Source organism: Bordetella genomosp. 9, assembly GCF_002119725.1.
Lineage (GTDB): Bacteria > Pseudomonadota > Gammaproteobacteria > Burkholderiales > Burkholderiaceae_B > Bordetella_C.
Window position 1 is genome coordinate 2,549,560 of the sequence record NZ_CP021109.1, and the last position, 56,133, is coordinate 2,605,692.

50 protein-coding genes and 1 pseudogene (1 of these 51 only partly in view) are annotated in these 56,133 nt (G+C 67.9%); 36 read left to right on the plus strand and 15 right to left on the minus strand.

Features of this window, described 5'->3' with window-relative positions; all coding sequences use genetic code 11:
- The first annotated feature begins 230 nt into the window (after window positions 1-230).
- From CAL13_RS11730 to CAL13_RS11765, 8 genes are all read left to right on the plus strand, one after another.
- On the plus strand, window positions 231-1,688 hold the full coding sequence (locus CAL13_RS11730; protein WP_420042393.1) for an aldehyde dehydrogenase family protein: 1,458 nt from the start codon (window positions 231-233) through the stop codon (window positions 1,686-1,688).
- Window positions 1,689-1,700: 12 nt separating this feature from the next.
- Complete coding sequence (locus CAL13_RS11735) at window positions 1,701-2,723, plus strand: Bug family tripartite tricarboxylate transporter substrate binding protein (protein WP_086072491.1); 1,023 nt, start codon at window positions 1,701-1,703, stop codon at window positions 2,721-2,723.
- Between the two features lie 145 nt (window positions 2,724-2,868).
- Window positions 2,869-3,849 carry a Bug family tripartite tricarboxylate transporter substrate binding protein gene (locus tag CAL13_RS11740; protein ID WP_086072492.1) on the plus strand — a complete coding sequence of 327 codons (981 nt, stop codon included), beginning with the start codon at window positions 2,869-2,871 and terminating at the stop codon, window positions 3,847-3,849.
- Between the two features lie 18 nt (window positions 3,850-3,867).
- Window positions 3,868-5,031 carry an iron-containing alcohol dehydrogenase gene (locus CAL13_RS11745; RefSeq protein WP_232467649.1) on the plus strand — a complete coding sequence of 388 codons (1,164 nt, stop codon included), beginning with the start codon at window positions 3,868-3,870 and terminating at the stop codon, window positions 5,029-5,031.
- A gap of 124 nt (window positions 5,032-5,155) precedes the next feature.
- Window positions 5,156-6,223, plus strand: coding sequence for a LacI family DNA-binding transcriptional regulator (locus CAL13_RS11750; RefSeq protein WP_086072493.1), 1,068 nt, complete (start codon window positions 5,156-5,158; stop codon window positions 6,221-6,223).
- A gap of 169 nt (window positions 6,224-6,392) precedes the next feature.
- Window positions 6,393-7,367, plus strand: a complete 975-nt coding sequence (locus tag CAL13_RS11755; RefSeq protein WP_086073622.1) for a TRAP transporter substrate-binding protein — start codon at window positions 6,393-6,395, stop codon at window positions 7,365-7,367.
- Window positions 7,368-7,369: 2 nt separating this feature from the next.
- Window positions 7,370-7,870 carry a TRAP transporter small permease gene (locus CAL13_RS11760; RefSeq protein ID WP_086072494.1) on the plus strand — a complete coding sequence of 167 codons (501 nt, stop codon included), beginning with the start codon at window positions 7,370-7,372 and terminating at the stop codon, window positions 7,868-7,870.
- Window positions 7,863-9,164 (plus strand): TRAP transporter large permease, encoded by a 1,302-nt coding sequence (locus CAL13_RS11765; RefSeq protein WP_086072495.1) that lies wholly within the window; start codon window positions 7,863-7,865, stop codon window positions 9,162-9,164. The genes CAL13_RS11760 and CAL13_RS11765 overlap by 8 nt, the downstream gene beginning before the upstream one ends.
- Before the next feature lie 30 nt (window positions 9,165-9,194).
- Here the strand turns inward: CAL13_RS11765 and CAL13_RS11770 are convergent, their stop codons facing one another.
- The gene (locus CAL13_RS11770) at window positions 9,195-9,677 is read right to left on the minus strand and encodes a secondary thiamine-phosphate synthase enzyme YjbQ (protein ID WP_232467650.1); all 483 of its coding nucleotides are present in this window, start codon (window positions 9,675-9,677) and stop codon (window positions 9,195-9,197) included.
- Between the two features lie 173 nt (window positions 9,678-9,850).
- On the opposite strand from CAL13_RS11770, the gene CAL13_RS11775 reads away from it, so the two are divergent.
- Entirely contained in the window at window positions 9,851-10,330 is a 480-nt protein-coding gene (locus CAL13_RS11775; protein ID WP_086072497.1) for a VOC family protein, read from the plus strand.
- A gap of 164 nt (window positions 10,331-10,494) precedes the next feature.
- On the opposite strand, the gene CAL13_RS11780 is transcribed toward CAL13_RS11775, so the two are convergent.
- From CAL13_RS11780 to CAL13_RS11790, 3 genes are all read right to left on the minus strand, one after another.
- The gene (locus tag CAL13_RS11780; RefSeq protein WP_086072498.1) at window positions 10,495-11,040 is read right to left on the minus strand and encodes a GAF domain-containing protein; all 546 of its coding nucleotides are present in this window, start codon (window positions 11,038-11,040) and stop codon (window positions 10,495-10,497) included.
- Between the two features lie 110 nt (window positions 11,041-11,150).
- On the minus strand, window positions 11,151-12,122 hold the full coding sequence (locus CAL13_RS11785) for a Bug family tripartite tricarboxylate transporter substrate binding protein (RefSeq protein ID WP_086057559.1): 972 nt from the start codon (window positions 12,120-12,122) through the stop codon (window positions 11,151-11,153).
- Window positions 12,123-12,298: 176 nt separating this feature from the next.
- Complete coding sequence (locus tag CAL13_RS11790; RefSeq protein WP_086072499.1) at window positions 12,299-14,137, minus strand: gamma-glutamyltransferase family protein; 1,839 nt, start codon at window positions 14,135-14,137, stop codon at window positions 12,299-12,301.
- 109 nt (window positions 14,138-14,246) lie between these two features.
- Here CAL13_RS11790 and CAL13_RS11795 point away from each other — a divergent pair, with 109 nt between their 5' ends.
- From CAL13_RS11795 to CAL13_RS11805, 3 genes are all read left to right on the plus strand, one after another.
- Window positions 14,247-15,290: a LysR substrate-binding domain-containing protein gene (locus CAL13_RS11795; RefSeq protein ID WP_086072500.1), complete on the plus strand. Its 1,044-nt coding sequence runs from the start codon at window positions 14,247-14,249 to the stop codon at window positions 15,288-15,290.
- A gap of 231 nt (window positions 15,291-15,521) precedes the next feature.
- Window positions 15,522-16,058, plus strand: a complete 537-nt coding sequence (locus CAL13_RS11800; protein ID WP_157664862.1) for a Spy/CpxP family protein refolding chaperone — start codon at window positions 15,522-15,524, stop codon at window positions 16,056-16,058.
- A gap of 12 nt (window positions 16,059-16,070) precedes the next feature.
- Window positions 16,071-16,427, plus strand: a complete 357-nt coding sequence (locus CAL13_RS11805; protein ID WP_232462371.1) for a hypothetical protein — start codon at window positions 16,071-16,073, stop codon at window positions 16,425-16,427.
- 5 nt (window positions 16,428-16,432) lie between these two features.
- Here CAL13_RS11805 and CAL13_RS11810 read toward each other — a convergent pair whose 3' ends face one another.
- Window positions 16,433-16,822, minus strand: a complete 390-nt coding sequence (locus tag CAL13_RS11810; RefSeq protein WP_086072502.1) for a winged helix-turn-helix domain-containing protein — start codon at window positions 16,820-16,822, stop codon at window positions 16,433-16,435.
- Between the two features lie 108 nt (window positions 16,823-16,930).
- Between CAL13_RS11810 and CAL13_RS11815 the strand changes: the two genes are divergently transcribed.
- Window positions 16,931-17,818: a hypothetical protein gene (locus CAL13_RS11815; protein ID WP_086072503.1), complete on the plus strand. Its 888-nt coding sequence runs from the start codon at window positions 16,931-16,933 to the stop codon at window positions 17,816-17,818.
- Window positions 17,819-17,821: 3 nt separating this feature from the next.
- On the opposite strand, the gene modC is transcribed toward CAL13_RS11815, so the two are convergent.
- The 3 genes from modC to modA are packed head-to-tail and all read right to left on the minus strand — an operon-like array spanning window position 17,822 to window position 20,355.
- Complete coding sequence (gene modC / locus CAL13_RS11820; protein ID WP_086072504.1) at window positions 17,822-18,913, minus strand: molybdenum ABC transporter ATP-binding protein; 1,092 nt, start codon at window positions 18,911-18,913, stop codon at window positions 17,822-17,824.
- Window positions 18,910-19,587 carry a molybdate ABC transporter permease subunit gene (gene modB, locus CAL13_RS11825; protein WP_086057565.1) on the minus strand — a complete coding sequence of 226 codons (678 nt, stop codon included), beginning with the start codon at window positions 19,585-19,587 and terminating at the stop codon, window positions 18,910-18,912. Before modB ends, modC begins: the two co-directional genes overlap by 4 nt.
- A gap of 12 nt (window positions 19,588-19,599) precedes the next feature.
- Complete coding sequence (gene modA / locus CAL13_RS11830) at window positions 19,600-20,355, minus strand: molybdate ABC transporter substrate-binding protein (protein ID WP_086072505.1); 756 nt, start codon at window positions 20,353-20,355, stop codon at window positions 19,600-19,602.
- Window positions 20,356-20,553: 198 nt separating this feature from the next.
- Between modA and CAL13_RS11835 the strand changes: the two genes are divergently transcribed.
- Window positions 20,554-21,738, plus strand: coding sequence for an alpha/beta hydrolase (locus CAL13_RS11835; protein ID WP_198297841.1), 1,185 nt, complete (start codon window positions 20,554-20,556; stop codon window positions 21,736-21,738).
- Between the two features lie 110 nt (window positions 21,739-21,848).
- Here CAL13_RS11835 and CAL13_RS11840 read toward each other — a convergent pair whose 3' ends face one another.
- Window positions 21,849-23,357, minus strand: a complete 1,509-nt coding sequence (locus CAL13_RS11840; protein WP_086072506.1) for an NAD(P)H-hydrate dehydratase — start codon at window positions 23,355-23,357, stop codon at window positions 21,849-21,851.
- Between the two features lie 128 nt (window positions 23,358-23,485).
- Between CAL13_RS11840 and CAL13_RS11845 the strand changes: the two genes are divergently transcribed.
- Entirely contained in the window at window positions 23,486-23,836 is a 351-nt protein-coding gene (locus CAL13_RS11845) for a helix-turn-helix domain-containing protein (protein ID WP_086072507.1), read from the plus strand.
- Window positions 23,833-25,251 (plus strand): type II toxin-antitoxin system HipA family toxin, encoded by a 1,419-nt coding sequence (locus CAL13_RS11850; RefSeq protein ID WP_086072508.1) that lies wholly within the window; start codon window positions 23,833-23,835, stop codon window positions 25,249-25,251. The genes CAL13_RS11845 and CAL13_RS11850 overlap by 4 nt, the downstream gene beginning before the upstream one ends.
- Before the next feature lie 44 nt (window positions 25,252-25,295).
- On the opposite strand, the gene CAL13_RS11855 is transcribed toward CAL13_RS11850, so the two are convergent.
- Window positions 25,296-26,057: a sulfite exporter TauE/SafE family protein gene (locus CAL13_RS11855; protein ID WP_086072509.1), complete on the minus strand. Its 762-nt coding sequence runs from the start codon at window positions 26,055-26,057 to the stop codon at window positions 25,296-25,298.
- 190 nt (window positions 26,058-26,247) lie between these two features.
- Here CAL13_RS11855 and CAL13_RS11860 point away from each other — a divergent pair, with 190 nt between their 5' ends.
- Together CAL13_RS11860 and CAL13_RS11865 are read left to right on the plus strand one after the other, a co-directional pair.
- On the plus strand, window positions 26,248-27,153 hold the full coding sequence (locus tag CAL13_RS11860) for a LysR family transcriptional regulator (RefSeq protein WP_086057571.1): 906 nt from the start codon (window positions 26,248-26,250) through the stop codon (window positions 27,151-27,153).
- Window positions 27,150-27,446, plus strand: coding sequence for a SelT/SelW/SelH family protein (locus CAL13_RS11865; protein WP_086057572.1), 297 nt, complete (start codon window positions 27,150-27,152; stop codon window positions 27,444-27,446). Before CAL13_RS11860 ends, CAL13_RS11865 begins: the two co-directional genes overlap by 4 nt.
- A gap of 84 nt (window positions 27,447-27,530) precedes the next feature.
- Here the strand turns inward: CAL13_RS11865 and CAL13_RS11870 are convergent, their stop codons facing one another.
- Window positions 27,531-28,907 carry a hypothetical protein gene (locus CAL13_RS11870; RefSeq protein ID WP_086072510.1) on the minus strand — a complete coding sequence of 459 codons (1,377 nt, stop codon included), beginning with the start codon at window positions 28,905-28,907 and terminating at the stop codon, window positions 27,531-27,533.
- A gap of 93 nt (window positions 28,908-29,000) precedes the next feature.
- Here CAL13_RS11870 and CAL13_RS11875 point away from each other — a divergent pair, with 93 nt between their 5' ends.
- Both CAL13_RS11875 and CAL13_RS11880 read left to right on the plus strand, forming a co-directional pair.
- Window positions 29,001-29,672 (plus strand): response regulator, encoded by a 672-nt coding sequence (locus CAL13_RS11875; RefSeq protein ID WP_086057574.1) that lies wholly within the window; start codon window positions 29,001-29,003, stop codon window positions 29,670-29,672.
- The gene (locus CAL13_RS11880) at window positions 29,669-31,033 is read left to right on the plus strand and encodes an ATP-binding protein (RefSeq protein WP_086057575.1); all 1,365 of its coding nucleotides are present in this window, start codon (window positions 29,669-29,671) and stop codon (window positions 31,031-31,033) included. Before CAL13_RS11875 ends, CAL13_RS11880 begins: the two co-directional genes overlap by 4 nt.
- A gap of 126 nt (window positions 31,034-31,159) precedes the next feature.
- On the opposite strand, the gene CAL13_RS11885 is transcribed toward CAL13_RS11880, so the two are convergent.
- The gene (locus tag CAL13_RS11885) at window positions 31,160-32,386 is read right to left on the minus strand and encodes an alpha-hydroxy acid oxidase (protein ID WP_086072511.1); all 1,227 of its coding nucleotides are present in this window, start codon (window positions 32,384-32,386) and stop codon (window positions 31,160-31,162) included.
- 413 nt (window positions 32,387-32,799) lie between these two features.
- Between CAL13_RS11885 and CAL13_RS11890 the strand changes: the two genes are divergently transcribed.
- Genes CAL13_RS11890 through CAL13_RS11900 form a run of 3 tightly spaced genes read left to right on the plus strand, consistent with a single transcriptional unit; the run spans window position 32,800 to window position 38,829 of the window.
- Window positions 32,800-36,012, plus strand: coding sequence for an efflux RND transporter permease subunit (locus tag CAL13_RS11890; RefSeq protein WP_086072512.1), 3,213 nt, complete (start codon window positions 32,800-32,802; stop codon window positions 36,010-36,012).
- 4 nt (window positions 36,013-36,016) lie between these two features.
- On the plus strand, window positions 36,017-37,291 hold the full coding sequence (locus CAL13_RS11895) for an efflux RND transporter periplasmic adaptor subunit (RefSeq protein WP_086072513.1): 1,275 nt from the start codon (window positions 36,017-36,019) through the stop codon (window positions 37,289-37,291).
- Complete coding sequence (locus CAL13_RS11900; protein WP_086072514.1) at window positions 37,288-38,829, plus strand: efflux transporter outer membrane subunit; 1,542 nt, start codon at window positions 37,288-37,290, stop codon at window positions 38,827-38,829. The genes CAL13_RS11895 and CAL13_RS11900 overlap by 4 nt, the downstream gene beginning before the upstream one ends.
- Before the next feature lie 22 nt (window positions 38,830-38,851).
- Here CAL13_RS11900 and CAL13_RS11905 read toward each other — a convergent pair whose 3' ends face one another.
- Entirely contained in the window at window positions 38,852-39,907 is a 1,056-nt protein-coding gene (locus tag CAL13_RS11905) for an isocitrate/isopropylmalate dehydrogenase family protein (protein WP_086057580.1), read from the minus strand.
- Window positions 39,908-39,934: 27 nt separating this feature from the next.
- Window positions 39,935-40,873, minus strand: a complete 939-nt coding sequence (locus CAL13_RS11910) for a tripartite tricarboxylate transporter substrate binding protein (RefSeq protein ID WP_198297971.1) — start codon at window positions 40,871-40,873, stop codon at window positions 39,935-39,937.
- A 237-nt stretch (window positions 40,874-41,110) separates the two neighbouring features.
- Between CAL13_RS11910 and CAL13_RS11915 the strand changes: the two genes are divergently transcribed.
- Together CAL13_RS11915 and CAL13_RS11920 are read left to right on the plus strand one after the other, a co-directional pair.
- A complete protein-coding gene (locus CAL13_RS11915) occupies window positions 41,111-42,583 on the plus strand; it encodes an NAD-dependent succinate-semialdehyde dehydrogenase (protein ID WP_269768166.1) in 1,473 nt (490 codons plus the stop codon).
- Window positions 42,584-42,626: 43 nt separating this feature from the next.
- Window positions 42,627-43,394: a hypothetical protein gene (locus CAL13_RS11920; RefSeq protein WP_086072515.1), complete on the plus strand. Its 768-nt coding sequence runs from the start codon at window positions 42,627-42,629 to the stop codon at window positions 43,392-43,394.
- A 114-nt stretch (window positions 43,395-43,508) separates the two neighbouring features.
- Here CAL13_RS11920 and CAL13_RS11925 read toward each other — a convergent pair whose 3' ends face one another.
- Window positions 43,509-44,201, minus strand: coding sequence for a TetR/AcrR family transcriptional regulator (locus CAL13_RS11925; protein WP_086072516.1), 693 nt, complete (start codon window positions 44,199-44,201; stop codon window positions 43,509-43,511).
- Between the two features lie 248 nt (window positions 44,202-44,449).
- Here CAL13_RS11925 and CAL13_RS11930 point away from each other — a divergent pair, with 248 nt between their 5' ends.
- From CAL13_RS11930 to CAL13_RS11975, 11 genes and pseudogenes are all read left to right on the plus strand, one after another.
- On the plus strand, window positions 44,450-45,238 hold the full coding sequence (locus CAL13_RS11930) for an alpha/beta fold hydrolase (protein WP_086072517.1): 789 nt from the start codon (window positions 44,450-44,452) through the stop codon (window positions 45,236-45,238).
- Between the two features lie 65 nt (window positions 45,239-45,303).
- Entirely contained in the window at window positions 45,304-46,584 is a 1,281-nt protein-coding gene (locus CAL13_RS11935; RefSeq protein ID WP_086057585.1) for a metal-dependent hydrolase family protein, read from the plus strand.
- A 50-nt stretch (window positions 46,585-46,634) separates the two neighbouring features.
- Window positions 46,635-47,579, plus strand: coding sequence for a branched-chain amino acid ABC transporter permease (locus CAL13_RS11940; protein WP_086057586.1), 945 nt, complete (start codon window positions 46,635-46,637; stop codon window positions 47,577-47,579).
- A 44-nt stretch (window positions 47,580-47,623) separates the two neighbouring features.
- Window positions 47,624-48,802 (plus strand): branched-chain amino acid ABC transporter permease, encoded by a 1,179-nt coding sequence (locus tag CAL13_RS11945; protein WP_198297842.1) that lies wholly within the window; start codon window positions 47,624-47,626, stop codon window positions 48,800-48,802.
- The gene (locus CAL13_RS11950; protein ID WP_086057588.1) at window positions 48,799-50,088 is read left to right on the plus strand and encodes an ABC transporter substrate-binding protein; all 1,290 of its coding nucleotides are present in this window, start codon (window positions 48,799-48,801) and stop codon (window positions 50,086-50,088) included. The genes CAL13_RS11945 and CAL13_RS11950 overlap by 4 nt, the downstream gene beginning before the upstream one ends.
- Window positions 50,085-50,870 carry an ABC transporter ATP-binding protein gene (locus CAL13_RS11955; protein WP_086072518.1) on the plus strand — a complete coding sequence of 262 codons (786 nt, stop codon included), beginning with the start codon at window positions 50,085-50,087 and terminating at the stop codon, window positions 50,868-50,870. The genes CAL13_RS11950 and CAL13_RS11955 overlap by 4 nt, the downstream gene beginning before the upstream one ends.
- Window positions 50,860-51,363 (plus strand): annotated as a pseudogene (locus CAL13_RS21650) (ABC transporter ATP-binding protein); the annotation flags it as partial. The gene CAL13_RS11955 and the pseudogene CAL13_RS21650, both read left to right, overlap by 11 nt.
- Window positions 51,364-51,948: 585 nt before the next feature.
- Complete coding sequence (locus CAL13_RS21655) at window positions 51,949-53,217, plus strand: Tm-1-like ATP-binding domain-containing protein (RefSeq protein WP_420042448.1); 1,269 nt, start codon at window positions 51,949-51,951, stop codon at window positions 53,215-53,217.
- Complete coding sequence (locus tag CAL13_RS11965; protein WP_086072520.1) at window positions 53,198-54,028, plus strand: phosphoenolpyruvate hydrolase family protein; 831 nt, start codon at window positions 53,198-53,200, stop codon at window positions 54,026-54,028. Before CAL13_RS21655 ends, CAL13_RS11965 begins: the two co-directional genes overlap by 20 nt.
- Window positions 54,029-54,038: 10 nt before the next feature.
- Window positions 54,039-55,727: a flotillin family protein gene (locus CAL13_RS11970; RefSeq protein WP_086057591.1), complete on the plus strand. Its 1,689-nt coding sequence runs from the start codon at window positions 54,039-54,041 to the stop codon at window positions 55,725-55,727.
- A gap of 40 nt (window positions 55,728-55,767) precedes the next feature.
- Window positions 55,768-56,133: the 5' portion of an SRPBCC family protein gene (locus CAL13_RS11975; protein WP_086072521.1), read on the plus strand. 78 nt of this gene lie beyond the right edge of the window; only the first 366 of its 444 coding nucleotides appear in the window; its start codon is at window positions 55,768-55,770; its stop codon lies off the right edge, out of view.

The window sequence follows — 56,133 nt, forward strand, 5'->3', positions numbered from 1 at the left end:
CCGCCACTACCATGCCGCCAATAATAACGTTTCATCACGAGACACGCGCCGCTGCCGCCCCCTGTTTTCGGGAAAAGCATGAAAGGAGCCGGCTACACGGATGGCATTGTTCCCGGCCATGTGCTTCCAGCGGTAGTCGCGAGCCGACGACGAAAACATCACCATCGCCATCTAGAAATAACGTTTCACCGAAAGTTCACTGTATCAACCGCCGATCGGACCCATATCCCATGAACGCATCGACCGCTTCCCTACTGCCGCCTGGGGCCATGCCTGCCACGGGCACGCTCATCGACGGCAACTGGCTGGACAGCCCGCGCCGCTTTCCGGTGCTGGACAAGTACACGGGCCAGACCATCGCGCAGGTGTGCGAGGCCACGCGCGAGCAGGTCGCCGACGCGATCCGCGTCGCCAGCGCCGCTGCCCGCCGCGGCGCCCCGGCGCCGCATGAACGCGCCCGCGTGCTGCGCCAAGCCGCCGCGCTGATCGAATCCCGCCGCGAACATTTCGTCCAGGTGATGGCGGCCGAGGCGGGCTTCACGCTGGCCGACGCCAACGGCGAAGTGGACCGCGCCATGGTCACCCTGAACCTGTCGGCCGAGGAAGCGGTGCGGCTGGTCGGCGAAATGGTTCCCTTTGCCGCCAGCCCCGGCGCCGAAAAGCGGTTGGGCTTCACGCAGCGCTTTCCGGTGGGCGTGGTGTGCGCCATCACGCCGTTCAACTCGCCCCTGAACACGGTGCTGCACAAGGTCGCGCCGGCTTACGCCGCCGGCAACGCCGTCGTGCTCAAGCCGTCCGCCTTTACGCCGCTGACCGCTGCGCTGCTGGGCGAAGTGCTGCTGGCGGCCGGCATGCCACCCGCCTTCCTGGCCATTACGCAAGGCGAAGGCGACAGCGTGGGCGGCTGGCTGCTGGAGGAACAGGACATCGCCTTCTATACCTTCACGGGCAGCACGCGCGTGGGCCGCATCATCCAGCAGGCCGCCGGGCTGCGCCGCACCCAGATGGAGCTGGGCAGCATCGCGAGCACCATCGTTTGCGAAGACGCCGACCTGGCGCGCGCCATTCCGAAGATCGCCAACGCCGGCCTGCGCAAGGCCGGTCAGGTCTGCACGTCCGTGCAGCGCCTGTACGTGCATCGCTCCCTTGCCGAGGAGGTGACGCGGCGCCTGGTGGATTTCGCCGCCACGCTGCCGGCCGGCGACCCGCGCGATCCCGCCACCCGGGTGGGACCCCTGATCTCGGAACAATCGGCCATCCGCGCCGAAACCTGGATCCGCGAAGCGGTGGACGGCGGCGCGCGCCTGTTGTGCGGCGGCCGCCGCAGCGGCTCCGTCATCGAGCCCGCCATCCTGGCCGACGCGCCCGACGGCGGACGCGTGTGGTGCCAGGAAGCCTTCGCGCCGATGCTGGTCCTGCGGCCCTTCGACGACTTCGACGCCGCGCTGGCCAGCGCCAACGACACGCCGTTCGGCCTGTCGGCAGGCGTGTTCACGCAGGACATCGACCGCGCGCTGAAGGCGGCGCGCACGCTGCGTTTCGGCACGGTGCAGATCAACGAAACCTCCAGCGCCCGCTCCGACGTCATGCCCTTCGGCGGCGTGAAGGACAGCGGCTTCGGCAAGGAAGGCCCGGCCTACGCCATCCGCGAGATGACAGAAGAACGCCTGGTGATTTTCAACCCCTGATCGAGGACAACAATGAGAGAGGAGACTTTCCGACCCGGCCGGCGCCGGGCCGGCCACACCTGCGCCGCGCTGCTGCTGGGCCTGGCGCTGCCCGCGGCGGCATGGGCAGCCGGCGCCGCGGATACCGGCTTTCCACGCCGGCCGCTGACGCTGATCGTGCCGTTCGCCGCGGGCGGTCCCACCGACGTGCTGGCGCGCGTCGTCGCCGAAGGCATGTCCAAGGACCTGGGCCAGCCCATCGTCGTGGAGAACACTCCGGGGGCCGGCGGCACGGTGGGCAATGCGCGGGCGGCGCGCGCGGCGGGCGACGGCTATACGCTGCTGGTCGGAAACGTGGGCACGCTGGCCGCCAACGCAAGCCTGTACAAGCGTCTTTCGTACAACGTGCTCAGCGACTTCATTCCGCTGGGATCGATCGGCGACGCGCCGCAGGTGGTGTCGGCCCGAAAAGACTTTCCCGTGACGGGCCTGGACGACTTCGCGAAGTACGCCAAGGCCCACGGGCCGCAGATGAACTTCGGCGCGGCCGGTGTGGGCTCCGGGTCGTTCCTGGGCGGCATCCTGCTGAACGAACGCCTGGGCCTGAAGATCAACGCGGTCAACTATCGCGGCGCCGGCCAGGCGCTGAACGACGTGATGGCGGGCCACCTGGATTACATGGTCGACAGCAGCACGACATCGGTGGGCTATATCCAGTCGGGCATGGTGCGCGGCGTGGCCGTGTTGCGGCCGCAACGCATCAAGGCCCTGCCCGACGTGCCCGCCGCGGGTGAATCCGGCTATGCCGACCTGCGCTACGACATCTGGAACATGATGCTCGTGCCGCGCGGCACCCCGCCCGCCGTCGTGACGCGGCTGAACCGCGCCCTGCGCGCATCCATCGCCGACCCGTCCACGCAGGGCCGCCTGTCCGGCAGCGGCATCGAGGCCCCCGCCCCGGCCCAGCAAACGCCGGAAGGCGCCGCCGAACTGCTGAATGCCGAGGTGCGGCGCTGGGGCCCGGTGATCGGCAAGCTGGGCATCACGGTCGATTGACCATTTCCGGCAGGCGCGCACCGGCACCTGCCCGAAACCATCGGACGGGCGGGCGCCGGCGCGGCTTGCCGCGCTTGACGCCATCCTGCCATGCGGGCCGCCACCGGCCTGACGCACACCTATAAACAGAACGGAGATACCGGACATGAACAAGCACTTCTTCCCTCGCTTCGCCGCCGCCGCGGCCGCCGTCGGCGCGCTGGCCTGCGCGCCGGCCGCTCACGCGCAAACGTCCTGGCCCGAGCGCCCCATCACCCTGGTCGCGCCCTTCACGCCCGGCGGCACGACGGACATCGTCGCGCGAGCCATGGCGGCGCAATTGCAGAAGCAGCTGGGCCAGACCGTCGTCGTCGAGAACAAGCCGGGCGCGGGCGGCACCGTGGGCGCGGGCATCGTCGCGCGCGCCCGGCCGGACGGCTACACGCTGCTCCTGGGCAACGTGGGCCATACCGCGGCCAATGCCCTGTACAAGAATCTTTCCTACGATTTCGAGCGGGACCTGACGCAGATCACGACGGTGGCGAACGTGCCCAACGTGCTGGTCGTCGCCAAGTCCCTACCCGTGTCCAACGTGCGCGAACTGCTTGCCTACGCCAAAGCGCACCCCGGCGACATCAATTACGGATCCGCGGGCATCGGCAGCACGCAACATCTGTCGGCGGAACTGCTGCTGAAGCAAACCGGCATGCAGGCCGTGCACGTGCCCTTCAAGGGCGCCGCGCCGATGATGACCGACCTGATAGGCGGACGCCTGACGTTCGCGCTGGATTCGGCGGCCTCGGCCGCGTCGCAGATTGCCGGCGGCAGCGTCAAGCCCCTTGCCGTCACCAGCAAGCAGCGCACGCCCTTCCTGCCTGACGTGCCCACGCTCGATGAGTCCGGCGTGCCGGGCTACCAGATGACCACCTGGTACAGCCTGGCCGCGCCCAAGGGACTGCCCGAGGACATCAAACAGAAGATCTACCAGGCGGTCGTCGCCAGCATGAAGGACCCGGATCTGCAGAAGACGCTCGAAACCATGGCCGCCGAACCGGGCGGCATGCCGCCGGACCAGTTCGCCGCTTTCGTCCACCAGGAAACCGAGCGCTGGACGCGTCTGGCCGGTGGATGGGACCCCTCCAAGTAACCCCGACACGGATCTGTCATGCAAGCCACGGACATCAGTTCTTTCTTCTGCCCCACGCGTCTGTATATGGGTGTGGGCGCGCATCGCGAAATCGGCGGGCTGGTCCGCCGGCACGCCTGCAAGCGGCTGTTCATCGCCATGGACGGTGCGCTGCGCGACACCGAATTCGTCGCCGGCATACAGGCCATGCTGGCCGAGGCCAATGTCGAGAGCGCGATCTTTTCCGATATCGAGCCCGACCCCAGCGCCCACACCGTGGCGCGGGCCTTCGAGGCGTGCCAGGCGCATGGCGCCACCATGCTGCTGGCGATCGGCGGCGGCAGCACCATGGACGTCGCCAAGGCGGTGGGCATCCTGGCCACCAACGGCGGCCGCATCCACGACTACGAAGGCATCGAGAAATTTTCCACGCCGCCGTTGCCATTGATCGCCATTCCGACCACGGCGGGTACGGGCTCGGAGGTCTCCGGCTCGTGCGTCATCACGGACACCGACAAGAACCTGAAGATGTCGATTCGGCATGCCGCGCTGAATCCGGCTGCCTTCGCGATCCTGGACCCGCTGGCCCTGCGCACCGTGCCCGCGCACGTGGCCGCGCATTCCGGCATGGACGCCTTCGTGCATGCGTTCGAGTCGTACATCTCGCGCAAGGCCAACCTGGTCACGGACGCCATCAACCTTCAGGCCATCGGGCTGCTGGCCGCCAATATCCGGCCCTTCGTGGCAAACCGCGAGAACCTGGAGGCCGGCCTCAATATGCTGTGCGGATCCGCGCTGGCGGGCATCACCTTCGGCCAGACCGGCCTGGGCAATGTGCACTGCATGGCGCGCTTCGTGGGCGCGTTCTTCCATCTGTCGCACGGACTGTCCAACGCCCTTTGCCTGCCGCACGTGGCGCGCTTCAACCTGCCCGCCAATCCGGCGAAATTCGCGCGCATCGCCGCGGCGTTGGACCGGCCGACCCGCGGCCTGCCCGAAATGGACGCGGCTCACGCGGCCGTCGTGGCGATCGAGGCGCTGTGCCGGGACCTGGGCATACCGGCGCGTTTGCGCGACGCCGGCGTCACGCCGGAACGCTTCGACGAGATGGCGCGCTTGTGCACGGAAGCCGGCTACAACCGCTGGAACCCGCGGCATACGACCACGGCGGACTTCCGCGCCTTGTTCGAGCAGGCGTACTGATTCGCGCGGCAGGCAGACGTACCGGATCGGCCGGGGACAACGCCGATACAATACCGGGCCGCGGGCGGTGCGGACCGCATGCCGAGCGCCCGCACCGCCCCGCCCGCCGACCAGACGCCCTGCCATGACCGACCGACGCACCCCCAGGCCGACATCGCGCATCACCGTGCATGACGTGGCGCGCGCCGCCGGCGTGGCCATCGGCACGGTATCGCGCGTGGTCAACGGCGCGCCCAGCGTCACGGCCGAAGTGCGAGAACGCGTCGAGCGCGCCATCGCGCAACTGGGATGGACGCCCAGCGCCGCCGCGCAGGCCATGCGCGGCGCGCCCACCCGCATGGTCGGCTTCATTTTTTCCGACATCCGCAACCCGCTGTACGCGTCCATGATCAAGGGCGCGGAAGACATCCTGAGCGAGCACGGCTATATGCTGGTGGTCGCCAGCAGCAACGCCCAGCCGGACCGCGAAATCGCGCTGATCGATCTGTTCAAGCGCCGCCGCGCGGACGGCCTGCTTTTCGCGGTCGAAGAGGAATCCAATGCCGCCGTCCTGGCGCGCGTGCGCGCGGCCGGCTATCCCGTGGTGCTGCTGGAACGCGAAATGGGCGGCACGCTGGGCGCGGTGGGCGCCGCCCACTTGACCGGCACCCTGCAAGCGACCGAATACCTGATCGGCCTGGGTCACCGGCGCATCGCGATGATCAGCGGCGGCCGCAACAATCGCGTCGGTCGCGACCGGCTGGCGGGACTGATGCAGGCCCACCGGAACGCCGGCCTGCGCGTCGACCCGCAACTGCTGCGGCTGGACAGCTTCGCCTCCGAGTATGGCTTCCGTGAAGTCCAGCATCTGCTGGACATGGAGGATCCGCCCACGGCCATCCTCGCGCTGGGCATGCATCTGCTGCCGGGGGTGCTGCGCGGAATCCGCATCAAGCACCGCCGCATTCCCTCGGACGTGTCCCTGGTCGCCTCCAACGACAGCGAACTGGCGCAACTCGTCACCCCCGCCATTTCGGTCATCCGCTACGACGGCTACATGCTGGGCCGCGAGGCCGCACAACTGCTGCTGGCCCGCATGCGCGACGAAAGCGTTCCCGATGGCACCCGCATCGAGGTGCCGACGGAGTTCGTCATGCGCGAGTCCTGCGCGCCGCCGCGCGGCGCCGCCATGCCTGGCGGCGCGGGGCGCTGACTAGGAATTACCCCTAGACAGGCCGTTGGCGGCCGTTCCGGCGCCCTGCGCCCCCTTAGAATTGCGCGGGTCTTTCCTGCGCCGCCTCGACTTCGCCCGCCCCGCATCGCGGCGGCGCGCCGCCGGGCAAGGGCGCGAAAACATTGCCGATGAAACGAGGACAGCCTTCATGCTGAAGAAGATCGCATTGCTCGCGGGTGGTTTGGTCATAGCGGCCGGCGCCCAGGCCCAGACCAAGTGGGATCTGCCCACCGCGTATCCGCCCAGCAACTTCCACGTGGAGAACCTGAACCAGTTCGTCAAAGACGTCAGCACGCTTTCCAACGGCAAGCTGGCGATCACGGTCCACAACAACGCGTCGCTGTACAAGGCGCCCGAAATCAAGCGCGCCGTGCAGGGCAACCAGGCGCAGATCGGCGAGATCCTGCTCACGAACTTCGCCAACGAAGCGCCCGTCTACGCGCTGGATGGCCTGCCCTTCCTGGCCACCGGCTACGACGCCTCGTACAAGCTCTATCAGGCGCAGAAGCCTTTCCTGGAAAAGAAGCTGGCTTCGCAGAACATGATGCTGCTGTATGCGGTGGCATGGCCGCCGCAGGGCATCTTCGCCAACAAGGACCTGAAGACGGTCGGCGACATGAAAGGCCTGAAATGGCGCGCGTACAGCCCCGTGACGGCCCGCATCGCCGAACTGGTCGGCGCGCAGCCCATCACCGTGCAGCAGGCGGAGCTGGCGCAGGCCATGGCGACCGGCGTGATCGACTCGTACATGTCTTCCGCTTCCACCGGCTACGACACCAAGACCTACGAGTACATCAAGAAGTTCTACGACACCCAGGCCTGGCTGCCCAAGAACGCGGTCATCGTGAACAAGCGCGCCTTCGATGCGCTGGATCCGGCCACTCAGGACGCGCTGAAGAAGGCGGCCGCCCAGGCCGAGGAGCGCGGCTGGAAGATGTCGCAGGAAAAGAACAAGTGGTACCAGCAGGAGCTGACGAAGAACGGCATGCAGATCGTCGCGCCCACCGAAGATCTGAAGAACGGCCTGCAGAAAGTCGGCGAGCAGATGATCGCCGAATGGGTCAAAAGCGCCGGCGCCGATGGCCAGGCGATGATCGACGCCTACAAGAAGGCCGGAAACTAGCAATGCGGCGCTTTCTGGATGGGCTTTACGGCCTGGGCGCGGTGCTCGCCGCGGTCTGCACCGTCGGCGTGCTGGTCGCGGTGCTGGCCGGCATCGTCGCCCGCGAGATGGGCTGGAATATCCCGGGCACGGATGCCTACGCGGGCTACTTCATGGCCGCGGCGGGCTTCCTGTCCCTGGCCAGCACGTTCAAGCACGGCGAACACATACGCGTCACCCTGATCCTGAACTCGCTGGCGCCGGCGCGCGGACGGCGGCTGGATATCTTTGCGCTGGCGGTGGGCGTCGTGCTGTCCGCGGCCTTCGCCTGGTACAGCGTGAAGCTGGCGCACGACTCCTGGGACTACAACGACATCTCCACCGGCAACGACGCCACGCCCCTGTGGATTCCGCAGATCAGCATGGCCGTCGGCACGGTGTTCTTCTTCGTGGCGCTGGTCGATGAGCTGGTCCGCCGCATCCAGGGCCACGCGGCCCCTTCCTCGCAGCAAACCCATGAATGACATCGCGGTAATCACCCTGCTGATCCTGTCCATCTTCGCCCTGCTCGGCTGCGGCGTCTGGGTCGGCCTGACCTTGACCGGTACCGCATGGATCGCCATGGAGCTGTTTTCGAGCCGTCCGGCCGGCGACGCCATGGCGGTCACGGTGTGGGGCGCGGCCTCCAGCTGGACGCTGACCGCCCTGCCGCTGTTCCTCTGGATGGGCGAAATCCTGTTCCGCACGCGGCTGTCGGAGGACCTGTTCAAGGGCCTGGCGCCGTGGCTGGAGCGCCTGCCCGGCAGACTGCTGCACACCAACGTCATCGGTTGCGCCATCTTCGCCGCCGTATCGGGCTCGTCGGCCGCGACCTGCGCGACGGTGGGCAAGATGACGATTCCGGAACTGCGGCGCCGCGGCTATCCGGAAAAACAAGTGCTTGGCACCTTGTCGGGGGCCGGCACCCTGGGCCTGCTGATTCCGCCGTCCATCACGATGATCGTCTACGGCGTGGCCGCGGACGTTTCCATCGCCCATCTTTTCATTGCCGGCATCGTGCCGGGCATCCTGCTGGCCGGGCTGTTCATGGGCTACATCGCCTGGTGGGCCCTGCGCAACCCGCAGGCCGTGCCCGCGCCCGACCGCCGCATGCGCCTGACCGAAAAACTGCACGAGGCCCGGCATCTGATTCCGGTGGTGCTGCTGATCGCCGCCGTGCTGGGCTCCATCTACACCGGCATCGCCACGGCGACCGAAGCGGCGGCGGTGGGCGTGGTGGGGGCGCTGATCCTGTCGGGGCTGCAGGGCTCGCTGACGCGCGCCAGTTTCATCGACTCGCTGATGGGCGCCACCCGCCTGTACTGCATGATCGCGCTGATCCTGGCCGGCGCGCAGTTTCTGACGCTGGCCATGGGCTATATCGGCCTGCCGCGCCAGTTGGCGGAGTGGATCGGCGGGCTGGGGCTGACGCCCTTCTGGCTGATCATGGCGCTGATGGTGTTCTTCATCATCCTGGGCTGCTTCCTGGACGGCATTTCCATCGTCGTGCTGACCATGGGCGTGCTGCTGCCGACCGTGCAGGCCGCGCACATCGACCTGATCTGGTTCGGCATCTTCATCGTGCTGGTCGTCGAGATGGCGCAGATCACGCCGCCGGTGGGCTTCAACCTGTTCGTGCTGTCCGGCATGACGGGGCGCGAACTGCCCTATATCGCGCGGGCGTCGCTGCCGATGTTCGCGCTGATGGTCGTCGCCGTGTTGCTGCTTTACCTGGCGCCCGGTATCGCGACCTGGCTGCCGCAGCATATGCGGATGTAGGTTCCGGCGTGCCCCGCCCGCCGGAACCGCTTACCCGTTGCCGTTGTCCGGCGCCTGCGGCCCGTAGCCCGTCAGCGTCACGGTGACGATGCGCCGATGGGGCCGCTGCCGGTGCTCCCACAGATAAATGCCCTGCCATGTGCCCAGCGCCAGCTTCCCGGCGGCGATGGGCACGGTCAGGCTGACGCCGGTCAGCGCGGCGCGCACGTGGGCCGGCATGTCATCCGGGCCCTCTTCGTCGTGCCCGAACACGGGGTCGCCGTCCGGGACCAGCCGGGCGAAATAGCGTTCCAGATCGGCGCGCACCTGCGGGTCGGCATTCTCGGTGATCAGCAGGGAACAACTGGTGTGCTGGGTGAAAACATGCGCGATGCCCATCGTGATCCCGACGCTTCCCGCCAGCCGCCCGATTTGCTCCGTCAGCTCGATGAATCCGCGTCCCGGCGTGTCGATTTCCAGCTGATCCTGGGCGATGTGGCGCATGGGGAAAACGCGCGGCATGGCTCTTCTCATCGTTACTCCTGAGTCATCGTTCTTACGGGGTGGCGGTTTTATAAAGAACGCCGGCAGACAACTTCCGAAAGTGTAGCCCCGCTGTCGATTTGCGCCCTGCCCGCCCGTCGTGTGGCAGGCCCCGTTCCAAGCCGCGGTCCCGGGGCGCCGCCACCATCGAGAGGAATCGCACCATGCCAACACCCAGCTCCCACGCCATCCCGCCCGGCATGCACGCCCTGACGCCGCATCTGATCTGCAACGACGGGGCCGCCGCCATCGATTTCTACAAGCAGGCATTCGGCGCAACCGAAGAAGGCCGGATGATGGACCCGGAAGGCAAGCGCCTGATGCACGCCATGCTGCGGATAGGCGATTCGGCCCTGATGCTGGCCGACGCCTTTCCGCAATGCGGCAGCTTCGGTCCCCAGGCCGGACAGCCCTCTTCCGTCGTGATCCATCTCTATGTTGCCGACGTCGATGCGGTCATCGAGCGGGCCGTCGCCGCTGGCGCGAAAGTCATCATGCCGCCCAGCGACATGTTCTGGGGCGACCGCTACGGGCAGATCGAGGACCCGCAGGGACACCGCTGGTCCGTGGCGACGCACAAGTTCGACATGACCCCCGAAGAGATGAAGGAAGGCATGCAACGCATGATGAGCCAGCAGCGGTGACGCATTGCTGGGCGGCGCGGCGTCGCGCCGCCCGGGGTGGCGCGCCTGCCTGCCTGTCCGCCTGCCTGCCTGCAAAGCGAGCCCGCTGCACGACGGCTGCTTGCGGCGCGCCGTTGCTCGTGCAGCAAAGGCGAACGAGGCGCTGATCGCATCGATGGTCCGGGCTAGCGGGGGGAAAAGCCCGCCCTTTGCGCCATTGCCAGAAAGCCAGGCACCGCCATCAGGCCGGCCAGTTTGGCAAAGGCAACCTGACCGGCGCCGACGCGCTCGGCCGGCATCAGGAGATTCAACGTCCCGAGGCAGACATCGCCGGCGACCACGGGCACGTTGATCACGGACTTCAATCCCAGCGAAAGAATCGCCGCGTGGTCGTCGAAGGACTCGCGGATCGCCGCCTCGCCCTCTCCCACGTACACCTTCCTATCCAGCAAAACGTGCTGCCCCCAGCGCGTGCCTGCTTTCTGCTTGGAGCCGCCCGGCGGGTAAGAGACCGGGTCGGAGCTGTACAGCCGCACCACAGCGATGCGATCGGCGTCGAACCGGTTCACGGTGCAAAGCGTTTGTCCCAGGACCGGCCTGGCATAGGCGTCGATGGCCGCGAACAGGGCCACCGGATCCGTGGCGGCACAGGCCGCCACCACCGCGTCGATGCCTTGCAAAGGGGCATGCGCCAATGCGGGCGCGCCGGGTGACATGGATGGGTTTTGCATCGATTCCTCAAAAAAAACCGGGACCGGCATGCAGCCGGGCCCGGATATTGACGGTTCGGCCGCTGGGCGGCCGAACGCAGGAAGTGGCGCCTGGGGCTTGCGCGGCCGGCTTATTCGTCGGCCTTGATGCCCAGCTCGCGCACCAGCTTGCCGTACTTGTCGGCATCGCGGGCCAGCGTCTTGCCGAACTCCTCGGGCGTGGATTGCAACACCTGCACGCCCATGTCGTCCATCTGCTTCTTCACTTCCGGCAGGGCCAGGATGCGGTTGATCTCCTTGTTCAGCTTGTCGACGATGGCGGGGTCCATGCCGGCCGGGCCGAAAGCGCCGTACCACACCGCCAGCTCGTAGCCGGGCACCGTCTCGCCCACCGTGGGAACATCGGGCATCAACGGCGAACGCTTTTCCTCTGTGACGGCGAGCAGCTTCAGTTTGCCCGACTTCACGTGCGGCAGCGTCTGCGTGCCCGCGCTGAACAGCAGCTGGGTGCGGCCAGCCACGGTGTCCAGCACCGCAGGCGCGCCGCCGCGGTAGGGAATGTGCACCATCTGCACGCCGGTGGCCTTCTGGAACAGCGCGGCGCTGAGGTGGTTGGTCGAGCCTGCGCCCGCCGAAGCGTAGGCGATCTGGCCGGGATGCTCCTTCGCGTAGGCAATCAGTTCGGCCACGTTCTTGGCCGGCACGGAGGGGTTGACCACCATGGTGTTGGTGACCAGGGCCAGCTCGGCGATGGGGCTGAAGTCCTTCACGCCGTCGAACGGCATGGACGAATACAGCGCCTGGTTCATGGTGTGCGTGCTCATCGAGCCGATCAGCAGCGTGTAGCCGTCCGGCTTGGAACGCGCCACGTAGGCGGAACCGATGTTGCCGGAAGCGCCGGAGCGGTTTTCCACGATGACGGACTGGCCGAAGGACTGGCTCATGTGCTGCGCGAGCAGGCGGGCCAGGATGTCGGTGGAGCCGCCGGCGGCCCACGGCACGATCATCGTGATGGGCTTTTCCGGATAGGCCGCATGGCTGGCGGCGGGAAGCACGGCGAGCGCGACGGCAGCCGCGCCCAGGAAACGTCGTATCGATTTCATGAAGCAATCCCCATGGTTGAGTCGCGCGCGGTACGGTTGCAGCGCGCGGCGGATGAAAAAACAGCCTTGGCCCGCGAGCCTCAGCCACGACCGGGACGCGCCGCGCCGTTCCGCGCAATGCGCGGAGCCGGCGCGACCGCCCGACGGCCGGATGACGCCCGATGCGTCAACCGGCCTTAACGACCCACGGCATAGCCTTGCATGCCGCGCGGATTGGCGCCTGCGCGCAGCAGCCGCCCGCCGCCCGCATCCGGTTCGCGGGTGCAGGCGCTGATGCGGCCTTCGGACCAGTCGCCGCCCACCTTGACCTCATGGCCGGCTGCACGCAGCCCTTCCACCGTTTCGGACGGAAAGCGGGACTCCAGCGTGATGCGGTTGAGGTTGGGCGTGCGCGGCCAGAACGAGCCGGGAAAGTGATCGATATGCCAGGACGGACAGTCGATGGCTTCCTGCAGATTCATGCCGTAGACGGCATGCCGCAGGAAAAATGCCACGGTCCATTGGTCCTGCTGGTCGCCTCCCGGCGTGCCGAAGGCCATATAGGGTTCGTCGTCGCGCAGCGCCATGCCCGGCGACAGCGTCGTGCAGGGCCGCGTGCCGGGACGCAGCGTACCGGGCAGGCCTTCGTCCAGCCACGTCATCTGCAGGCGCGTCGTAATGGAAAAACCCAGCTCCGGCACGGCGGGGCTGGACGACAGCCATCCGCCCGACGGGGTCGCCGACACCATATTGCCGTCGCTGTCGATCACGTCGATGTGGCAGGTGTCGCCCACGAAAACCTCGCGCTCCAGCCATTCCTCGACCGGTGGCAGTTGCGCGAACGTGGGTTCGCCGACGCCGAAGCGGGTATCGGCGTGCGCCAGCGCGCGCGCCGGCGCCTGCAGATCGGGCAGACGGAACTCGCGTCCGTCAGGCCGCCCGGGACGCAATTCGCGCGACGCGGCATCGCCGATCGATGCGGCGCGCTCGCGCGCATAGGCGTCGGAAAGCAGCGTGTCCAAGGGCACGTCCACGGCGTCGGGATCGCCATACCATGCCAGCTTGTCCGCGAAGGCCAGCTTGGCGGCCTCCGCAACTTTGTGAACGAAGGCCGGCGAATCGGGCGCGACGTTTTCGAGGCCCAGATGCCGCAGCACGGCCAGCTGTTGCAGGAAGACCGGCCCTTGCGACCAGGGGCCGCACTTGGCGACGGTATAGCGGCCGAAGCGCGCGGTCACCGGCGCCTCGTAGCTAGGCTGCCAGGCGGCCATATCGTCCAGGCGCAGCAGGCCCCGGTTGCGCTCGCCGGTGCAGTCGCGCACCGCCTGGGTGCGATAGAACTGATCGATGGCGCGCGCCACGAAGCCGCGATACCAGACATCGATGGCGGCGTCGATACGCGCGCGGCGGTCGCCCTTGCCGCTGGCTTCATTCAGAATGCGCGTGTAGGTATCGGCGATGGCCGGCGTGCGGAACAGATGGTCGGGATGCGGAACGCGACCGCCCGGCAGCCAGACATCGGCCGACGTCGTCCATTCGTCGCGGAACAGCCCCTGCACCGCGTAGATCGCCTGGACGATGCGCGGCACCAGCGGAAAGCCGTTGCGGGCATACTCGATGGCCGGGCGCAGCACGTCGGCCAGCTCCCAGGTTCCGTGGTCGCGCAGCAGCGTCGACCAGGCGCCGAAAGCGCCCGGAACGGTGGCGGGCAGCAGGCCGATGCCGGGCACCAGATCCAGTCCCAACCCCTTGAAGTATGACGGCGTGGCGAGCGCCGGCGCGCTGCCCTGTCCGCACAGGGACTGCATGCGCCGTTCTTTCTCATTCCACAGCAGGATGGGAACTTCACCGCCCGGGCCGTTCAGATGCGGTTCAACGATCTGCAGCATGAAGCCGCCCGCTGCGGCCGCGTCGAAGGCATTGCCGCCGCGTTCCAGCACGCTCATCGCCACCTGCGACGCCAGCCAGTGCGTGGACGACACGACACCGAAGCTGCCGCGGATTTCCGGCCGCGTAGTGAATGAAGGGGTGGCCATAACTTTCGCCATATTTTGAAACAATCGCAGTATACGCAGCGGCAGATAACGAAATTCTTGTTTTTTATAATAGGTCCATAATCAAATGGTTATAGGACCGTTCACCGCCATGTCCGCCGTTTCCACCCGCCTGCTGTCCCGGCTCAAGCTGCGCCATCTGACCTTGCTGACCCGCATTGCCCCCGGCGATTCGCTCACGCGCGTGGCGGAATCCATGGGCGTCAGCCAGCCGGCCGCGACCAAGGCCTTGGCAGAGATCGAAGATCTTTTCGGCGGACCGCTGTTCGTGCGCACCGCGCGCGGCCTGAGACCCACGCCGCTGGGGGAATTGGCGCTGGTCCGCGCACGCCACATGCTGCAGGACATCGATCACTGGGCGGTGGAGATGGAGGCGCTGCGCGGCGGCCATGCCGCGCATTTGCACGTGGGCGCGATCCCCTTTATCTCCGCGCGCGTGCTGGTCCCCACCATCGAGCGTCTGTACGCCCGCCACCGCATTACGGTGCACCTGGAACGCGCCACCACGGACCAATTGCTTCAATCGCTGCGCGCACATGCGCTGGACTGCGTGATCGGGCGCGCCTCCGTGATGATCGGCATGGATGAATTGCGGCACGAAGTGCTTTATCCGCAAAGGCCCGCGCTCATCGCCAACCCGCGTCTGGCGCGCCGCATGGCGCGGCGCGCGCCCGATTGGCGCGAACTGGCGGAGATGAACTGGATTCTGCCCACGCCCGCCACGCCCATCGGCAATATGGTCAGCGAACTGTTCACGCGCGCCGGCGTGCGGCCGCCCTCGCCGCGCGTCCAAACCTATTCCACCGACGTGATCGCCATGCTGATGCGCGATGACGATAGCCTGGTCTCCATCGTCCCCGAAGATATCGCGCTGGACCTGGCGCGTGGCGGCGGCGTTGTCATGGTGCCATGGCATTTCGACTGGACCCTGCCGCCGATCAGCCTGATCCGGCGCCGCCGCGACGTGGCGCTGGAAGCGGAGGAACGCTTCGCCGATATCCTGCGCGAAGTTTGCCGGGAGACCGTGGGGGCGGCGGCGCCGCGCGACCAGTCCGGCGGCAACGACAAAGACGATCGGCTGAAGCCGGCCGCCACAGGCGCCGCCAAGCGTGAACGCACGATGTCCGACTCGTAAGCAATGGCAAATGCAGCGCCCTGCCTCGCGCCGCGCCGCGATGCATGCGCGGCAAGCGCGACAAGGCCTTATCGGGTGTGGGCCGCGAAGCTGACAGTACGATTCCTCACGAAAAAATCAGGGACAGCGGGCCGGGCGCGCGGCGGAATGCGTATGCTTCGCCACACCCGCGCCCCGGCCGGCTTTCCCTGCCGAAGGCGCGTCACCTCGCATGTATTGAAGGAGATCAGGATGAAACTGCGCACCACCGTGCTGGCCGCGTCGTTGCTGTTCGGCACCGCGGCATTCGCGCAAACGCAACCGGCCCAGAACGCCGGCCTGGCGGCGCCCGCCGCCGTCACCGCCACCGGCGCGGCCGCCCAGGCCAACGGCAAGGAACGCGTCGAAAAGCACATCAAGCAGCTGCACGACCAGTTGAAGATCACCCCCGCCGAAGAGGCGCAGTGGGCCGTGGTCGCCCAAACCATGCGCGATAACGCCATGGAGATCGATCGGCTGATCGCCAAGCGCGAGCAGCGCGCCGCCATGACCGCGCTGGAGGACCTGGATTCCTACGCGCAGATCATGCAGGCGAACTCCGACGGCGTGAAGAAATTGGCGGCCGTGTTCGCGCCGCTGTACAACGCCATGCCCGACGAGCAGAAGCGCAATGCCGACAAGGTGTTCGCCGAATCGCATGAGCGCCGCGCGGCGCATCATGGCAAAAACGGGCCGAACAAGGGAACGACCGCGCCCGGCAAGACCGCGCCGTCTTCCAGCAACGGCTGAGGCGGGAACGGCATGAAACCATCGCACGCGATCGCATCCATCATGACGCCGCGCATGACACGTCCTGCGCCAGCGTCGCGTTCCCCTGTGCTGCGTCGAGTCGCGCTGATGCTGGCGGCAGGCGTCGCCACCGCGGGGGCCGTGGCCACCGCCCAGGCCCAAGTCAGCATCAACGTCGGAATCGGCACGCCCGTCTATACTTCGCCGCCGCCCGTGGTCGTGTCGCCGCGGCCGGTCTATGTGGCGCCGCCACCGGTCGTTTACCGCGGCCGCGACCGCTGGGGCCGGGACCGTCCGCCACCGGTGGTGGTGCGCCATCCCGTCCGCCACGACGAGCATCGCGACCATCACGGCGATCATCGCCGTTGACGGGGTCAGCCCTTCAGAAGCGAAGTCAATTCCGCGATCTGCGTCCCACAAGCGGCGTGGGCGCGGGCTTCGATGCCGCGGTAGAGCGCGACGATCCGTTCGCCGACGGGTGTCAATTCCGTCCGCCCCCCGCTGGGGCCGCCGGGGCCGGAATGGGTGGCTGGCGATTCCAGCGACCGGTTCAGCTCATCGACCAGCGCCCATGCGCGCCGGTACGACATGCCCAGACCGCGCGCGGCCGCCGATATCGACCCGTGCTGCGCGATGGCTTCGAGCAGCGCGACCTTGCCGGGCCCGATGGCCACCAGATCCCCGTGAACGATGCGCAGCCGGAACCGGGCCTGCGCCTGGCCGGGCGCCAAAGAAGCGGAGCGTTGCACGGATGATGTCGGCATAGGCGCGAGATTACACGACGCCCCGTGCCGCGGGCGCATCCCGGCGTTGCTGCTATAGTCCCGGCCACCATTTTTACCAACGCCTGCCTCGCTGCGGCGATAAAGACGATGCCACGAGTCGCGGTTTGCCTGACCACCTTCAATCGCGTTGACTGCGCCAGGATTTCCCTGGAAATCATGAAGCTGAACTGGCCTGCGCCCTGGCCGGTCGTCCATTCCTGCTCGAATGCCGCGTACGAGCAATATCTGGAAGATGCGCTGATACGCCGCGAGCCGCTGCCGATGACGGCTGGCGCCGCCGACCTGCTCGCCTCCTCCATAGAGCAGGCCGTTGCGCGTTTTGACGCCGAATACGTCGTTCATCTGGAAGGCGATACCTGGATCTTCGACCAGGGCGTCATCGAGCGCTACGTCGGCAAGCTGGAGGCGGACCCGGAAGCCGTCATCGCGGCCTCGAGCTGGAGCATCGATCGCATGGCGGGCTGGGATCGGTCCCCGTATCTGCGCAGGCGTATACGCCATGCCGCTCGCGAACTGCTGCGGCCGCTCTGGCCCAACTACGGCATCAAGAACCGGCAAACGCTTTCCACGCAGTTCTTCATCGCCAAGACGACGCCTGCGTTCCTGGAAGTGATTGCCGCGCTGAAAACGGCCCCCGGCAAGTATCTGGAAAACATGCTGTACGCCGGCGTGGTGCATCGATTGGGCTCGAAGGCGATTATCGGGATGCCGGAACGTGAGCCCGTTCATCCGCAGTATCGCGACATCTGCGAAGCCCTTACTCTGTATTCCCAGCACGTGCCCAGCAACGCCGGGCTGCAGCGTGAGGCCATGGCGGCGGGACGGCCCTTGCCCGCCATGCCAGGCAAAAAGGAGACGCTGGCCGCCGCACGCCTAGCCCGGCTGGGTCCGAACATGAAGAAACTGCTGGAAAGCAAAGACCTGGCGTACTACAACCCCGGCGCCAAACGCGACCTAGGGACCGATTCGCTGTAAGGGTCAACTCAACACCGACACCGCCTTGATCTGCGCCCACACTTCCCGCCCCGGCGCCAGTTGCAGCCGGTCGTGCGAATAGCGCGTAATGCGGGCCAGCAAGGGCGTCCCGCAGGCATCGAGCCTGACCATGACCTGGGCCGGATCGTCGACCGGGACGCTGCCTTCCACGCGCACCGGCAGTACGTTGAGGATGCTGCCGTCTTCCTGCCTGGACAGCGCCAGGCTGACGTCGCGCGCCTTCACCACCAGGCGCACCGGATGGCCCGCCGGCGCTGCCGCATGGATCACGCGCAGGGCCGCGCCGTTTGCCGGCAGCGACACGGTCAACAGGCGATAGGCATCGTCGTAGCCGGCGGCGCGCCCTTGGATCACAACAGCGGCCTCATCGCCATGAGCGGGGGGCAGTCCCAGATCCGCGAGCGTCGCGGCAATCGGCCCGGCCGATACGATGCGGCCGTTATCCAGCAGGACCACGTGATCGGCCAGCCGCGCGACCTCCTGCGCCGCATGGCTGACGTACAGCACCGGGATCTCCAGCGCATCGTGCAAACGTTCGAGGTATGGCAGGATTTCCTGCTTGCGCCGGCCATCCAGCGCGGCCAGGGGCTCGTCCATCAGCAATAGATCAGGGCTCGTCAACAATGCGCGCGCGATGCCGACGCGCTGGCGCTCGCCGCCGGACAAGCGATCGGGCATGCGCTCCATCAGGTGCTCGATGCCGAGCAGCGCCGCGGCATCCGCCGGCGCCACACGCCGGGCCGCCGGCGGCACCCGACGGTAGCCGTAAAGCAGATTGCCCCGCACGTTCAAATGCGGAAAAAGGTTGGCTTCCTGAAAGACATAGCCGATGCCGCGGCGATGCGCGGGCACGAGCACGCCGCGCGCGGTGTCCAGCCATACCTGGCCGTTCACCCGCAGATATCCCGGCTCGGGCATGGCCAGGCCAGCGACGCAGCGCAGCACGGTCGTCTTGCCCGAACCCGACGGACCGAACAGGGCCGTCACCCCGCGGCCGGGCAGATGCAAGTCGACATCCAGCGTGAAAGCGCCCTGGGTCAGGCGGAAACGCGCCTGGATGGCGGGCGCGTTCATGGCCGTCCCCAAGGCGCCGCGCGTCGCGCGTAAAGCAGCAGCAGGATCATAAAGGACAGGGTCACCATGCCGGCCGCCAGCCAGTGCGCCCGGCCGTATTCCAGCGCTTCGACATGGTCGTAGATCTGCACGGAAACCACGCGCGTGCTGCCCGGGATGTTGCCCCCGATCATCAGCACCACGCCGAACTCGCCCACCGTATGCGCGAAGCCCAGCACCGCGGCCGCGAGATAGCCCGGCCGCGCAAGCGGCAGGACCACCGACACGAAGCGGTCCCATGGCCCGGCGCGCAGCGTGGCGGCCGCCTCCATCGGCATGCGGCCGATCGCCGCGAAAGCGTTCTGCAGCGGCTGCACCACGAAAGGCAGCGAATACACCAGCGATCCCACCACCAGTCCGGCAAAGGTGAAAGGCAGCGTGCCCAGGCCCAGGGCCTGCGTCAGCCGGCCGGCGTACCCCTGCGGGCCCATCAGCAACAACAGATAGAAACCGATCACCGTCGGCGGCAGGACCAGCGGCAGCGCCACCAGCGCGCCCACCGGCCCGCGCCAGCGCGACCGCGTGTTGGCCAGCCACCAGGCCAGCGGCGTGCCGGCAACAAGCAGCAGCGCGGTCGTGACCGCAGCCAGTTTCAAAGTCAGCCAGATCGCGGCGGCGTCTTCGCCATTCAGCATGATGGCGGCGGATCAGCGGGTATAGCCATAGGCGCGGATGATAGCCGCCGCCTCCGGCCCGCGCAGGAAATCCATGAGCGCCCGCGCCGCCGGGTTGTCCTTGCCCCGTTCGAGGATGACGGCATCCTGACGGATGGGCGCATGCAGCGACGCCGGCACGATCCAGGCAGAGCCGCCGGTCAGCTTGCCGTTCTTATAGACCTGCGAAAGCGCCACGAAGCCCAGCTCGGCATTGCCGGTGCCGACGAATTGCTGCGCCTGGGTGATGTTCTGGCCCTGGACGATCCTGGGCTTGACCGCGTCCATCAGCCCAAGATTCTCCAGCGTCTGGACGGCCGCCAGGCCGTAGGGCGCGGTCTTGGGGTCCGCAATGGCCAGATGGGCGTAATCATTGCGCTTGAGAACGGCGCCGTCGGCGTCCACGTAGCCTTCCTTTGCCGACCAAAGCGCCAGCGCGCCGGTGGCGTAGGTAAATCGGGAGCCCGCCACGGCCCGGTTTTCCTTTTCCAGCCGGGCGGGCGTCGTATCGTCGGCCGCCAGGAAGGCATCGAACGGCGCGCCGTTGCGGATCTGCGCATAGAACTGCCCCGTCGCCCCGTACGACGCCACCACCGTGTCGCCCGTCTTTGCCTGGAACGCCGCCGCGATGGCCTTCATCGGCGCGGTGAAGTTTGCAGCCACGGCCACCTGGACCTGGCCGGCCCATGCGGTGTCCAGGCACGCGGCCGCCAGCACACCGGCGACCAGGGGAAACAATCGCGACTTCATGAGGACTCCCTTGCGGAATCGATTGATGGGACGGAACCGCTATAAGGGCGGGACCGTTATGCATGACTGTATACGACGGGCGATATAGTACGCACATTGCCGCCCGGCACGCCAGTCCGCGATGCGCGCCCCCTCCCATCCACCCGCCCCGCATATAGAATCGACAGGCCGGCCCGACCCGATGCGCCGGATCCCGCCATGATGATGTTTTCCCTGCACGACCACACCGCGCCGCGACGCCGCCCCATGCTGCGGGCATGGGTGCGGCGCGCTGCCGTCCTGGGCGTCCTGGCGCTGAGCGCCTGCACCAGTTGCTATCAGCCGATGGGCCAGGCGCGCCAGACGCCGGCCATCCATGCGGACGGCGATTGCGCGGGGGCGCAGCCCCCGACGTGCGTATCTTCCCTGGTGTCGCTCGATGGAACCAGCCTGCCCTTGCGCGTCTGGCTCCCCGCGCAGGCGCCCTGGGCGGCCGTGATCGCGCTGCACGGCATGAACGATTATTCGCAAGCCTTCGACCGCGCGGGCCGCTACTGGGCCGCGCAAGGCATCGTCACCTACGCCTACGACCAGCGCGGGTTCGGTGCGGGCCCCCGCCCCGGGATCTGGGCCGATACGCCCACGCTGATCGCGGACCTGAACGCGGCGGTCGACGCCGTATCCGCGGCGCATCCCGGCCTGCCGATCTACGTGCTGGGCGAAAGCATGGGCGGCGCCGTGGTAACTGCCGCGCTGGCCGGCACACCGGCCGGTGCGCCTTCACCCCTGGGTCGCCGCATCGCGGGGGCGATCCTGTCCGCGCCCGCGATGTGGGGCCGCGATGCCATGAACCCGTTCTACCGCTTTACGCTTTGGCTGGGTTTCAACACGGTGCCCGGCATGGAGGTCGAACCGCCGCGCGGGCTCAAGATCATGCCGTCGGACAACATCGAGATGCTGCGGGCCCTGAGCCGGGACCCGCTTGTCATCAAGCGCACGCGCATCGACGCGCTGAAAGGTCTGGTCGATCTGATGTCGGCGGCCGAGGCCGCCCTGCCGCAGCTGCCGCCGGATGTTCCGCTATTGGTGCTGTTCGGGCGGCACGAGCAGGTGCTGCCCGACAAGGTCGTGGCGCAGACCTTGCGGCGCGTCGAAGCCGCGCCGGCCCCCGGCCGCCCGCGCGTCGCGGTGTACGAAGACGGCTATCACATGCTTCTGCGCGACCTCAACGCCGAAACGGTATGGCGCGACGTGCTGGCGTGGATGCGCGCGCCCATGGTCGCCGCGCTGCCCAGCGGCGCGGAGCAACGCTACCCCTTGGCGCAGGCCGGTCCCGCAAAAACGGGGGCGCGGCAGGCCTATGCGGGCCGGGACGCGCCGCTGCCGGACGCCGCGCCGCGATAAGCGCAGGGGCAACCCGCTGGATGGCCGGCCCCCGGATCGCCCGACCCGTTGCACGCCGCAGCGTTGGGGGGACTGGGGCGGACTCGGCCTCGCCGGCGCCACGGCTCGCTTCAAGCGCCGTGCGTCAACCCTCGCTTCAGCCGCTTGAGGACGGAGGGAAGCAATCCCGGCAGATCCTCGGCGATGAGTCCCGGGCCATGGCGCGCCGCGGCGGCGCCGTGCATCCATGCCGCCGCACAGGCGGCATCGAAGGGCGCCATGCCTTGCGCCAGCAGACCGGCGATCATCCCGGTCAGGACGTCGCCGCTGCCGCCGGTGGCCAGATCGGGCGGCGCATTGGCGTTGATGGCGGCCTGGCCGTCCGGCGCGGCGATGACCGTATCGGCGCCTTTGAGCAGGACGACCGCGCCGCTGCGCGCGGCGGCCCGGCGCGCGCGCGTCAGCTTGTCCCCGCCGGCGCCGAAAAGGCGTCCGAACTCGCCCTCGTGCGGCGTCAGCACGCACGGTCCGCGGATCGCATCGAACAGCGCGTCCGGCGCGTCCGCGAAAGCGGTAAGCGCATCGGCGTCCAGCACCACGGCGCGTCCAGTCGCCAAGGCCGCCAGAACCTGTGACCGCGTCGCCGCCGAAACGCCCGCGCCGGGGCCCAAGGCGATGGCGTTCTTGCGCGGATCGGCCAGCAATTGCGCAAAGGACTGCGCCGGCTGTCCCGCCGCCGCCGCGTCCGCGCCGGCGATCGGCAGGACCATGATGCCGGTGAGCGCGGCCGCGTAGATGGGCCATGCGGACGCGGGCGCCGCCACCGTAACCAGCCCGGCGCCGACGCGCGCAGCGGCCAGGGCGGAAAGGCGGGCAGCGCCGGTCATGACTTCGCCGCCCAGCACGACGGCATGGCCGCGCGCATACTTGTGGGCCTCCAGGCGCGGCCATGGAAAGCCGTCCAGCCATGCGGCCGGCGTGTTCTCATGGGCCGCGGGGCGGATGCCATCGAGCACGGACGGCGGGATGCCGATATCGGCCAGGATGAGGTCCCCGCACAGTGCGCGCCCCGGCAGCAGCAGGTGGCCGGGCTTCTTGCGGAAAAATGTCACCGTGCATGCCGCGGGCGCCGCGTAGCCGTGCACTTCTCCCGTGGCGCCGTCCACGCCGCTGGGCATATCGACCGCGCAAACCGGCAATCCGCGCCGAGCCGCCGCACGCAGCGTATCGGCGGCCACGCCTTCCACGGGCCGCGCCAGGCCGGCGCCGAAAATCGCATCCACCACGATGTCGGCGTCTTCCAGCACGTCGGGACCCATCGGCGCCACATCGCCTTGCCACAAGGCGGCGTGATGCGCCGCATCGCCCTTCAGCGCCCGTCTGTCGCCCAGCAGCGCCACGGTCACCGGCCAGTTCGCGGCGGCAAGGTGCCTGGCGGCCACGAAGCCGTCCCCGCCGTTGTTGCCCGGACCGCACAACACCGCCACCCGTTGCCGCGGCCAGCGCGCCTGGACCGCGCGCGCGACGGCGGCGCCAGCGTTTTGCATCAATTCGGCGCCGGATCGGCCCGCCGCGATTGCCGCGCGGTCGGCCGCCGCCATTTCGCCGGGCGTCAGCAGAACAGTCTCTTGGTTTTTCATGAGCTCGCCATGTTTAGCATTAAAGTGCCAATTCCGCCCTATCAGGCAATAAAGTAGTGGAAGGTTGACCCGTATGCGGGATAGCAATATAGTAGTTCAATCACGATTCACACTACTTTATTGCCTCCATGACATCGCACGCCCAGGTCGCCCAGGTGCTGCGCACCGCCCTCTCCCATGCCGGGCTATCCCAGGCGGAACTGCGGGCGCAGGCCGGCATCTCGCAGCGTACGCTGACCAACGTGCTCAGCGGCCGCGAGGACTTCAAGCTCAGCACGCTGCTGGCGCTATGCGACCGGCTGGGCCTGGAACTGGTGCTCGTTCCCAGGGAAGCGGCCGCCGGCGCCGCGCCCGGACCCGCCGTCCGGCCCCCCGTGGTGCGTTCGCGCGTACAGGGCGCCTTGGCGCGGATCCAGCGCCAGGGCGCGCCATCGGAGCCAGCGGCCGCCGCCCCGCGCGCCAAGGGGAAACGTGAATGAACGTCAAAGCCCTGGGGATTTTTCTGGGCGCCCGGCGCGTGGGCGTGCTGTTCCAGTACGGCGAGGATCCTGCCGGCGAGAATCCGGGCGCCGGCATCATCACGCGCTTCGTGGCCGATGAATCGTATATCCGCGATCCCGCGCCGCCAACGCTGTCTGCCGGCCTGCTGGCCGATACGCCGGAAGAACAGGCGCTGTTCTGGCACGACGTGCAGTCCGAAAACTTCAATGGCTGGTTCTCGGAAAAAAACGGCTGGCTGCTCCCGCCCTTCTTTCAGAACCTGCTGCCCGAAGGCATCTTTCGCGACCATGTGGCGGCCTTGCGGGGCTGCAGTCCGAAAGACAACTTTGAGATGCTCGCGGCATGCGGCCGCGATCTGCCCGGCAACGTCCATGCCCTGCCGCTGACCCTGTCGCGCGACGAGCTGGCACACTATGTCACGCAGACCCAGGACGCCCTGGAAATGTCCGTGACGGCGGACCCGCTGGAAGAAGGGGTGTCGCTGTCGGGCGTGCAACCCAAGGTCGGCGTAATCCTGGAGAACGGCCGCTACGTCGGCCGCACCAAGGACCAGGACACCCACATCATCGCCAAGCTCCCCGTGGTGGACCGGCCGCGCCTGCCGGAACTGGAACACCTGTCCCTGGCGCTGGCGCGCGCGGCCGGCGTCGATACCTGCGAAGCGTACCTGGAACCCCTGGAAAAACTGGCGGTGCAGCATGGGTACGACCTGGGCGATGCCGACACCCGCACGCCGTTTCTGGCAGTGGTGCGCTACGACCGCCCGCCGCAGGGCCGCGTGCACTGCGAAGATTTCGCGCAGGTGTTCGGCGAGATGCCGGAAGACAAATACGGCGGCCGGCGCCGGGCCGGCGAACCCTGGACGTACCTGGACATTGCCGCGGTCCTGCTGGGCTTCCCTTCACTGGGCGAAGCGGCGGTCCACGAGCTGTTGCGGCGGCTGGTCGTCAATGAAATGCTCGGCAACCCCGACATGCATCTGAAGAACATTGGCCTGCTGTATCGCGACGGCCGCGCGCCGGAATTGCCGCCGGCCTATGACATCGTCGCCTACGCGGCCTTCGGCGGTGCGGTGGGACATGCGCTGTATCTGATGCCGCCCGCCATGTTGCCGGGCTTGCGGCGCGAAGCTACCGGGCGCCGTCAGCAGATGCTTTCGCCGGCGCTCCTGCGCGCGTTCTGCGCGGCCCTGGGCATCCCCGAAAAACCGGCTTCCAAGGTCATCGCGGATTGCGTGCGGGCGGCCCATGCGCATTGGCGCGGCATGATCCAGGAGTCGGGAGTGACCGACAAACAGAAGGCGCGGCTGATCGCGCATTTCGACGCCCATCCCCTGGTGGCGTCGCTGGCCAGGCGCCGCGGCGCGCCGGCTTCCGCGCGTGCCGAGTCCTGAGCGCTGCCCTGGGGCCAGTCAACGCTGGAAGGAGCCCCGCATGACTACGCAATCAGCAGGTGCAGGCCCAACGCGCCGATGCCGATGAAGAAACAGCGGCGGAAGGTCGCGGCGCTGACGCGGTGACGCAGCCATTGCCCCAGCACCATCCCGGCCAGCGCGGGGACCAGCGCCAGCAGCGAGGCCCAGGCTTCACGTCCGCCCAGTTGCCCGCCGTGGATCAGGTCCCCGGCCAGCGCGATGGTGGAAGCCGTGAACGCCAACCCCATGGCCTGCACCAGCTCGTCACGGTTCAGCCCCAGGGCCTGCAGGTAAGGCACGGCCGGGATGACGAAAACCCCCGTCGCGGATGTGATTGCGCCGGTGGTGGCCCCGACCAGCGGCCCGGCCCAGGCCTGCGCACGGGCCGGCACCGACAGGCGCAGCGGGCTCAGCCCGACCGCGGCATAGACCAGCAGCGCCGCGCCCAGCGCATGGGACGCCCACGCCGTCTCGCGCCCCGCCAGCCACAGGCCGGCAGCCCAGGTGCCCGCCACGATGCCCGCGAGCATGGGCCATAGGCGCCGCAGCAGATAAAGAAAGCGCCCGCCGGCCGCGAGCTGCCAGACATTGGTCACCATCGATGGAATGACCAGCAGCGCCGCAGCCTGCGGCGGCGCCAGAGCCACACTCAGCAAACCGATGGATACCGTGGGCAGACCCAGGCCGATCACGCCTTTCACCATGCCGGCCACGGCGAAGCTGGCCGCGACCAGGAGAATCAGGCTGACGCCGCCGTCGCGATAGAAGTCGAAGAAGGTATGCATGCGCGCATGATGCCTGCGCGCGCCGGCTGCGCATAGCGGTATTACACTGAGGCTGCCTTCGGATTTCCCGTAGGCAGGCGGCATCGCGCCCGCCTGCGCCCTGCCCCCGCGCGGCGGCGCGACTGCAACGGCGCCAGGCGCACCGCGCCAAGGTGTCACGCCTGCGTTCACATACCCGCCGCGTACCGTCATGCATTTCCATTTCGACCTGACCGACCTGCGCCTCTTCCTGAATACGACCGACACGGGCAGCATTACCGCAGGCGCCGCGCGCACCCACCTGTCGCTGGCCTCGGCCAGCGCGCGGCTGCGAGGGCTGGAGGCTTCGCTCGGCGCCGCCCTGCTGACCCGCGGACGCCGCGGCGTGCAGCCCACGGCCGCTGGGCAGGCGCTGGCCTGGCATGCGCGCAGCCTGCTGCAGCAGGTCGGCCGCATGCAGGAGGACCTGGGCGATTACGCCAGCGGCTTCAAGGGCCGCATCCGGCTCCTGTGCAACACCGCCGCGTTGACCGAACATCTGCCCGAACCGCTGGGCGCCTTTCTGCGCACGCATCCCAACATCGACGTGGACCTGCAGGAACAACCGAGCCATCGCATCGTTCCGGAACTGCGGGAAGGCACGGCCGATGTGGGCATCGTCTCCGACGCGATGGATCTGGCCGGGCTGTACACCACCGAATTCCGCCGCGACCGCCTCGTGCTGCTGGCGCCTCGCGGTCACGCGCTGGCGCGCCGCGCCCGCGTGCGCTACAGCGAAAGCCTGGATTACGACCACGTCGGGCTGCCGGTTTCCGCGGCCCTTGGCATCTACCTGGACGATCAGGCCGCCCGCCTCGGCCGCCGGCCACGCACGCGGGTGCGCGCGCAGAACTTCGACGCCGTGGCCCGCATGGTGATACAAGGAGCGGGCCTGGGCATCATGCCGGAAGCGGCCGCCCGGCGCTGGGCCGGCCAGGGCGGCGCGCGCGTGCTTATACTCGACGAATCGTGGGCCGACCGCCGATTGATGCTGTGCGCGCGCGCCTGGGACGGCCTGCCCAATTACGCGCGCGCCTTGATCCAGGCATTGATGCCCGCCGCCGGAGAAGCAATATGAACACGCCTGCCCTGCCCCGCATCACCATCACGTATTGCACCCAGTGCCAATGGCTGCTGCGCGCCGCCTGGATGGCGCAGGAACTGCTCTCGACCTTTGGCACGGATCTGGGAGAAGTCGCGCTGGTCCCGGGCACGGGCGGCATATTCCAGGTGCGTTGCAACGACGTGCTGCTCTGGGACCGCAAGGTCCAGGCCGGATTCCCCGATGCGAAGACGCTGAAGCAGGCGGTGCGCGACCAGATCGATCCCGGCCGCGACCTGGGCCACGCGGACCGCGAACGCCCGGCTTGAACGCTCGCCGCGTTCGACCGCCAAGACCCGCTTTGGATTTTGATTCAGGGATCGCGACGGGCGCCAGGGAGCGATGAACCGGGCTCAGTCCGCCCCGGATGCCGCAAGAAAACGCCGCACGTGCAGGCCGGATTGCTCACGGCTGCCGCCCGTATGGCAGAACAGCGTCGCGGGAAGCATCCCGCGCCGGACCTGATCCAGGTACACCTCGTACATGGCCGCGATGGCGTCCGCGGTCATCTCCTGCTTGCGGGTATGTATGACCTGCGCCGGGCAGGACGCGACCACCAGGCGTTGCGGCGGCGGCGTCAGCGCGCTGCACAAGGGATATGCGGAGATACGGCGCAACGGCGCGCCCGCGCCGACCCGCACATTGCGCACGAAGTAATCGTAGAAATAGCGATCGAGCAGCAAGGGACGCCGCCACCCCGTGAACAGCTGCAACAGCGTAAAGGCGCCCCATGCCACCGGCAGCACCAGCCACAGGCGCTTTTCCTCGCGCACATTGCGCGGTTCCTTGCCCCAATAGAAAAGCGGCTTGCGGAACAGGCGCTTGAACCGTTTGAAGCGGAACCCGCGGCCCTCCGGACTGGCTTGCAGGTCGTCGATCAGCGCGCTTTTGCCGCTGCCGTCCGGCCCCACCACGGCCACCGTGCGCCAGGCGGGCCAATGCAGCGCCCGGCGCAACCGCCACGCCAGGCGGCGGGCGGCGATCGTGGCAGGCGGCAGGACCGGCACGCCGCGTTCGTTCAGGAACGCCATCGCGACGTGGCGCGCGGCATCCAGATCCATGTCGCCGCTGAGCAGCCCATCCAGCGCGACACGCAATCCGGGCACGCCGTGCGCGGCATTGGCAAAATAGCTCAGCCGCTCGCGCACCAGCGCTAGCCGCAGATCCTTCTTCTTGTGATGCAGGTGCAGTACGAACAGCGCCGCCAGCAAGGCCAGTCGCCCGGCCGGATCCAGCGCCTCGTAGGCCGCGTAGGCGACGCCGCCGCGCGTCATGTGCCCGCGGCTGCCTTGCACGCGCAGCTCGGCTTGCGTCCAGAGCTCCAGCGTCACGCGGCGGCCGCCGTCGTCCAGCAATTCGATCTGACGCTTGAACGGCGCCGCTTGCCGCACGATGAAGCTGACGCCGGCCTCCTGGCACACGGAGTAGACCGTGCGCAGGATCTCGTCGAAACGCTCGCCGTCGATCAGAAAATCGAAATCCCCGCCGAAGATGCCGTCGCCATCGTGCCCGCGCGGCCGCAGCATCACCCATGGGAGCCGGCCGGTCTCGCCGCTCTCGATCAGGATGCGCAGGACCGCCTCGCAGGCGTTGCTCTGCGGCGGGCGGCCGCAATGCCCGGGGTTGGGAGATGCGCCGTCATGCCGCGGCGGGTGGTCCGCTGCCTCCGGCCCCGCCGGCGCGGAACCCGCCGGATGTACGATTCCATACTGCTGTGTAAAAGCTCCCATCCTCGGGTTTCCTGCAAGCTGGGCGCGCAGCATAGGCGGGAAACCTTAATGGAAAATTAACCGGCGGGCCGCGGCGGCGCCGGAAGGACGTGCATGAGAATCCTGATCATCGAAGACGACCCGCTGATCGGCGACGGCCTGAAGAAAGGATTGCGGCTGCTGGGCTACGCGGTCGACTGGTTCGTCAGCGGCGCGGAAGGCGATCAGGCGATGGGCAGCGTGGACTATGACGCGGTGGTGCTGGACCTGGGCCTGCCCGGCGAGGACGGCATCGCGCTTCTCACCCGTTGGCGCCAGTCGGGACGCATGTCGCCCGTGATCATCCTGACCGCGCGCGATGCCATCGATTCCCGCATCGCGGGCCTGGACGCTGGCGCCGACGACTATCTCATCAAACCGATCACGCTCGACGAACTGGCGGCGCGCCTGCGCGCCGCGACCCGCCGCGTCGCCGGCAAGCCTCAGCCGGTCTGGCGCCATGGCGCGCTGGAATACCATCCCGCATCGCACACCGTGTACTGGAAGGGCCAGCGGGTCGATCTTTCCGTGCGCGAAACCCTCCTGCTGGAGCTTTTCCTGACCTACCCGAACCGGGTGCTGACGCGGGAATTCATCCGCGACAAACTCTACGACTGGGATACGGAGCTGGAGAGCAATACGCTGGAGGTTTACGTGCACCACGTGCGCAAGAAGATACATCCCAAGATCGTGCGTACCCTGCGCGGGTCGGGATACGCGCTGGGACAGGTGGATGGCGACGCATGAGCCTGCAGAAAAGACTCATCGTTTCCGTGCTCCTGGCGGCCGCGCTGGCCTGGATGCTTACGGTGGCGGGCACCTACTGGCGCGCCATGCGCGAAATCGATGAGCTGTATGACACCGACATGGTGCGGATGGCGCAGCAGGCGCTTGCCGTGGCGCGTCTGCTGCCGGCGTCCACGCCGCCTTCGCCCGAGCCCCTGCCCGAACGGCTGCCGGCCGACAAAGGCCACGCCAGCCTCGGCGATGTCTCCATCGCCATCTGGCGCGGGGCGGGCGCACCACTCGTGCTCGATCCCGGCGCGCAACAGTTTCCGCGCGGCCACACCCAGGGCTTTCTGGACACGGACGTCAACGGCGCGCCGTGGCGCCTGTACTACCTGGACGACCCGGCCGGGAGCGTCCGCGTGGCCGTGGGACAGCGCCTGGGCGAGCGCAACGAACTGGCGGTGAACTACGTGCTGAGCCAGATGCTGCCCTGGCTCATCGGCCTGCCCATACTGATCGCCGCACTGGTGGTGGCGGTGCGGCGATCGCTTGCGCCGGTGCGGCGACTGTCGCGCGACCTGGAGCGGCGCAAACCGGAAGACGCAAGCCCGCTGCCGATGCAGCGCAGCCCCGACGAACTGAAACCCCTGATCCGCGCCATGAACGGACTGCTCTCTCGCGTGGCGGCGCTGATCGATCAGGAACGGCGCCTGACCGCCGATGCCGCCCACGAACTGCGCACGCCCCTGGCAGCCTTGCGTGCGCAGTGGGACGTCCTGCAGCGCACCGGCGACCCCGGCGAGCGTTCCCAGGTGCAGGCCCGCGTTGCGCGCGGGCTGGAGCGGCTGGACCGGCTGGTCTCCCAGCTGCTGACGATGGCGCGGCTGGACAGCGCGGTGCGCGGCGCCGCTGCCGCGGCGGCCGATTGGCGGCAGGCCGCCGAACTGGCCCTGGGCGACTGCCTGTGGATTGCCGACCGCCGGGATATCGATATCGACGTCGAATGGCCGCCCGCCGGACAGCCGCCCTTGCCCATGGCCGGCGATACCGCAGCCTTGTCCATCATGCTGAAGAATCTGCTGGACAACGCCATCCGGTATGCGCCGCGTCACTCGCGTGTGCGGCTGACGTTCACCGGTTCGCGCATATTCGTGGACGACCAGGGCGCCGGCATCGCGCCGCAGATACTACCGCGGCTGGGCGAACGCTTTGTGCGCGCCGCGGGCAATGAAGAAGCCGGCAGCGGACTGGGCATCTCCATCGCCCTGCGCATCGCGCGCAATCACGGCCTGGCGCTGCGCTTCTCCATGCGCGACGCGGGCGCCGGCTTCGGCCCGGGGCTGCGTGTCACCATCCTGCCGATGGACGCCGCCGCATAAGGCGGCAAGCGGTGGCCCGCTGTCGGCGTTGCGCCGCTCGTGCCGGAAATTCGAGATCCGTTCGATCCGGGCGGCATGGGCCGGCATGGGGCGGCCGCAATCGCAGGCTGCCCCATGCCGCCGGGTTCATACCGCGATTGCGCGCGCAGGCTGCGGAATCGATACGCCGGTCTGCGTCCAGCCCGTGGCGGTGGGATAGGTGCCGGGCACCAGGATATCGCGGTCGATGTCGTGGATGTCGCGATGGCCGCACAGCGCCATCGTCACGTCCAGTTCATTGGCCAGGATTTCCAGCGCCTTGGTGACGCCCTCCTGCCCGCCCGCGCCCAGGCCATAAAGGAAGGCCCGGCCGATCATGGTGCCGCGCGCGCCCAGCGCGACGGCGCGCAGGATGTCCTGGCCGGACCGGATGCCGCTGTCCATCCACACTTCGATCTTCGAATCCACCGCATCGACGATGGACGGCAGCATGCTGATGGCCGACATCGCGCCGTCGAGCTGGCGGCCGCCGTGGTTGCTGACGATTACGGCGTCCGCGCCGGTGTTCACGGCCAAACGCGCGTCCTCCGGATCCAGGATGCCCTTGAGAATGAGCTTGCCGCCCCAGCGCTTCTTGATCCACTCCACATCGTCCCAGCTCAGGCGCGGATCGAACTGCTCGGCCGTCCACGAGGACAGGGACGCCATGTCGCCCACGCCCTTGGCATGGCCGACGATATTGCGGAAGGTGCGCCGCTGCGTGCCCAGCATGCCGTAGCACCACGCGGGCTTGGTCATCAGGTTCAGCATATTGCGCAACGTCAGCCGCGGCGGCGCGGTCAGCCCGTTGCGCAGGTCCTTGTGGCGCTGGCCCAGGATCTGCAGATCCAGCGTCAGCACCAGCGCCGAGCAATTGGCGGCTTTCGCGCGATCGATCAGGCGCTCGATGAAATCCTTGTCGCGCATCACATACAGCTGGAACCAGAACGGCTTGGTGGTATGGGCGGCAACGTCCTCGATCGAGCAGATGCTCATCGTCGATAGCGTGAACGGCACGCCGAAGGCCTCGGCGGCGCGCGCGGCCAGGATTTCGCCGTCCGCGTGCTGCATGCCGGTCAAGCCGGTAGGCGCCAGCGCCACCGGCATGGCGGCGGGAATGCCCACCATCGTCGTGGCGATATTGCGGTTCTCCATATTGCGGGCCACGCGCTGGCGGAAGCGGATCTTCTGCAGGTCCGCCTCGTTGGCGCGGTACGTCGATTCGGTCCAGGAGCCGGAATCCGCGTAGTCGTAGAACATACGCGGCACGCGCCGTTCGGCGATCTTGCGCAAATCTTCGATGGTGGCGATGAAGGATCGGGACGGAAGAGGCATGGCTTGATCAATGGCGGTTCAGATGGAACGGGCGTGAGCTTAACCCAGCGCGGCAGCGTCATGCCTTGCGGCGCAGCATGCCCGCGGCGCCCGATCCGGTTCACACATGCAACTGCGAAAACGCGCGGCCACTGGCCCGCTGTTGTGAATCGGAGCGGCATCGGCGCGCGAATTGCCCGATATAGGGGCAAACCCCGCGTTTATCCGCCTTGCGCTTTGGCAGCCCTTCGCCAAAAATAGCTGTTACGTTTCGTAGTCATATTCCGGCACACGGGCCGCGCCAACGCGGCGCACTCCGGCAACACGGAGGCCGCGTCCGGGCGCCTTCACGCAGGCCCTTCACGCCCTTTCTCTGGCGGTCGCATCATGATGCAGCAGCAGTGCTTTTCCGGTCCGCCTGTGCGGGGCAAGCCGTGTCCGTAGTGCAACTGGCATTGCGCCGTCCCTATACGTTCATCGTGATGGCGCTGCTGATACTTCTGGCGACGCCGTTCGCGCTGATGCGCATGGCGACGGACATCTTTCCGGAAATCAATATCCCGGTCATCAGCGTCATCTGGAATTACAACGGCCTGTCGGCGCAGGAGATGGGCCAGCGCATCGCCGCCCAGAACGAACGCGGCCTGACGACCACGGTCAGCGACATCGAGCACATCGAGTCGCAATCCCTGGCCGGCATCACGGTCATCAAAATCTTCTTCCAGCCCACCGCCAACATCCAGACGGCCATCGCGCAGGTGGTGGCGGCCGAACAGACGCAGGTGCGGCAACTGCCGCCGGGCATCACGCCGCCCCTGGTCATCAAGTATTCCGCTTCCAGCATCCCCGTCATCCAGCTGGGCCTGTCCAGCCCGACGCTGCCCGAGCAGGCCCTGTTCGACGCGGCGCTGCAAACGCTGCGGCCCCGGCTGATCACCATACCGGGCGTCGCCATCCCGTTTCCCTACGGCGGCAAGAACCGCGTGATTTCGGTGGACTTGGATCTGCAGGCACTGCAGGCGCGCGGGCTGTCGCCCGCCGACGTCGTCAATGCCATCAACGCGCAGAACCTGATCCTGCCGTCCGGCACGGCCAAGTTCGGCGCGACCGAATACAACGTCAGGATGAACAGCTCGCCGGAGACCATCAACGGGCTGAACGACCTGCCAGTGCGCACCGTGCCGGGCGGCGCCACCACCTACCTGCGCGACGTCGCCTACGTGCGCGACGGCTTCAACCCGCAAACCAACATCGTGCGCCAGGACGGCGTGCGCGGCGTGCTGCTCTCCGTGCTGAAGAACGGCGGCGCCTCGACGCTGGATATCGTCGCCAACCTGCGCGAGCTGCTGCCCAGCGTGGTGCAGACCATGCCGGCCGACATCAAGGTCACGCCGCTGTTCGACCAGTCGGTCTTCGTCAAGGCCGCGGTCAAGGGCGTGATCATCGAAGCGCTGATCGCCGCATTGCTCACCGCCACCATGGTCCTGCTGTTCCTGGGCAACTGGCGCAGCACCCTCATCATCGCGCTGACGATCCCTTTGTCGATCCTGGCTTCCATTCTGGCCCTGAAGGCCCTGGGGGAAACGCTGAACCTGATGACGCTGGGCGGGCTGGCGCTGTCGGTCGGCATCCTGGTGGACCAGGCCATCGTCACCATCGAGAACATCGAGCGTCATCTGCATCTGGGCAAGGAGCTTCAGCCCGCCATCCTGGACGGCGCCAACGAGATCGGCGTCGCGGCCTTCGTCTCGACGCTGTGCATCTGCATCGTCTTCGTGCCGATGTTCTTCCTGTCCGGCGTGGCGCGCTATCTCTTCGTCCCGCTCGCCGAGGCGGTGGTCTTCGCCATGCTGGCCTCCTACATCCTGTCGCGCACGCTGGTGCCGACGCTGGTCATGCTGCTGATGAAGAGCCACGGCAGGCAGGATCCGGACGCGCGCCCCAGCCCGCTGCAGCGCGTGTACCGGGCCTTCGACCAGCGCTTCGAGCGCATGCGCCGCGCGTACACGCTGGTGCTGTCGGTGCAGCTGGCGCGGCGCAAGGCTTTCGCGCTGGGGTTCCTGGGCTTCTGCCTGGCGTCCTGTCTGCTCTATCCCTTCCTGGGTCGGGACTTCTTCCCGACCGTGGATGCGGGCCAGATCCGCCTGCACATGCGCGCGCCCACCGGCACCCGCATCGAGGAAACCGCCAGGCTGGCCGACGAAGTGGAAAACGTCATCCGCGAACTGATTCCGGCGCGCGACCTGGAAACCATTCTGGACAATCTGGGCGTGCCCAACAGCGGCATCAACCTTTCGTACAGCAACGCCGGCACGTTCGGCACGCTCGATGGCGAGATCCTGATGTCGCTGCGCGACGGTCACGCGCCCACGGACGACTACATCGCCCTGCTGCGCGCCGAATTGCCCAAGCGCTTTCCCGGCCTGGAATTCTTCTTCCAGCCGGCGGACATCGTCACGCAGATCCTGAACTTCGGCCTGCCGGCCGCCATCAACGTGCAATTCACCGGGCCGGACATGTACGGCAACGCCGGCCTGGCGAGCGAACTGGTGCGGTCCGTCCGCGACATCCCGGGCGCGGTGGACGCCCACGTGCACCAGCGCCTGGACCTGCCCACGCTGAACATGATGATGGACCGCACGCGCCTGCAACAGGTCGGCCTGAGCGCCGCCAACGTCGGGCAGAGCGTATTGATCGCGCTTTCAGGCAGCACGCAGACCTCGCCCGCCTTCTGGCTGAACCCCCAGAACGGCGTGGTCTACAACGTGGCGGTGCAGGCGCCGCAATACCAGATCGACGGCATGGACCAATTGCTGGCGCTGCCTGTCGGCGCGCCGGGCGCGGCGGGCGGCGGCAACACGCAGCTGCTCGGCAACCTGGTCGACGTGCGGCCCTCGCGCCAGCCGGCCGTGATGTCGCGCTACAACATCCAGCCGGCCATCGACGTCTACGTGAGCGTGCAGGGCAAGGATCTGGCGAGCGTCGCCGCCGAGGTATCGCGGCGCGTGGACGAGATCCGCCACAAGCTGCCGCGCGGCAGCCAGGTCGCCATCCGGGGCCAGGTCGAAACCATGCAAAGCTCCTTCATCGGCCTGGGCGTCGGACTGGCGATGGCCATCGTGCTGGTCTACCTGCTGATCGTCGTGAATTTCCAGTCCTGGATCGACGCCTTCATCATCATTACGGCCCTGCCCGCAGCGTTGGCCGGCATCGCCTGGATGCTGTTCATCACCGGCACCACGCTCAGCGTGCCGGCGCTCACCGGCGCGATCATGACGATGGGCGTGGCCACGGCCAACAGCATCCTTCTGGTGTCCTTCGCGCGGCAACGCCGCGCGGAAGGCGCGCCCGTGCTGTCGGCCGCGCTGGAAGCGGGCGCCACACGCCTGCGTCCGGTCATGATGACCGCGCTGGCGATGATCATCGGCATGATTCCCATGGCGCTGGGGCTGGGCGAAGGCGCGGAGCAGAACGCGCCCCTGGGCCGCGCCGTCATCGGCGGCCTGCTGTTCGCCACCGTTTCCACGCTTTTCTTCGTGCCGGTGGTCTTCGCCGGCGTACATCATCGATTGGGACGCCGCAAGGCCGCATCCGGACAGGCGCAAGCCCCTGCCGTGCCGGCCGCGCCCGCGCGGCGGGAGACCTGAAAACATGTCGGAGCAGCGACACAACCAACTGGGGATACACCCGCTGAATCCGGCCGATGCGGCCGGCGGCGACCTGCCCAAACGCGAGCGCATCGTGCGGCGCACGCGGCTGCTGGTGCTGGCCGTGATGATCCTGCTGGCGCTGGGCGCGGCGCGCACCGTCGTCAGCCGCATCCAGAACGCCAGCGAACTGCAGGCCGGCACCCGCGAACGTGCGCTTCAATACGTGCAGACCACTCTGCCCTCCGAGCCGCAGAAGGGCCAGACGCTCGCCCTGCCCGGCACCCTGCAAGGCTATGTCCAGGCGCCGCTGTCGGCCCGCGCCAGCGGTTATCTGAAGCGCTGGACCAAGGACATCGGCAGCCGCGTGCAGCAAGGCGAACTGCTGGCGGAAATCGAAACCCCGGAGATCGACCAGCAACTGTCGCAGGCCATCGCGTCGCGCGAACAGGCCAAGGCCGCGCTGGCCCTGGCCAACAGCACGCTGGCGCGCTGGGAAGCCCTGCGCCGCAAGGACGTGGTCTCGCAGCAGGACCTGGACGAGAAGCGCGGCAATGCGGCCCAGGCGGCCGCCAATCTCGCGGCGGCCCAGGCCAACGAACAGCGTCTGCGCCAGCTTGAAAGCTTCAAGCGCATCGTCGCGCCGTTCCCGGGCATCATCACGCGCCGCAACGTGGACGTGGGGGACCTGATCGACGCGGGCAGCGGGCGCCCTCTGTTCCTGCTGTCGCAGACGGATCCCCTGCGCGTCTACATCAACGTGCCGCAGCGCTACGCGCAGCAGGTCAAGGTGGGCGAGCACGTGACCATCCGCCAGGCCGAACTCGGCGGAGAAGGCTTTCCGGGCACGATCGCGCGCACCGCCGGGTCCATCGACCTGGCCACCCGCACCATGCAGGTCGAGGTCAGCCTGCGCAATCCGGAAGGCCGCCTGCTGCCCGGCGCCTACGTGCAGGTGGCGCTGGACCTGCCGGCCGGGGATACGCTGGCCGTTCCCACCAACGCCCTGCTGTTCCGCCGCGAAGGCGCCATGGTGGCCGTGGTCGTCTCGGACGGCCGCGTCGCGCTGCGCCGGGTAACCCTGGGCCGAAACTACGGCCAATCCATCGAGGTGATCGACGGCGTGGGACCCGCCGACCGGCTGGTGCTCAATCCGGCCGATTCACTTGCCACGGGCGACATTGTGCAGGTTGCGCGGGGCGGACCGGCCGCGACCACGCCCGCCCTGACACCCATGATGGGTACGACGGCGGGCGAGGCCGGCGGAAGCGCCCAATGAAGAAAGCACCACGCTTCGCGACACTATCGCTGGCCGCGCTGCTCGCGGCCTGCTCGGTGGGGCCCGAATACCAGCGGCCCGCGGTGAACCTTCCGGTGACCTGGAAGCTGGAATCGCCCTGGCGCCCGGCCACGCCGGGCGACGCCGCCGACAAGGGCGAGTGGTGGCGGCGCTACGGCGACCCGACGCTGGATCGCCTGCAGCAACAGGTGCTTGCCGCCAACCCCTCGCTGGCCGTGGCGGCGGCGCGCCTGGCGCAGGCGCGCGCCGCGGCCGATGCCAGCAGCGCCGGCCTGTTCCCCGCCATCAGCGCCGGCGCGCGCGCGTCGCGCTTCAAGATTTCCGGCAACCGGCCCCTGACCAATTACGCATCGCCGCAATACTCGACGGTGCAGAACGACTTTTCCTTCTCGCTGAACGCAAGCTATGAGGCAGACCTGTTCGGACGCGTGCACAACGCCGTACAGGCATCGCGCGCATCGGCCCAACAGGCCGAAGCCGACCTGGCCAATGCGCGCCTGGTGCTGACGGCCGAACTGGCCGCCAACTATGTGAACCTGCGCGCGCTGGACACCGAGATCGACGTGGTCAACCAGTCCATCGCGCTGCAGCGCCGGGCCCTGGAGCTGATTACCGCGCGCTATGAAGGCGGCGCGGCGTCCGGCCTGGAAGTGGCCCAGCAGCAGGCGTTGCTGGACAACACCTTGACCCAGGTGGAAATCCTGGCCCGGCAGCGCGCCCAGTTCGAACACGCGATCGCGTCGCTGACAGGAACCCCCGCCCCGGATTTCTCGCTGCCGCCGCAGCCCTTGACGGCGGCCATGGCGCCGCCCGCCATTCCGTTGGGCATCCCGTCGGACCTGCTGGAGCGCCGGCCCGACATCGCCGCCGCCGAGCGCGCCATGGCCGCGGCCAATGCCCAGATCGGCGTGGCCACCGCGGCCTTCTATCCCAGCATCATCCTGAATCCGAGCATCGGCGCCGACAGCAGGGAGATCGGCACCCTGCTGGATGCGCCGAGCCTGCTGTGGTCGGTCGGCGTTTCCGCCGTGCAAACGCTGTTCGACGCCGGACGCACCCGCGCGAACGTGGATTTCGCGCGCGCCGGCTATGAAGCGACGGTGGCGAATTACCGGCGGGTCGTGCTTGGCGCGATGCAGGAGGTGCAGGATGGCATCAGCGGCCTGGCCGCGCTGGACCGCGCCACGGCCCAATCCCGGACCGCGGTGGCGGACGCCCGCCGCGTGCTCGATATGGCGGCCGACCGCTACAGCGGCGGGGCGACGACGTATCTGGACGTGATCACCGCCCAGCAGGCGGTGCTGAATACGGAACGGCAGGCCGCCCAGCTCACCGGCCAGCGGCTGCTGGTGTCGGTATTTCTGGTCAAGGCGCTGGGCGGCGACTGGCATGGCGCCGCCGCCACGGCCGCGGCCGGCGCGTCGAACGCCGGCGATGCCGCCCTGCCCGGCACCGCCCAAACCGGTGCCGGCGTCGCGCCCAGCGCGGCGAACGAGGCCGCCACGGTGACGCGCTAGACCCGGTTGACGCGGCCTGCGGTCAGACGATCCGCCTGACCAGAGCCGCGCCGGCTTCGCGCGTGCCAAGCGTGCCGCCCACATCCTGCGTGCATTCGCGCGCGGCAACCGCGTCCGCCAGCGCTTTGTCGATGGCGGACGCCGCGTCGACGAAGGCCTGCTTGCCCTGGCGCTGGCCGTACCAGTTCAACAACATGGCGGCGGACAGCACCTGCGAGGCGGGATTGGCAATGTTCCGGCCGGCGATGTCCGGCGCCGAGCCATGCGCGGCCTGCCCCATGGCGTGATCGCGGCCGGCGTTCAGCGAGCCGGCCAATCCCAGGCTGCCCGAGATCTCTGCGGTCAGATCGGAAAGGATGTCGCCGAACATATTGGTGGTGACGACCACGTCGTAGCGGTCGGGCGCGCGCACCACGTGCGCCATCATCGCATCGACGATCACGTCGTCCACGCGCACCTCCGGAAACGCTTGCGCCACTTTGCGGCATTCCTCGATGAACATGCCATCGCCCAGCTTCAGCACGTTGGCCTTGTGCACGATGGTCACATGCTTCTTGCGCGTCATGGCCAGCTCAAAGGCCGAACGCGCGATGCGCTCGCAGCACAGGCGCGTGATCCGGCGCAGGGACACCACCACATCGGGGGTGATCAGCATTTCGCTGCCGCCCGATTCCACGTTGCGGTCGGCATAGAAACCTTCGGTGTTCTCGCGCACCACCACCAGGTCGAACTCGCCCAGGCGCGCCGGAATCCCGGGATAGGTGCGCGCCGGCCGGATATTGGCGTACAGGTCGAGCTTCTTGCGGAAGAACATGGAGGGGTTGATCTCGCCCTTCGCTTCGTCCTTGAAGTCGTAGGTCGACATCGGACCCAGCATCAAGCCATCGGCCGCGCGCACCTTCTCCAGCAGCGCGGGCGTTACCGTCGCGCCATGACGCTTCAGGCTTTCATGGCCGGCGACATCGTGGTCCAGCTGCAAACCCAGGCCGAAGCGGCGATCGACCGCCTGCAGCACGTCCACGGCCACCGCCATGGTTTCCGGTCCGATCCCGTCACCGGGCAGCACTACGATTTTCATGTCTGTTCCTTCTAGCGTTAACAGGCCCTAGTCCAGCTTCATGCCGGACTGCTTCACCACGTCCCGCCACATGGCAAGCTCGTTATGCAGGACCTGCGCGAAATCCGCGGGCGCGCCCCTGAACGGCTGCGCGCCCTCTTCGGTCAGGCGGCGGCTGACCAGCCCTGCCGCCGCGGCATCGTTGACCGCCGCGTTCAGTTTGCCGACGACTTCGAGCGGCGTGCCGGCGGGCGCCAGCACGCCCCACCAGGTGCTGATGTCGAAGTCCGGAATGCCGGCTTCCGCCATGGTCGGCGTATCGGGAAACAACGGCGATCGCGCCTTGCTCGTCACCGCCAGCAATTGCACGCGGCCATCCTTCACCTGCGGCAGGATGGTGGGCACGGTGGCGAAGAACACCTGCACGCGATTGGCCAGCAGGTCCATCGTGGCCGGACCGCTGCCCTTGTACGGCACGTGCGTCATCTGCACGCTGGCGCGCTGCTTGAACAATTCGCCCGACAAGTGATTGATGCTGCCATTGCCCGCAGAACAGAAGTTGATCGTCCCCGGCTTCTTCTGCGCCAGCGCGCGCAGCTCGGCCACGCTTTGGACACCCAGTTCCCGGGAGGCCACCACGAGCAGCGGCCCGCGTCCGATCAAGGCGATCGGCTGGAAGGACTTCTCCACGTCGTAGTTGGCCGTGCCTTCGGACGCCGCGTTGGTCACGAACGTCGATGTGGCGAACAGCAGCGTATAGCCGTCCGGCGCCGCATGCGCGACGGCGCTCGCGCCGATGGCCCCGCCGCCGCCCCCGCGGTTCTCGACGACGACGGCCTGGCCGAGCTTTTCGCCGAGCGTGCGCGCCATATCGCGCGCGATGCTGTCGGTGCCGCCGCCGGCCGCGAAAGGCACGATGAGGCGGATCGGGCGGTCCGGATAGCCTTGAGCGCCTGCGATCGCCGGCGCGAGGACGGCCGCGGCGATCAGCCAACGGCGCAGAGAATGGAACTGCGGTATGCGCACGACGTGCGTCTCCTCTGTATCTGAGCGCGCAAGGCGCCCGTTTTGACGTTATGCATATCTTTGCATACAAAAAATATCGTCGCAAGGGCGCGGTAGAGGCTTACGATAGGACGGATTCCCATGGCCCTGCGCACGATTTGTCACCCGCGGCGGCGTCCGCGCTGTGCCTCGACGCCGCCGCACATCCAGGAGCAAGCAGTGACGACATCCCTGACCCAACGGCTGGAACGCCCCGATCTGTTGCGCGATGCCTGCTATATCGACGGCAAATGGCATGGCGCCGGCGATGGCCCGACCATACCCGTGAACAACCCGTCCACTGGCGAAATCATCGTTGCAGTGCCGAAGCTGGGACGCGCCGAAACCGAGCATGCGATCGCGCGTGCGGCGGTTGCCCTGCCGGCATGGTCGGGTCGTCCCGCAAAGGAGCGCGCCATCGTCCTGCAACGCTGGGCGCAGCTGATGATGCGCCATCAAGGCGACCTGGCCGCCATCATGACGGCGGAACAGGGCAAGCCCGTAACCGAAGCGGCGGGCGAGATCGGCTACGCCGCATCCTTTTTGGAATGGTTCGCGGAAGAAGCCAAACGCATGGACGGCGAGGTGCTGCAAAGCCCCAAGGCCGGCCAGCGCATGATGGTGCTCAAGCAGGCCGTGGGCGTCTGCGCCGCCATTACGCCATGGAATTTCCCGGCGGCCATGATCACCCGCAAGCTGGGCCCGGCGCTGGCCGCCGGCTGCACCATGATCGTCAAACCGGCGCAGCAGACGCCGCTGACCGCGTTGGCGCTGGCCGTACTCGCCGAAGAAGCGGGCGTGCCGGCTGGCGTCATACACGTCATCACCGGCAGCTCCAGCGACATCGGCGCCGCGCTGTGCGAAAGCGAAACGGTGCGCAAGCTCAGCTTCACGGGTTCCACCGAAGTGGGCCGCAAGCTCATGGCGCAGTGCGCGCCGACCATCAAGAAGCTTTCGCTGGAACTGGGCGGCAACGCGCCTTTCATCGTGTTCGACGACGCCGACCTGGACAAGGCCGTCGACGGCATCATCGCGTCCAAGTTCCGCAATGCCGGCCAGACCTGCGTCTGCGCCAACCGCATTTACGTGCAGGCCGGCATCTACGACACGGTCGCCGCGCGCCTGGCCGAGAAGGTCGGCGCAATGAAGGTCGGCGACGGTTTCGAGCCGGGCGTCGCGCAAGGCCCGCTGATCGACGAGCACGCGGTGAAGAAGGTGCGCGAGCACATCGAAGATGCGACAGGCGCCGGCGCCAAGGTGGTCGTGGGCGGCAAGCCGCACGCGCTGGGCGGAACGTTCTTCGAGCCCACCGTGGTGCGCGACGTGACGCAATCCATGTTGTTCGCGCGCGAAGAGACGTTCGGGCCTGTGGCGCCGCTGTTCAGGTTCGAGACCGAAGAAGAAGCGCTGAGACTCGCCAACGACACAATCTTCGGTCTGGCGGCCTATTTCTATACGCGCGACAACGCGCGCGTGTGGCGCGTTTCCGAAGGGCTGGAATACGGCATCGTGGGCATCAACACCGGCCTGATCTCCAATGAAGTCGGCCCCTTCGGCGGCGTCAAGCAGTCCGGCCTGGGACGCGAAGGCTCCCGGCATGGATTGGACGAGTACGTCGAGCTGAAGTATCTGTGCATCGACATCTCGGACTGACGCACCGGCCGCCGGTCAGCGGACAGGAACTCCCCCGTCACCCTTGAAACCCACGCTCGCCGCGACGTTCGCGGCAAGCTTCAAGGAGAATCAATTGACGGTACATTCCTTATCCATTGCGCCGGCCAGCCACTACCCCGGCGGGGTGATGCACGGCGGCGCGCCCGCCCGTGCAGGCTCCGCCGCCGCGGACCCGCGCTGCGAGTGGGCCGCCTGGCAAGGACGCCAGCCGGTGCAACGCAATGGGTCCGGGGAATCCTGGCATGCCAAATGGTGGAACGACTTCCACCATTTGAGAAAAGCCATCGATCTGAGCTGGCAGATCGCCCGCGGCGATACGCACCCTCAACGCAAGGCCGAGGCCCTGTGCCGCATGGTCGCGTCCATGAAGCGGTTGTCCGGACATCTGGACGAATGGAACCGCCGGTATCCCGGTGACCGCACGCCCTACCTGGCAAGCCTGCAGGGCTGTACCAAAGACGCCACGGCGTCCGCTACGGAAGACGCGAGCCGATCGCCACGGGAGCACGAGTGGTGGCGGACCCTGCAGTCCATGCGCCAGGACATGCACACGGTGTGGGGGAACGTGATGGACGCCGCCGGCGACTGCGTCGCGGATGCGCTGGCGGCCATGAAGGAATGCGGCAAGCCCATGGATGCCGCTCCGCTCGGACCCGAGGATCTGGACAGGACCTTGCGCGCGCTCGACATGCTGGTCCGGCAATCCGACAGACTGGCCGGTCATATGGCCGCGTGGCGCGCCATGAACCCGGGGGATTGCGCGCCTTTCCTGCCTGGCGTCCGGGCCTGACGCCAAGCGGGCTGCGCGAACGCGTCCGTCGTGAAAACGCCATGCCGGCGATGCGGCATGAGCGCCGCGCATGGCCCCAGTCGCTTTTATCGCCTTGACTGGCGCTGGCCTCGGTTATCCGCCGCTGCCATTGACCCGCCGCGACGCGCCGCGACGCCCGCCGGACTTCGCCATCACCTTGGCATCCTTCAATGTGGCGTCGATCAGGGCATCGACCATCCAGAAAACGATGGACTCGACTTCCTTGTTCTTGGCGCCCCAAATGTCCTTCAGGATGATGTGCGGCTCGATCCCATAGATGATCGACAAGGCCTTTTGCAGCCGGTCGATCGACTTGCGCGGCACCTGTTCGCTGAACGGCGCCACCGCGTGCGCCAGGATGCGGATGCGGTGCCCGCGCCGATAGGGCTCCTCTTCCAGAATGCCGGCGCGTTCCAGCGCCTGGTGCTCCAGCGCCAACTGCGCCGCCGCGCGCATATGCGGCTCGAAATCCTTGAAGCGGATGAAGGTCGACTCGAACAGCTCCGTGATGCGGGCCCGCCCGTCGCTCTGCGAGGATGACCAGGATCGGACGGGCCCCAGCGCCGTATCCACCATGGCCGTGATCAGCCGGCTGCGTGTCGGGAAATAGCGATAGGCGGTGGCGCGCGACACCTGCGCGCGCTTGGCGACCTCCGCCACCGTCGGCGTATGCCCCTCTTCGATCAGGCTGCTGGCCGCCTCCATCAGCAGTTTCCACGTGCGCGCGCGCGGACCGTTGGCCGGCGCCACGGGCACGGCGGTAATGGCATTAGGGGAATATCCCATGTTTCTACGTCCGATTTTTTGTTGACAGCCAGATACCCGTCTTCTAGGATGGTCCCACAAAACGAGACACGTATCTTAAATCGGATCGCGCGTCTCACCGGGTCTTCATTTCGCAACCCAATAAAAATATCCTCGCCGAGGAGACAAACCGTGACGATTGCCAGCGTGCAGTCGGCGCGCCGCCCCGCGCCCGATGCGTCAGCCGCGTTCGCCTGTCGGAATGCGCACGCATCCCGGAGGCAGCCCGCATGACGACCCAACTCATCGGCCGCATCGCGGTGGAAATCGATGGCGAAGGCGACGCCGCCATCTGCATACATGGATTGGGCGGTTCATCCAACAACTGGACGCCCGTCATGAGCGCACTGACGCGCTTCAAGACGATACGCATCGATATGCCGGGCAGCGCCCGGTCCGCGTCCGCGGGCGGCGCGTTGAGCATCCAGAGCCTGGCGCAGTCGGTACGCGAAGTCTGTACCCGGCTCGGCGTGGAGCGAGCCCATTTCCTCGGCCATTCGCTGGGAACCATTGTCTGCTTCCAATTGGCGGTCGAATCGCCTTCGCTGGTGCGCAGCCTGGCCCTGTTCGGCCCCCTGCTTTGCCCGCCCGATGCCGGCCGCGCCGGTATCCGCGCGCGGGGCCAGCGGGCTCGCCAGGACGGCGCGGCCGGCATGCAGGAAATCGCCGACGCCATCGTGCAGGGCGTGACATCGGCCGAGACGCGCCAGCACCGGCCCGCGGCGGTCGCGCTGGTGCGCGAAAGCGTCATGCGGCAGGACCCGGACGGCTACGCCCGCAGCTGCGACGCGCTGGCCGACGCGCAGGCCGCGCCCGTCGATCGCATTGCCTGCCCCACCCTGCTCGTGACCGGCGACGAAGACCCCGTGGCGCCCCCCCAGTCGGTACGCGGCATCGGCGACCGCATTGCCGGCAGCCGCGTCGCGGTCCTACCGCGCTGCGGCCATTGGACGACATTCGAAAAGCCGGACGAATGCCTGCGTGAATTGAAGGACTTCTACGCCGCCCACGCACGCTAGGGCCGGCCGCCAGGACCGGTCCGCCTCGCGCGCGGACGCTCACACCCATACGCCAGGAGACTGCCATGGCCGAGGTGCTGTTCACCAATGTGCGTGTATTCGATGGATCGGGCGCCCTGCCCTACCTGGGCGAGGTGCTGGTGCAGGGCAATCGCATTGCCCGCGTATCGCGGTCCACGCGCTCGCTGCCGGTGGGCGGCGTCACCGTGGTCGACGGCGCAGGCGCCTTTCTGATGCCCGGGATGACCGAGGCGCATACGCATTTCTCCTGGAACGACCAGCCTTCGCTGGACGCCATCCAGCGCATGCCGGTGGAAGAACACGTCGTCTGGTGCATCAACGTGGCGCGCCGCTATCTGGACATGGGCTGGACATCCTGTGTCGGCGCGGCGACCGCCAAGCCGCGGCTGGACGTGGTCACGCGCAATGCCATCCGCGATGGCCAGGTGCCGGGCCCCCGGTATCTGGCGGCCAGCCAGGAAATCACCACCACGGGCGGCCTGGGCGACTCCACGCCGCCCCACTTGCCCTACCCGGAACTGAGCTTCGGCGCCATCGTTTCCGGCCCCGAAGAGATGCGCAAGATGGTGCGCCAGTTCGTCAAGTACGGCGTAGACCAGCTGAAGATCAATCTTTCGGGCGAGTACATCGCCGGCCTGCCGGCCGAGATGACGCAGTTCTCCGAAGAGGAAGTGGCCATGTGCGTATCCGAGGCCAAGCGCTTCGGCAAGCGCGTGGCCGCGCATGCACGCTCCTGCGAATCCATCAAGCAGTGCATCCGGCACGGCATCGAAATCATCTACCACGCCAGCTTCACGGATGAAGAAGCGCTGGACATGCTGGAGTCGAAAAAGGACAAGGTGTTCGTCGCGCCCGGGCTGGCGTGGCTGGTGAACACCTCTTATCACGCCAGCGAATGGGGCATCACGCCCGAGATCGCGGCCCGCATGGGCTACCACCGCGAACTCGAAGTGGCCATCGAGTCGTTGAAGAAGATGCACCGGCGCGGCATCCGCGTGCTGCCGGGCGGCGACTACGGTTTCGCCTGGACGCCGCACGGCACCAACGCCACCGACCTGGAGTACTTCGTCAAATATCTCGGCATGACGCCGCAGGAGGCGCTGCTGTCGGCGACGACGCTGGGCGGGCAGATCATGATGCAAGGCGAGGAACTGGGCCAGATCCGTGACGGCTATCTCGCCGACCTGCTGCTTATCGACGGCGATCCGCTGGCCGACATCCGCATCCTGCAGGACAAGAAACGCATTCTGGCGGTCATGAAGGACGGCGAATTCCATCGCGCCCCGCAGATCGTCAGCGCCCGCAACACCCGCTGGGCCGCCTAGGCCCCTGGATTCCCGGGGCCAACGGCCCACCATCGGTAAGGAGGCGCGGCGTGAAACGCTACGCGCAGTGGATCGTCGGTATCGCGCTGCTGGCCGTGCTCACGGGCCTGGCGGCCGCCGCCATCGCGGACAACCCCCGCCTGTTCGGCCTTTCGCTGCTGAACGGGCTGACCCTGGCCGCGCTGTACTTTCTGGTGGCCAGCGGCTTTACGCTGGTGTTCGGGCTGATGCGCAACGTCAATCTGGCGCACGGATCGCTATTCCTGCTGGGCGGCTATGTCGGCTACACGGTGGGCGATGCGACCGGTTCGTGGTTCCTGGCGCTCGCCGCCGGCTTCGCCGCGACAGCGCTGGCCGGCCTGCTGCTGCAGTTGCTGGTGTTCCAGTACATGGAAGGCCAGGATCTGCGCCAGACGCTGGTGACGCTGGGCCTGTCCATCGTTCTCGCCGATCTGTTCCTGTGGATCTGGGGCGGCGAAGCGTACCAGTTCGACCCGCCCGGCTGGCTGATGGGCTCGGTGCGGCTGCCCTGGGTCGGCAAGTATGCCGGCTTCCGCCTGGTCGTGCTGCTCGCCGCCGTCGTCATCGGGCTGGCGCTGTGGCTGTTCCTGAACCGAACCCGTGTCGGAATGATGATACGGGCAGGCGTGGACAACAAGCGCATGCTTTCGGCCAGCGGCGTGAACGTGCAAAAGGTGTTCGCCATTACCTTCGCGGTCGGGGCGGGGCTGGCCGGTTTCGCCGGCGTGATGGGCGGCACCGCGCTATCGATCGCGCCAGGCGAGGATGTGCGGTATCTGCTCGCCTCGCTCATCGTCGTGATCGTCGGCGGCATGGGCAGCATCACCGGCGCGGCGGTCGGCGCGCTGCTGATCGGCCTGGCGGAAACCTTCGGACTGGCCTACGCCCCGACTTATGGCGTGGTCTTCACATTCCTGATCATGGTCGCCGTGCTTGCCTTCCGCCCGCAGGGGCTGATGGGCAGGAACGCGTAGGCCGCTCGCGGGGAGGCGCAATGAGTGCGGCAAGGTGGCGGCGCATGATGTCCCAGACAACCTACCCGGGCGCGGGCATGCCGCCCGGCATGGCCCCGGTGGCGGCGGGAGCCGGTGCGGGCAACCGTGGCGCGGCCGGCGCGCCGGCCGCGGGGGACAGCGCCGCTGCATCCAAGGCCACACCCGCGGCGGGACGCACGCGTCCCGCCGAGCCCCTGATCGCGCACGCCATCGTCGCGGCGGCGCTGCTCGTCTATCCCACGGTGGCGACACCCTTCTTCACTTTCCAGGTCGCCGCCCAGGCGCTGGTGCTCGGCCTGATCGCCCTGTCGCTTGCCGTGCTCGCCGGCTACGGCGGCATGGTGACCCTGTCGCAGATGACCGTGGCGGGAATAGCGGGCTATGCGCTGGCGCTGCTTGGCGTGAACGCCGACCCTGCACACAGCCAGGGTTGGCCCTGGTGGCTGGCCGTGCCGGCCGCCGTCGCGATCGGCACCGCGGCCGCCACGCTGATCGGCATGCTCGCCGTGCGCACCGAAGGCATCTACACCATCATGATCACCCTGGCGATCGGCGTCGCCTTCTTCTACCTGGCGCAGCAGAACTACACCGTGTTCAACGGCTTCCAGGGCCTGGCGCGCATCCTGCCGCCCGAGCTGCATGGGATGGACCTGCGTTCGCCCGTGCCGTTCTACTACCTGAGTCTGGCCTGTGCCGCACTGGGCTATGCCGCGGTGGCGTACGTCGCGCGCGCGCCGTTCGGCATCGCATTGCAGGGCATACGCGACAACGCCCGCCGCATGCGCGCCCTGGGGTTCAACGTGACCGCGCACCGCATCGCCGCGCATGCGCTGGCCGGGCTGATCGCCAGCGTCGGCGGCGTATTGCTGGCCTGGTACAACTCGCAGATCTCCCCCGGTTCGGTCAACACGACCGCGATGATCAACATCCTGATCATCGCCGTGCTCGGCGGCATGCGGCATCCCGCGGGGGCCTTTCTTGGCGCGCTGCTCTTCGTCCTCCTGCAGAACTTCGCCATCGACCTGGTCGACCGCGAACGGTTCAACCTGGTGATAGGCGGCGTCTTCCTCCTGGTTCTGATGGTTTCGCCGGACGGCCTGCTGGGCGTCTGGCGCCGCCGGCGCGGGCCGGCTCGCCCCGCCAAGGCGGCAAATCCAGCGCCATCCATGGCAATCACGACGAGAACAAGGAGACATCCATGATCCATGCATTATCCGTGGCCGCCCAGCGCGGCCCCATCGCGGGCGCCGCACTGGCGCTCGGCATCCTGGCGCTGGCGGCCGCGCCGGGCGGCGCCGCACGCGCGCAGCAGGCACAGGACACGATCCGGATCGGCGCCCTGGCGACGCTGGAAGGGCCCTTCGCCGTCCCGGGACAGGACGGCATGCGCGGCGTAGACCTGGCCGTGGCGCAGCATCGCGGCATGGTGGCGGGCAAGAAGATCGAGATCATCCGGGCGTCGTCCAATGGCAATCCGGATACGGCGGTAAACGCGGCGCGCAAGCTCGTGGAGCAGGACCGCGTCCAGATACTGATCGGTCCCTTGTCCGGCTCCGAAGGCATCGCGGTGAAGAACTACGCCAAGACGCATCCGGAGGTCACCTTCGTCAACGGCTCCTCGGCCGCGCAGGGCACCACGCTGCAGGATCCGGCGCCCAACTTCTTCCGGTTCTCGACGGACGGCGCGCAATGGCAGGCCGGCCTCGGCAGCTACGCGTACAAGGACAAGGGCTACAAGCGGGTGGTCTCCGTGGCGGAGGACTACTCCTTCCCCTACTCCCTGCTGCAGGGCTTCATGATCGAGTTCTGCAAGGCGGGCGGCAAGGTGGTGGACAAGCATTGGGTGCCGCTGGGCACGCGCGATTATTCGTCCGTTATCGCCCGCATTCCCGATGACATCGACGCCATCTACGTGGCGCTGGGCGGCTCCGACGCCGTCAACTTCTTCTCGCAGTATGAACAGGCCGGCGGCGACAAGCCGCTGATCGCGGGCTCCATCACCATCGACCAGTCGGTGCTCGGCTACAAGGGCAAACGGCGCGACGCGTTGATCGGCACGCCGTCAGCCGGGCCGATCGCGGACAACTACGACGACCCGGCCTGGAAGAAGTTCGTGGCCGACTATCGCGAATCCTTCAAGGATGGACTGCCCAGCCCCAGTCTGTTCGCGCACGCCTATTACGTGAACACCAAGGCGGTGCTGGATGCGCTTGAACAGGAGAAGGGCGACCTGTCCAACAACCAGGCCAAGCTGCGGCAAACCCTGTCGACGATGACGGTGTCCACGCCCACCGGCAATGTGAAGCTGGACGAGAACCGCAACGCGGTTGCCAACATCTTCCTGACCGAGGTCGCCAAGAACAGCGACGGCAGCCTGTACAACAAGTTCGTGAAGATCGTTCCCGACGTCAACCAGCGCCTGGGCCTGTCCAAGGCCGAATTCGACAAGATGGGACTGGGCTCGCGCACCAACCCGGAGTGCAAGTGAACGAACCGCATGCCGCCACCGGCTTTTCTTCGGGCAACGCCCTGGAGTTGCACGGCATCAGCCGATCGTTCGGCGCGCTGAAGGCCATCGACGATGTGTCGTTCAACGTCGAGGCCGGGCGGCGGCATGCGGTGCTCGGCTCGAACGGCGCCGGCAAGACCACGCTGTTCAACATGATCACCGGCGATTTTCCGGTGACGTCGGGGCGCGTGGTCCTGTTCGGCGAGGACGTCACGGCGCTGCCGCCGTGGGAGCGCGTCCGCCGCGGGCTGCGACGCACCTACCAGTCCTCGCTGCTGTTTCGCGAGCTGAGCGTGCGGGACAACCTTTATCTGGCCGTGCGGGGCGTGGCGCGCGGCCGCTTCAGCCTGCTGCGGACCGACGCCGCCTCGGCAACGGACCGTGCGGCCGCCGCCCTGCTCGAACACGTGCGCCTGGCGCACCTGGCCGATACGCCGGTGGCCCAGCTGTCGCACGGCCAGCAAAGACAACTGGAAGTCGGCATGGCGCTGGCAGGCTCGCCGCGCCTGATCCTGTTCGATGAGCCGGCGGCGGGCCTGTCGCCGTCGGAACGGCGCGAACTGGTGGCGCTGCTGCAAGCGCTGCCCGGCCATATCGGCTACGTCATCATCGAGCACGACCTGGAGATCGCGCTGTCGGTCGCATCGCAGGTGACCGTCATGCACAACGGCCGCGTGCTGCGGCACGGCACGCCCGGGGAAATCGAAGCGGACCCCGAAGTGCAGGCCATCTACATGGGAGAGCGGCAGCATGGCCATTGAACGCAAGACGCCGGACGGCACGGCGCAGGCGCCGGTGCTGTCAGTCGATGCGCTGAATGTGTTCTACGGCAGCGCCCACGTTCTGCATGGCGTATCGCTGACGCTGCCGCGCGGCGTCCTGGCGGTGGTCGGCCGCAACGGCATGGGCAAGACCACGCTGTGCAATGCCATCGCCGGGCTGATCCCCGCGCGCGGCAGCGTGCGCCTGCGAGGGCGCGAAATCCTCGGCATGCCGGCGCACGCCATCACGGAACTGGGGATCGGCTACGTGCCCCAGGGCCGCCACGTATGGCCGTCGCTCACCGTGGACGAGCATTTCCGCCTGGCGGCGCGCAGCGCGCGGCGCGGCGAATGGACGGTGGACCGCGTGTACGCGGCGTTTCCCCGCCTGGCCGAACGGCGGCACAACGGCGGCGCCCAGCTGTCCGGCGGCGAACAACAGATGCTTGCCATCGGCCGCGCGCTGCTGTTCAACCCGGATCTGCTGGTGATGGACGAGCCCACCGAAGGCCTGGCGCCCGTCATCGTGGACCAGGTGGCCGCAATGCTGAAAACGCTGGCGCGCGAAGGCGGCATCGCGGTGCTGCTGATCGAACAGAATCTGGGCGTGGCCATCGACGTGGCCGACACCGTGGCCGTCCTGGTAAACGGGCAAGTCGCGCGCGTCATGCCGGCGGCGCAGCTGGCGGCGGACCGCGAACTGCAGCAACGCCTGCTGGGCGTGAAGTCGGGCGCATCCGGCGATGCGCCGGACGCCGGCGCGCGATCCATGGCGGACATCGCGGCACAGCGGACGGACGACGGAACCGCCGCGCCGGTCCAGGGGCTGGTCGAAGTCCTGACCGTGCGGCGCGAACACGCCGACACCATGGCGGCGTCCCTGCCCGGCTATGCCGACGGCGTGAACCGCTGGCAACTGGATCGCCCCGCCATTACCGGCCGCGGCGCCGCGGCATCTGGCCCGCCAGGTTCCACCGCGGCATCCGCGCCGGCCCTGGCTGCGGCGGACGCATCGGCTGGCGCAACGGGTCCGGACGATTCCCGGCCGCCGGCGCGCTTCGCGCCGCTTGCCCCGCCGGTGGCCGCCGTCGCCGATCGGGCGGCCTACGTCGTCGGCACTTTCGACACCAAGGCGCGCGAACTGTTTCTGCTGCGCGACTGCCTGCAGCGCCTGGGCCTGCGCACGGTAACGGTGGACGTATCGACGTCCGGCCAGCCATCGCCGGCGGGCGTGCATCCTCGCGAAGTGGCGCGCCACCATCCCGATGGCGAGCGGGGCGTGTTCACGGGCGACCGCGGCACCGCGGTGACCGCCATGGCGGTTGCGCTGGCGCGCTTCCTGCCTGCGCGACGCGACCTGTGCGGCGTTGTCGCGGCCGGCGGTTCGGGCGGCACCGCGCTCGCCAGCGCCGGCATGCGCGCGCTTCCCATCGGCATTCCGAAGATCCTGGTGTCCACCGTGGCGTCGGGCGACGTGCGCCGCTACGTCGGCCCCAACGACATCTGCATGATGTACTCCGTCACCGATGTAGCGGGCATCAACCGCATCAGCAGCCAGGTGCTGGGCAACGCCGCCCACGCGCTGGCTGGCATGATCCTGCACCGCCAGCCGCCGCCCGAGACGGCCCGCCCGGCCATCGGACTGACGATGTTCGGCGTGACCACGCCCTGTGTGCAGGCCGTCACCGGCATGCTGGGCGCCGAGTATGACTGCATGGTCTTTCACGCCACGGGCATCGGCGGCAACTCGATGGAAAAACTGGTGGAGTCCGGCCTGCTCGAAGCGGTGATCGACGTGTCGACCACGGAGATCGCCGATGAAATCGTGGGCGGCGTGTTCTCGGCCGGCCCGGGACGGCTGGACGCCATCATCGACACCGGCGTGCCCTACGTGGGCTCGGGCGGCGCGCTGGACATGGTGAACTTCATGGCAATGGACACCGTGCCCGAACGCTTCAGGCAACGCCGGCTTTACCGCCACAACGACAACGTGACGCTGATGCGCACGACGCCCGAGGAAAACCGCCGCATCGGCGCCTTCCTGGCCGACAAGCTGAACCGCATGCAGGGCCCGGTGCGTTTTCTGTTGCCCGAAGGCGGCGTATCGGCCATCGACATGCCTGGCAAGCCGTTCTGGGATCCGGAAGCCGATCGCGCCTTGTACGCGGCGATCGAGCAAGGGTTCCGCCCCACCGCGTCGCGGCAGCTGCGCCGCCTGCCCTATCACATCAACGACCCGCGCTTCGCCGAGGCCCTGGTCCAAGCCTTCCGGGAAGTCCGGGGCGCGGACAGGCTCACGGCCGGCGCGTTCAACCGGGAGACAGCCCATGCCGCGCATCGCGCGTGATGCCCTGCTCGACCGCCTGCGTGCCCAGATCGGCCGCGGCGAACTCATCATCGGCGCCGGCGCCGGCACGGGGCTCTCGGCCCGTTGCGAGGAGGCCGGCGGCGTCGACCTGATCGTGATCTATAACTCCGGCCGCTACCGGATGGCCGGCCGCGGCTCGCTCGCCGGCCTGCTCGCCTACGGCAACGCCAACGAGGTCGTCCTGGAGATGGCGCACGAGGTGCTGCCCGTGGTGCGACGCACGCCGGTGCTGGCCGGCGTGAATGGCACGGATCCCTTCCTGATCGCCGACGCCTTCCTGCGGCGCCTGCAGGCGCTGGGCTTTTCCGGCGTGCAGAATTTCCCCACGGTCGGCCTGATCGACGGCGTCTTCCGGGCCAATCTGGAAGAAACCGGCATGAGTTACCAGTTGGAAGTGGAGATGATCGCGCGCGCCCACGCGTTGGACATGCTGACGACGCCGTATGTGTTCAGCGAAGAGAACGCGGCCGACATGACCCGCGCGGGCGCCGACGTCATTGTCTGCCATCTGGGCCTGACCACCGGCGGGGACATCGGCGCGGCCACCGCGCTGAGCCTCGCGGACTGCGTGCCGCGCATCCAGGCCTGGGCGGACGCCGCTCGGTCCGTGCGCGACGACGTCATCGTCCTGTGCCATGGCGGCCCGATCGCCACCCCGGACGACGTCGCCTGCATCCTCGCGCAGTGTCCGGGTTGCCACGGCTTTTTCGGCGCTTCCAGCATGGAGCGCCTGCCCGCGGAAACCGCCCTGACGGAAACGGCCAGGCGGTTCAAGCAAATTCAGCGATAAGAGGCTCATCATGTCCGCTTCACCCTTCGCCGCTTTCCTGTTGACGGTCCTGGCGGTCGCGATCGTCGCCGCCATCGTCGTCGGACTGCTGCATTGGCTTTATCTGCGCGCCTCCAAGGAGCGCGCCTTCGTGCGCACCGGGCTGGGCGGCCAGCGCGTGGTGCTGGACGGCGGCGCCCTGGTGCTGCCCATCGTTCACGACGTGATCCCCGTGAACATGAACACGCTGCGGCTGGAAGTCTCGCGCGGCCGCGACAAGGCGCTGATCACCAAGGACCGGCTGCGCGTGGATGTCATCGCCGAGTTCTACGTGCGTGTGCAGGCCAGCGCCCAGGCGGTGTCCGACGCCGCGCAGACCCTGGGCCAACGCACCATGGCGCCGGAGCAGTTGAAGGAATTGCTGGAAGGCAAGTTCGTGGACGCCCTGCGCACCGTGGCCGCCGAAATGACCATGGAGGAGCTGCACGAACGGCGCGGCGACTACGTACGGCGGGTGCGTGACTCGGTATCCGAGAACCTGATCAAGAACGGTCTCGAACTGGAGGCGGCGTCGCTGACGCAGCTGGATCAGACGTCCATGGAGTTCTTCAATCCCAGCAATGCCTTCGACGCGGAAGGCCTGACGCGGCTGACCGAACAGATCGAGCGCCGCAAGAAGCAGCGCAACGACATCGAACAGGACACGCTGATCGCCATCCGCAACAAGAATCTGGAAGCGGAGAAATTGTCCCTGGAGATCGACCGCGATGCGGAAAGCGCCCGGCTGGCGCAGGAACGCGAGCTGGAAATCGCGCGCGCCGAGCAGCGCGCTACCCTGGCGCGCGAGCGGGCGGAACGCGAGAAAGACGGCCAGCGCGCGCAGATCGCCGCGCAACAGGTCGTGGAGGAAGCGCGTCTGCGGGCGGAACAAAGCATCGAAGCCAACCGCATCCAGAAGGACCGGGAGGTGCAGGCGGCGGAAATCGAGCGCCGCAAGGCCATCGAATTGGCCGAGCAGCAGCGCGCCATCGCCGTGGCGATGCAGTCCAAGGCGCAGTCCGAGGCGCAGGCGGCGGCCGATGCCGCCCGTGCGCAGGCCGTCGCGGCGGAAGAAAGAATCTTCACCGCCCGCGAAATCGAAATGGCAGAACGGCGCAAACGCATCGAACTGGTGGCGGCCGCGCAAGCCGCGGAGCGCGACGCCCTGGCCGCGCGGGTCGCGGCCGAGGCCGAACGCTCGGTCAGCGAGGACCGTGGCTATGCCCTGCGCGCGCGCGCCGAGGCCGAAGCGGACGCCGAACGCATCCGCCTGGCCGCCGCGCGCATCCGCCACGAAGTGGAAGCCGAAGGCCTGCGCATGATGAACGAGTCGTCGAACATCCTTACGCCTGACGCGCGCGCCTCGGCCCTGCGCATGAAACTGCTGGAGAAGGTCGAAGGCATCATCCGCGAATCGGTCAAACCCATGGAGAAGATCGACAGCATCCGCATCATGCACGTAGACGGCCTGGCGGGCGGTCACGGCGGCGGCCATGACGCGGGCGGCAACCTGTCGGACTCCGTGGTGAATTCCGCCCTGCGCTTCCGGGCGCAGGCGCCCATCGTCGACCAGCTGCTCAGGGAGATCGGCCTGGACAGCGCCGATATCAACCGCATGGGCGGCGCCGGAAGCCTGGCCGCTCCCGCCGCGGAGAAGAAGACGCACGAAACGACGCGCTAGGCACGCCGCCACCGGCGCCAACCGCCCCACCGGAGACACCATGGCAACGGTTTTCGTTTCCAGCATCATCGACGCCCCGGCGGCCGAAGTCTGGGCCGTGGTGCGCGATTTCAACGCGATGCCGCAGTGGCACCCGCTGATCGCCGACTCACTGATCGAGAACGGGCTCACGTCCGATCGCATCGGCTGCGTGCGGGACTTCCACACCCGCGACGGCGGCCGCCTACGCGAACAGCTGCTGGCCCTGTCCGACTATGACTACGCCTTCACCTACGCCATCCTGGAAAGCCCCATGGGCGTTTCCGACTACGTCGCCACCTTGACGTTGACGCCGGTGACCGATGGCGACCGCTGCTTCGGCCAGTGGACCGCCGAGTTCGGCTGCGCGCCGGACCGGGAAGCCGAA

What these genes read in the sequence shown, in the direction of transcription:
- CAL13_RS11730 (WP_420042393.1), top strand. Translation starts at nt 231, where the DNA reads ATGAACGCATCGACCGCTTCCCTACTGCCGCCTGGGGCCATGCCTGCC.
- CAL13_RS11735 (WP_086072491.1), top strand. Translation starts at nt 1,701, where the DNA reads ATGAGAGAGGAGACTTTCCGACCCGGCCGGCGCCGGGCCGGCCACACC.
- CAL13_RS11740 (WP_086072492.1), top strand. Translation starts at nt 2,869, where the DNA reads ATGAACAAGCACTTCTTCCCTCGCTTCGCCGCCGCCGCGGCCGCCGTC.
- CAL13_RS11745 (WP_232467649.1), top strand. Translation starts at nt 3,868, where the DNA reads ATGCAAGCCACGGACATCAGTTCTTTCTTCTGCCCCACGCGTCTGTAT.
- CAL13_RS11750 (WP_086072493.1), top strand. Translation starts at nt 5,156, where the DNA reads ATGACCGACCGACGCACCCCCAGGCCGACATCGCGCATCACCGTGCAT.
- CAL13_RS11755 (WP_086073622.1), top strand. Translation starts at nt 6,393, where the DNA reads ATGCTGAAGAAGATCGCATTGCTCGCGGGTGGTTTGGTCATAGCGGCC.
- CAL13_RS11760 (WP_086072494.1), top strand. Translation starts at nt 7,370, where the DNA reads ATGCGGCGCTTTCTGGATGGGCTTTACGGCCTGGGCGCGGTGCTCGCC.
- CAL13_RS11765 (WP_086072495.1), top strand. Translation starts at nt 7,863, where the DNA reads ATGAATGACATCGCGGTAATCACCCTGCTGATCCTGTCCATCTTCGCC.
- CAL13_RS11770 (WP_232467650.1), bottom strand. Translation starts at nt 9,677, where the DNA reads ATGAGAAGAGCCATGCCGCGCGTTTTCCCCATGCGCCACATCGCCCAG.
- CAL13_RS11775 (WP_086072497.1), top strand. Translation starts at nt 9,851, where the DNA reads ATGCCAACACCCAGCTCCCACGCCATCCCGCCCGGCATGCACGCCCTG.
- CAL13_RS11780 (WP_086072498.1), bottom strand. Translation starts at nt 11,040, where the DNA reads ATGCAAAACCCATCCATGTCACCCGGCGCGCCCGCATTGGCGCATGCC.
- CAL13_RS11785 (WP_086057559.1), bottom strand. Translation starts at nt 12,122, where the DNA reads ATGAAATCGATACGACGTTTCCTGGGCGCGGCTGCCGTCGCGCTCGCC.
- CAL13_RS11790 (WP_086072499.1), bottom strand. Translation starts at nt 14,137, where the DNA reads ATGGCCACCCCTTCATTCACTACGCGGCCGGAAATCCGCGGCAGCTTC.
- CAL13_RS11795 (WP_086072500.1), top strand. Translation starts at nt 14,247, where the DNA reads ATGTCCGCCGTTTCCACCCGCCTGCTGTCCCGGCTCAAGCTGCGCCAT.
- CAL13_RS11800 (WP_157664862.1), top strand. Translation starts at nt 15,522, where the DNA reads ATGAAACTGCGCACCACCGTGCTGGCCGCGTCGTTGCTGTTCGGCACC.
- CAL13_RS11805 (WP_232462371.1), top strand. Translation starts at nt 16,071, where the DNA reads ATGAAACCATCGCACGCGATCGCATCCATCATGACGCCGCGCATGACA.
- CAL13_RS11810 (WP_086072502.1), bottom strand. Translation starts at nt 16,822, where the DNA reads ATGCCGACATCATCCGTGCAACGCTCCGCTTCTTTGGCGCCCGGCCAG.
- CAL13_RS11815 (WP_086072503.1), top strand. Translation starts at nt 16,931, where the DNA reads ATGCCACGAGTCGCGGTTTGCCTGACCACCTTCAATCGCGTTGACTGC.
- modC (WP_086072504.1), bottom strand. Translation starts at nt 18,913, where the DNA reads ATGAACGCGCCCGCCATCCAGGCGCGTTTCCGCCTGACCCAGGGCGCT.
- modB (WP_086057565.1), bottom strand. Translation starts at nt 19,587, where the DNA reads ATGCTGAATGGCGAAGACGCCGCCGCGATCTGGCTGACTTTGAAACTG.
- modA (WP_086072505.1), bottom strand. Translation starts at nt 20,355, where the DNA reads ATGAAGTCGCGATTGTTTCCCCTGGTCGCCGGTGTGCTGGCGGCCGCG.
- CAL13_RS11835 (WP_198297841.1), top strand. Translation starts at nt 20,554, where the DNA reads ATGATGATGTTTTCCCTGCACGACCACACCGCGCCGCGACGCCGCCCC.
- CAL13_RS11840 (WP_086072506.1), bottom strand. Translation starts at nt 23,357, where the DNA reads ATGAAAAACCAAGAGACTGTTCTGCTGACGCCCGGCGAAATGGCGGCG.
- CAL13_RS11845 (WP_086072507.1), top strand. Translation starts at nt 23,486, where the DNA reads ATGACATCGCACGCCCAGGTCGCCCAGGTGCTGCGCACCGCCCTCTCC.
- CAL13_RS11850 (WP_086072508.1), top strand. Translation starts at nt 23,833, where the DNA reads ATGAACGTCAAAGCCCTGGGGATTTTTCTGGGCGCCCGGCGCGTGGGC.
- CAL13_RS11855 (WP_086072509.1), bottom strand. Translation starts at nt 26,057, where the DNA reads ATGCATACCTTCTTCGACTTCTATCGCGACGGCGGCGTCAGCCTGATT.
- CAL13_RS11860 (WP_086057571.1), top strand. Translation starts at nt 26,248, where the DNA reads ATGCATTTCCATTTCGACCTGACCGACCTGCGCCTCTTCCTGAATACG.
- CAL13_RS11865 (WP_086057572.1), top strand. Translation starts at nt 27,150, where the DNA reads ATGAACACGCCTGCCCTGCCCCGCATCACCATCACGTATTGCACCCAG.
- CAL13_RS11870 (WP_086072510.1), bottom strand. Translation starts at nt 28,907, where the DNA reads ATGGGAGCTTTTACACAGCAGTATGGAATCGTACATCCGGCGGGTTCC.
- CAL13_RS11875 (WP_086057574.1), top strand. Translation starts at nt 29,001, where the DNA reads ATGAGAATCCTGATCATCGAAGACGACCCGCTGATCGGCGACGGCCTG.
- CAL13_RS11880 (WP_086057575.1), top strand. Translation starts at nt 29,669, where the DNA reads ATGAGCCTGCAGAAAAGACTCATCGTTTCCGTGCTCCTGGCGGCCGCG.
- CAL13_RS11885 (WP_086072511.1), bottom strand. Translation starts at nt 32,386, where the DNA reads ATGCCTCTTCCGTCCCGATCCTTCATCGCCACCATCGAAGATTTGCGC.
- CAL13_RS11895 (WP_086072513.1), top strand. Translation starts at nt 36,017, where the DNA reads ATGTCGGAGCAGCGACACAACCAACTGGGGATACACCCGCTGAATCCG.
- CAL13_RS11900 (WP_086072514.1), top strand. Translation starts at nt 37,288, where the DNA reads ATGAAGAAAGCACCACGCTTCGCGACACTATCGCTGGCCGCGCTGCTC.
- CAL13_RS11905 (WP_086057580.1), bottom strand. Translation starts at nt 39,907, where the DNA reads ATGAAAATCGTAGTGCTGCCCGGTGACGGGATCGGACCGGAAACCATG.
- CAL13_RS11925 (WP_086072516.1), bottom strand. Translation starts at nt 44,201, where the DNA reads ATGGGATATTCCCCTAATGCCATTACCGCCGTGCCCGTGGCGCCGGCC.
- CAL13_RS11930 (WP_086072517.1), top strand. Translation starts at nt 44,450, where the DNA reads ATGACGACCCAACTCATCGGCCGCATCGCGGTGGAAATCGATGGCGAA.
- CAL13_RS11935 (WP_086057585.1), top strand. Translation starts at nt 45,304, where the DNA reads ATGGCCGAGGTGCTGTTCACCAATGTGCGTGTATTCGATGGATCGGGC.
- CAL13_RS11945 (WP_198297842.1), top strand. Translation starts at nt 47,624, where the DNA reads ATGATGTCCCAGACAACCTACCCGGGCGCGGGCATGCCGCCCGGCATG.
- CAL13_RS11950 (WP_086057588.1), top strand. Translation starts at nt 48,799, where the DNA reads ATGATCCATGCATTATCCGTGGCCGCCCAGCGCGGCCCCATCGCGGGC.
- CAL13_RS11965 (WP_086072520.1), top strand. Translation starts at nt 53,198, where the DNA reads ATGCCGCGCATCGCGCGTGATGCCCTGCTCGACCGCCTGCGTGCCCAG.
- CAL13_RS11970 (WP_086057591.1), top strand. Translation starts at nt 54,039, where the DNA reads ATGTCCGCTTCACCCTTCGCCGCTTTCCTGTTGACGGTCCTGGCGGTC.